Origin of the sequence: Halogeometricum rufum, assembly GCF_900112175.1 — an archaeon.
GTDB classification, from domain to species: domain Archaea; phylum Halobacteriota; class Halobacteria; order Halobacteriales; family Haloferacaceae; genus Halogeometricum; species Halogeometricum rufum.
The window spans coordinates 500,583-554,189 of sequence record NZ_FOYT01000001.1; the positions used below are offsets into that span (position 1 = coordinate 500,583).

63 protein-coding genes and 3 tRNA genes are annotated in these 53,607 nt (G+C 65.4%); 42 read left to right on the forward strand and 24 right to left on the reverse strand.

Translation table 11 applies throughout. The features are described 5' to 3' along the window. Positions 1 to 76 precede the first annotated feature (76 nt). Positions 77 to 1,468 carry an aryl-sulfate sulfotransferase gene (locus tag BM310_RS02570; protein WP_177232514.1) on the forward strand — a complete coding sequence of 464 codons (1,392 nt, stop codon included), beginning with the start codon at positions 77 to 79 and terminating at the stop codon, positions 1,466 to 1,468. Positions 1,469 to 1,559: 91 nt separating this feature from the next. Further along, complete coding sequence (locus BM310_RS02575; RefSeq protein WP_089804329.1) at positions 1,560 to 1,814, forward strand: glutaredoxin family protein; 255 nt, start codon at positions 1,560 to 1,562, stop codon at positions 1,812 to 1,814. A gap of 64 nt (positions 1,815 to 1,878) precedes the next feature. On the opposite strand, the gene BM310_RS02580 is transcribed toward BM310_RS02575, so the two are convergent. Next, the gene (locus tag BM310_RS02580; RefSeq protein ID WP_089804331.1) at positions 1,879 to 2,856 is read right to left on the reverse strand and encodes a transcriptional regulator; all 978 of its coding nucleotides are present in this window, start codon (positions 2,854 to 2,856) and stop codon (positions 1,879 to 1,881) included. Positions 2,857 to 3,015: 159 nt separating this feature from the next. Between BM310_RS02580 and BM310_RS02585 the strand changes: the two genes are divergently transcribed. After that, positions 3,016 to 4,326: a tRNA(Ile)(2)-agmatinylcytidine synthase gene (locus BM310_RS02585; RefSeq protein WP_089804334.1), complete on the forward strand. Its 1,311-nt coding sequence runs from the start codon at positions 3,016 to 3,018 to the stop codon at positions 4,324 to 4,326. 45 nt (positions 4,327 to 4,371) lie between these two features. Here BM310_RS02585 and BM310_RS02590 read toward each other — a convergent pair whose 3' ends face one another. Then, positions 4,372 to 4,842, reverse strand: coding sequence for a DUF7382 domain-containing protein (locus tag BM310_RS02590; protein ID WP_089804336.1), 471 nt, complete (start codon positions 4,840 to 4,842; stop codon positions 4,372 to 4,374). An 81-nt stretch (positions 4,843 to 4,923) separates the two neighbouring features. On the opposite strand from BM310_RS02590, the gene BM310_RS02595 reads away from it, so the two are divergent. From BM310_RS02595 to BM310_RS02605, 3 genes are read left to right on the forward strand one after another with little or no spacing between them, the layout of a single operon-like run. Beyond that, the gene (locus BM310_RS02595) at positions 4,924 to 6,039 is read left to right on the forward strand and encodes an ATP-binding protein (protein ID WP_177232578.1); all 1,116 of its coding nucleotides are present in this window, start codon (positions 4,924 to 4,926) and stop codon (positions 6,037 to 6,039) included. A gap of 22 nt (positions 6,040 to 6,061) precedes the next feature. After that, a complete protein-coding gene (locus tag BM310_RS02600) occupies positions 6,062 to 6,403 on the forward strand; it encodes a fluoride efflux transporter FluC (protein ID WP_089806969.1) in 342 nt (113 codons plus the stop codon). After that, positions 6,400 to 6,771 carry a fluoride efflux transporter FluC gene (locus BM310_RS02605; RefSeq protein ID WP_089804339.1) on the forward strand — a complete coding sequence of 124 codons (372 nt, stop codon included), beginning with the start codon at positions 6,400 to 6,402 and terminating at the stop codon, positions 6,769 to 6,771. Before BM310_RS02600 ends, BM310_RS02605 begins: the two co-directional genes overlap by 4 nt. Before the next feature lie 211 nt (positions 6,772 to 6,982). Here BM310_RS02605 and BM310_RS02615 read toward each other — a convergent pair. Together BM310_RS02615 and BM310_RS02620 are read right to left on the reverse strand one after the other, a co-directional pair. Next, positions 6,983 to 7,055: transfer RNA gene (locus BM310_RS02615), tRNA-Asp, on the reverse strand. Positions 7,056 to 7,069: 14 nt separating this feature from the next. Beyond that, positions 7,070 to 7,142, reverse strand: a tRNA-Asp gene (locus BM310_RS02620). A gap of 347 nt (positions 7,143 to 7,489) precedes the next feature. Here BM310_RS02620 and BM310_RS02625 point away from each other — a divergent pair. The 9 genes from BM310_RS02625 to BM310_RS02665 all read left to right on the forward strand — a co-directional run bounded on the left by BM310_RS02625 (position 7,490) and on the right by BM310_RS02665 (position 18,024). Beyond that, positions 7,490 to 7,717: a DNA-directed RNA polymerase subunit H gene (locus BM310_RS02625; RefSeq protein WP_089804341.1), complete on the forward strand. Its 228-nt coding sequence runs from the start codon at positions 7,490 to 7,492 to the stop codon at positions 7,715 to 7,717. Next, positions 7,714 to 9,285, forward strand: a complete 1,572-nt coding sequence (locus BM310_RS02630) for a DNA-directed RNA polymerase subunit B'' (RefSeq protein ID WP_089804342.1) — start codon at positions 7,714 to 7,716, stop codon at positions 9,283 to 9,285. Before BM310_RS02625 ends, BM310_RS02630 begins: the two co-directional genes overlap by 4 nt. A 3-nt stretch (positions 9,286 to 9,288) precedes the next feature. Next, positions 9,289 to 11,121 (forward strand): DNA-directed RNA polymerase subunit B, encoded by a 1,833-nt coding sequence (rpoB, locus tag BM310_RS02635; protein WP_089804345.1) that lies wholly within the window; start codon positions 9,289 to 9,291, stop codon positions 11,119 to 11,121. Positions 11,122 to 11,134: 13 nt separating this feature from the next. Further along, a complete protein-coding gene (locus tag BM310_RS02640; protein ID WP_089804348.1) occupies positions 11,135 to 14,065 on the forward strand; it encodes a DNA-directed RNA polymerase subunit A' in 2,931 nt (976 codons plus the stop codon). After that, a complete protein-coding gene (gene rpoA2 / locus BM310_RS02645; protein ID WP_089804350.1) occupies positions 14,058 to 15,317 on the forward strand; it encodes a DNA-directed RNA polymerase subunit A'' in 1,260 nt (419 codons plus the stop codon). Before BM310_RS02640 ends, rpoA2 begins: the two co-directional genes overlap by 8 nt. 3 nt (positions 15,318 to 15,320) lie before the next feature. Beyond that, positions 15,321 to 15,740, forward strand: a complete 420-nt coding sequence (locus BM310_RS02650) for a NusA-like transcription termination signal-binding factor (protein WP_089804352.1) — start codon at positions 15,321 to 15,323, stop codon at positions 15,738 to 15,740. 66 nt (positions 15,741 to 15,806) lie between these two features. Further along, positions 15,807 to 16,802, forward strand: a complete 996-nt coding sequence (locus BM310_RS02655; protein WP_089804354.1) for a mechanosensitive ion channel family protein — start codon at positions 15,807 to 15,809, stop codon at positions 16,800 to 16,802. A 179-nt stretch (positions 16,803 to 16,981) separates the two neighbouring features. Then, positions 16,982 to 17,410, forward strand: coding sequence for a 30S ribosomal protein S12 (locus tag BM310_RS02660; protein WP_008386999.1), 429 nt, complete (start codon positions 16,982 to 16,984; stop codon positions 17,408 to 17,410). After that, positions 17,410 to 18,024, forward strand: coding sequence for a 30S ribosomal protein S7 (locus BM310_RS02665; RefSeq protein ID WP_089804356.1), 615 nt, complete (start codon positions 17,410 to 17,412; stop codon positions 18,022 to 18,024). Before BM310_RS02660 ends, BM310_RS02665 begins: the two co-directional genes overlap by 1 nt. Before the next feature lie 128 nt (positions 18,025 to 18,152). Here the strand turns inward: BM310_RS02665 and BM310_RS02670 are convergent, their stop codons facing one another. Continuing rightward, positions 18,153 to 18,923 (reverse strand): DUF5781 family protein, encoded by a 771-nt coding sequence (locus BM310_RS02670; protein ID WP_089804358.1) that lies wholly within the window; start codon positions 18,921 to 18,923, stop codon positions 18,153 to 18,155. Between the two features lie 199 nt (positions 18,924 to 19,122). Here BM310_RS02670 and BM310_RS02675 point away from each other — a divergent pair, with 199 nt between their 5' ends. The 10 genes from BM310_RS02675 (at position 19,123) to BM310_RS20830 (ending at position 28,512) form a co-directional block, all read left to right on the forward strand. After that, positions 19,123 to 21,312 carry an elongation factor EF-2 gene (locus BM310_RS02675; protein ID WP_089804361.1) on the forward strand — a complete coding sequence of 730 codons (2,190 nt, stop codon included), beginning with the start codon at positions 19,123 to 19,125 and terminating at the stop codon, positions 21,310 to 21,312. 138 nt (positions 21,313 to 21,450) lie between these two features. Then, positions 21,451 to 22,626 (forward strand): sensor histidine kinase, encoded by a 1,176-nt coding sequence (locus tag BM310_RS02680; protein WP_089804363.1) that lies wholly within the window; start codon positions 21,451 to 21,453, stop codon positions 22,624 to 22,626. Positions 22,627 to 22,893: 267 nt separating this feature from the next. After that, positions 22,894 to 23,448 (forward strand): amino acid-binding protein, encoded by a 555-nt coding sequence (locus BM310_RS02685; RefSeq protein ID WP_089804365.1) that lies wholly within the window; start codon positions 22,894 to 22,896, stop codon positions 23,446 to 23,448. Continuing rightward, a complete protein-coding gene (locus BM310_RS02690; RefSeq protein WP_089804367.1) occupies positions 23,445 to 24,401 on the forward strand; it encodes a homoserine dehydrogenase in 957 nt (318 codons plus the stop codon). The genes BM310_RS02685 and BM310_RS02690 overlap by 4 nt, the downstream gene beginning before the upstream one ends. A 188-nt stretch (positions 24,402 to 24,589) precedes the next feature. Then, complete coding sequence (gene tuf, locus BM310_RS02695) at positions 24,590 to 25,855, forward strand: translation elongation factor EF-1 subunit alpha (RefSeq protein ID WP_089804370.1); 1,266 nt, start codon at positions 24,590 to 24,592, stop codon at positions 25,853 to 25,855. Further along, the gene (rpsJ, locus tag BM310_RS02700) at positions 25,856 to 26,164 is read left to right on the forward strand and encodes a 30S ribosomal protein S10 (protein ID WP_006053510.1); all 309 of its coding nucleotides are present in this window, start codon (positions 25,856 to 25,858) and stop codon (positions 26,162 to 26,164) included. Positions 26,165 to 26,417: 253 nt separating this feature from the next. Continuing rightward, positions 26,418 to 26,489, forward strand: a tRNA-Ala gene (locus tag BM310_RS02705). Between the two features lie 180 nt (positions 26,490 to 26,669). Further along, positions 26,670 to 26,822 (forward strand): hypothetical protein, encoded by a 153-nt coding sequence (locus BM310_RS21200; protein WP_177232515.1) that lies wholly within the window; start codon positions 26,670 to 26,672, stop codon positions 26,820 to 26,822. Next, entirely contained in the window at positions 26,819 to 27,391 is a 573-nt protein-coding gene (locus BM310_RS02710) for a hypothetical protein (protein WP_089804372.1), read from the forward strand. The genes BM310_RS21200 and BM310_RS02710 overlap by 4 nt, the downstream gene beginning before the upstream one ends. 440 nt (positions 27,392 to 27,831) lie before the next feature. Continuing rightward, entirely contained in the window at positions 27,832 to 28,512 is a 681-nt protein-coding gene (locus BM310_RS20830; RefSeq protein WP_143105095.1) for a hypothetical protein, read from the forward strand. On the opposite strand, the gene BM310_RS02715 is transcribed toward BM310_RS20830, so the two are convergent. From BM310_RS02715 to BM310_RS02755, 8 genes are all read right to left on the reverse strand, one after another. Then, the gene (locus BM310_RS02715) at positions 28,509 to 28,751 is read right to left on the reverse strand and encodes a hypothetical protein (protein ID WP_089804374.1); all 243 of its coding nucleotides are present in this window, start codon (positions 28,749 to 28,751) and stop codon (positions 28,509 to 28,511) included. The genes BM310_RS20830 and BM310_RS02715 overlap by 4 nt on opposite strands. Beyond that, positions 28,748 to 29,140: a hypothetical protein gene (locus tag BM310_RS02720; RefSeq protein ID WP_089804376.1), complete on the reverse strand. Its 393-nt coding sequence runs from the start codon at positions 29,138 to 29,140 to the stop codon at positions 28,748 to 28,750. Before BM310_RS02720 ends, BM310_RS02715 begins: the two co-directional genes overlap by 4 nt. Before the next feature lie 3 nt (positions 29,141 to 29,143). Continuing rightward, positions 29,144 to 29,833 (reverse strand): hypothetical protein, encoded by a 690-nt coding sequence (locus tag BM310_RS02725; protein WP_089804378.1) that lies wholly within the window; start codon positions 29,831 to 29,833, stop codon positions 29,144 to 29,146. Positions 29,834 to 30,148: 315 nt separating this feature from the next. Beyond that, entirely contained in the window at positions 30,149 to 30,649 is a 501-nt protein-coding gene (locus BM310_RS02735; protein WP_089804383.1) for a hypothetical protein, read from the reverse strand. After that, the gene (locus BM310_RS02740; RefSeq protein WP_089804385.1) at positions 30,642 to 30,986 is read right to left on the reverse strand and encodes a hypothetical protein; all 345 of its coding nucleotides are present in this window, start codon (positions 30,984 to 30,986) and stop codon (positions 30,642 to 30,644) included. The genes BM310_RS02735 and BM310_RS02740 overlap by 8 nt, the downstream gene beginning before the upstream one ends. Continuing rightward, positions 30,987 to 31,409 carry a hypothetical protein gene (locus tag BM310_RS02745; protein ID WP_089804387.1) on the reverse strand — a complete coding sequence of 141 codons (423 nt, stop codon included), beginning with the start codon at positions 31,407 to 31,409 and terminating at the stop codon, positions 30,987 to 30,989. It abuts the gene before it with no gap. Between the two features lie 24 nt (positions 31,410 to 31,433). Next, on the reverse strand, positions 31,434 to 31,937 hold the full coding sequence (locus BM310_RS02750) for a hypothetical protein (protein WP_089804389.1): 504 nt from the start codon (positions 31,935 to 31,937) through the stop codon (positions 31,434 to 31,436). A gap of 3 nt (positions 31,938 to 31,940) precedes the next feature. Continuing rightward, positions 31,941 to 32,138, reverse strand: coding sequence for a sugar kinase (locus tag BM310_RS02755; protein ID WP_089804391.1), 198 nt, complete (start codon positions 32,136 to 32,138; stop codon positions 31,941 to 31,943). A gap of 129 nt (positions 32,139 to 32,267) precedes the next feature. Between BM310_RS02755 and BM310_RS02760 the strand changes: the two genes are divergently transcribed. Genes BM310_RS02760 through BM310_RS02780 form a run of 5 tightly spaced genes read left to right on the forward strand, consistent with a single transcriptional unit; the run spans position 32,268 to position 34,458 of the window. Beyond that, a complete protein-coding gene (locus BM310_RS02760) occupies positions 32,268 to 32,471 on the forward strand; it encodes a hypothetical protein (protein WP_089804393.1) in 204 nt (67 codons plus the stop codon). After that, positions 32,468 to 32,923 (forward strand): hypothetical protein, encoded by a 456-nt coding sequence (locus BM310_RS02765; protein ID WP_089804395.1) that lies wholly within the window; start codon positions 32,468 to 32,470, stop codon positions 32,921 to 32,923. The genes BM310_RS02760 and BM310_RS02765 overlap by 4 nt, the downstream gene beginning before the upstream one ends. After that, positions 32,916 to 33,341, forward strand: coding sequence for a hypothetical protein (locus tag BM310_RS02770; protein WP_089804397.1), 426 nt, complete (start codon positions 32,916 to 32,918; stop codon positions 33,339 to 33,341). Before BM310_RS02765 ends, BM310_RS02770 begins: the two co-directional genes overlap by 8 nt. Continuing rightward, the gene (locus BM310_RS02775) at positions 33,341 to 33,979 is read left to right on the forward strand and encodes an ATP-binding protein (RefSeq protein WP_089804399.1); all 639 of its coding nucleotides are present in this window, start codon (positions 33,341 to 33,343) and stop codon (positions 33,977 to 33,979) included. The genes BM310_RS02770 and BM310_RS02775 overlap by 1 nt, the downstream gene beginning before the upstream one ends. Beyond that, positions 33,976 to 34,458 (forward strand): hypothetical protein, encoded by a 483-nt coding sequence (locus BM310_RS02780; protein WP_089804401.1) that lies wholly within the window; start codon positions 33,976 to 33,978, stop codon positions 34,456 to 34,458. Before BM310_RS02775 ends, BM310_RS02780 begins: the two co-directional genes overlap by 4 nt. A 102-nt stretch (positions 34,459 to 34,560) precedes the next feature. Here BM310_RS02780 and BM310_RS20835 read toward each other — a convergent pair whose 3' ends face one another. Next, complete coding sequence (locus BM310_RS20835) at positions 34,561 to 35,238, reverse strand: hypothetical protein (RefSeq protein WP_177232516.1); 678 nt, start codon at positions 35,236 to 35,238, stop codon at positions 34,561 to 34,563. A gap of 314 nt (positions 35,239 to 35,552) precedes the next feature. Here BM310_RS20835 and BM310_RS02785 point away from each other — a divergent pair, with 314 nt between their 5' ends. Beyond that, a complete protein-coding gene (locus BM310_RS02785; protein ID WP_089804403.1) occupies positions 35,553 to 36,227 on the forward strand; it encodes a rhomboid family intramembrane serine protease in 675 nt (224 codons plus the stop codon). A 52-nt stretch (positions 36,228 to 36,279) separates the two neighbouring features. Here BM310_RS02785 and BM310_RS20840 read toward each other — a convergent pair whose 3' ends face one another. Both BM310_RS20840 and BM310_RS02790 read right to left on the reverse strand, forming a co-directional pair. After that, on the reverse strand, positions 36,280 to 37,056 hold the full coding sequence (locus BM310_RS20840; protein WP_143105097.1) for a hypothetical protein: 777 nt from the start codon (positions 37,054 to 37,056) through the stop codon (positions 36,280 to 36,282). Positions 37,057 to 37,222: 166 nt separating this feature from the next. Beyond that, positions 37,223 to 37,438: a hypothetical protein gene (locus BM310_RS02790; RefSeq protein ID WP_089804405.1), complete on the reverse strand. Its 216-nt coding sequence runs from the start codon at positions 37,436 to 37,438 to the stop codon at positions 37,223 to 37,225. Positions 37,439 to 37,548: 110 nt separating this feature from the next. Between BM310_RS02790 and BM310_RS02795 the strand changes: the two genes are divergently transcribed. The 3 genes from BM310_RS02795 to BM310_RS02805 all read left to right on the forward strand — a co-directional run bounded on the left by BM310_RS02795 (position 37,549) and on the right by BM310_RS02805 (position 39,030). Continuing rightward, positions 37,549 to 37,728, forward strand: a complete 180-nt coding sequence (locus BM310_RS02795; protein WP_089804407.1) for a ribbon-helix-helix domain-containing protein — start codon at positions 37,549 to 37,551, stop codon at positions 37,726 to 37,728. Positions 37,729 to 37,837: 109 nt separating this feature from the next. Continuing rightward, complete coding sequence (locus tag BM310_RS02800; protein WP_089804409.1) at positions 37,838 to 38,023, forward strand: hypothetical protein; 186 nt, start codon at positions 37,838 to 37,840, stop codon at positions 38,021 to 38,023. Continuing rightward, positions 38,020 to 39,030, forward strand: a complete 1,011-nt coding sequence (locus BM310_RS02805; protein WP_089804411.1) for a tyrosine-type recombinase/integrase — start codon at positions 38,020 to 38,022, stop codon at positions 39,028 to 39,030. The genes BM310_RS02800 and BM310_RS02805 overlap by 4 nt, the downstream gene beginning before the upstream one ends. A gap of 155 nt (positions 39,031 to 39,185) precedes the next feature. On the opposite strand, the gene BM310_RS02810 is transcribed toward BM310_RS02805, so the two are convergent. Then, a complete protein-coding gene (locus BM310_RS02810) occupies positions 39,186 to 39,446 on the reverse strand; it encodes a hypothetical protein (protein ID WP_143105098.1) in 261 nt (86 codons plus the stop codon). A 10-nt stretch (positions 39,447 to 39,456) separates the two neighbouring features. After that, on the reverse strand, positions 39,457 to 40,053 hold the full coding sequence (locus tag BM310_RS02815; protein ID WP_089804416.1) for an HNH endonuclease: 597 nt from the start codon (positions 40,051 to 40,053) through the stop codon (positions 39,457 to 39,459). 364 nt (positions 40,054 to 40,417) lie between these two features. Here BM310_RS02815 and BM310_RS02820 point away from each other — a divergent pair, with 364 nt between their 5' ends. Both BM310_RS02820 and BM310_RS02825 read left to right on the forward strand, forming a co-directional pair. Beyond that, a complete protein-coding gene (locus BM310_RS02820; RefSeq protein ID WP_089804419.1) occupies positions 40,418 to 40,822 on the forward strand; it encodes a CBS domain-containing protein in 405 nt (134 codons plus the stop codon). 97 nt (positions 40,823 to 40,919) lie between these two features. After that, positions 40,920 to 41,153 (forward strand): DUF7385 family protein, encoded by a 234-nt coding sequence (locus tag BM310_RS02825; RefSeq protein ID WP_089804421.1) that lies wholly within the window; start codon positions 40,920 to 40,922, stop codon positions 41,151 to 41,153. A 35-nt stretch (positions 41,154 to 41,188) separates the two neighbouring features. Here BM310_RS02825 and BM310_RS02830 read toward each other — a convergent pair whose 3' ends face one another. Beyond that, a complete protein-coding gene (locus BM310_RS02830) occupies positions 41,189 to 42,517 on the reverse strand; it encodes a ribonuclease catalytic domain-containing protein (protein ID WP_089804423.1) in 1,329 nt (442 codons plus the stop codon). A 145-nt stretch (positions 42,518 to 42,662) separates the two neighbouring features. Next, positions 42,663 to 42,971 (reverse strand): DUF7562 family protein, encoded by a 309-nt coding sequence (locus BM310_RS02835; RefSeq protein ID WP_089804424.1) that lies wholly within the window; start codon positions 42,969 to 42,971, stop codon positions 42,663 to 42,665. Between the two features lie 139 nt (positions 42,972 to 43,110). Here BM310_RS02835 and BM310_RS02840 point away from each other — a divergent pair, with 139 nt between their 5' ends. After that, positions 43,111 to 43,593: an RNA-binding protein gene (locus BM310_RS02840; protein ID WP_089804426.1), complete on the forward strand. Its 483-nt coding sequence runs from the start codon at positions 43,111 to 43,113 to the stop codon at positions 43,591 to 43,593. Between the two features lie 67 nt (positions 43,594 to 43,660). On the opposite strand, the gene BM310_RS02845 is transcribed toward BM310_RS02840, so the two are convergent. Then, positions 43,661 to 44,437 (reverse strand): DUF1028 domain-containing protein, encoded by a 777-nt coding sequence (locus BM310_RS02845; RefSeq protein WP_089806971.1) that lies wholly within the window; start codon positions 44,435 to 44,437, stop codon positions 43,661 to 43,663. 121 nt (positions 44,438 to 44,558) lie between these two features. Between BM310_RS02845 and BM310_RS02850 the strand changes: the two genes are divergently transcribed. The 3 genes from BM310_RS02850 to uvrA all read left to right on the forward strand — a co-directional run bounded on the left by BM310_RS02850 (position 44,559) and on the right by uvrA (position 49,004). Continuing rightward, the gene (locus BM310_RS02850; RefSeq protein ID WP_089804428.1) at positions 44,559 to 44,912 is read left to right on the forward strand and encodes a cell division protein SepF; all 354 of its coding nucleotides are present in this window, start codon (positions 44,559 to 44,561) and stop codon (positions 44,910 to 44,912) included. 208 nt (positions 44,913 to 45,120) lie between these two features. Beyond that, positions 45,121 to 45,999: a DNA-methyltransferase gene (locus tag BM310_RS02855; protein WP_089804430.1), complete on the forward strand. Its 879-nt coding sequence runs from the start codon at positions 45,121 to 45,123 to the stop codon at positions 45,997 to 45,999. A gap of 56 nt (positions 46,000 to 46,055) precedes the next feature. Further along, the gene (uvrA, locus tag BM310_RS02860; protein WP_089804432.1) at positions 46,056 to 49,004 is read left to right on the forward strand and encodes an excinuclease ABC subunit UvrA; all 2,949 of its coding nucleotides are present in this window, start codon (positions 46,056 to 46,058) and stop codon (positions 49,002 to 49,004) included. A gap of 114 nt (positions 49,005 to 49,118) precedes the next feature. Here the strand turns inward: uvrA and BM310_RS02865 are convergent, their stop codons facing one another. After that, entirely contained in the window at positions 49,119 to 49,322 is a 204-nt protein-coding gene (locus tag BM310_RS02865; protein ID WP_089804434.1) for a hypothetical protein, read from the reverse strand. A gap of 153 nt (positions 49,323 to 49,475) precedes the next feature. Between BM310_RS02865 and BM310_RS02870 the strand changes: the two genes are divergently transcribed. Continuing rightward, complete coding sequence (locus tag BM310_RS02870; protein WP_089804436.1) at positions 49,476 to 50,486, forward strand: WD40/YVTN/BNR-like repeat-containing protein; 1,011 nt, start codon at positions 49,476 to 49,478, stop codon at positions 50,484 to 50,486. Here the strand turns inward: BM310_RS02870 and BM310_RS02875 are convergent. Continuing rightward, the gene (locus tag BM310_RS02875; RefSeq protein WP_089804437.1) at positions 50,476 to 51,246 is read right to left on the reverse strand and encodes a hypothetical protein; all 771 of its coding nucleotides are present in this window, start codon (positions 51,244 to 51,246) and stop codon (positions 50,476 to 50,478) included. The two genes, BM310_RS02870 and BM310_RS02875, sit on opposite strands and share 11 nt — an antisense overlap. A 118-nt stretch (positions 51,247 to 51,364) precedes the next feature. Here BM310_RS02875 and BM310_RS02880 point away from each other — a divergent pair, with 118 nt between their 5' ends. Then, positions 51,365 to 52,447 (forward strand): geranylgeranyl reductase family protein, encoded by a 1,083-nt coding sequence (locus BM310_RS02880; RefSeq protein ID WP_089804440.1) that lies wholly within the window; start codon positions 51,365 to 51,367, stop codon positions 52,445 to 52,447. Positions 52,448 to 52,471: 24 nt separating this feature from the next. Here BM310_RS02880 and ygfZ read toward each other — a convergent pair whose 3' ends face one another. Further along, positions 52,472 to 53,566: a CAF17-like 4Fe-4S cluster assembly/insertion protein YgfZ gene (ygfZ, locus tag BM310_RS02885; protein WP_089804442.1), complete on the reverse strand. Its 1,095-nt coding sequence runs from the start codon at positions 53,564 to 53,566 to the stop codon at positions 52,472 to 52,474. Positions 53,567 to 53,607 lie beyond the last annotated feature (41 nt).

Genomic DNA, 53,607 nt, shown 5'->3' on the forward strand with positions numbered 1-53,607 from the left:
CGGTTGACGCCGAGTCACAGCGCCCGTCGGAGACCGCAAGAGATTCACCTCTCAGACGGGTGACCTCAGAGTAGTGATGGATACGCCCTCCCGAAAGACGGCGTTGCGGGTGGTCGCACTCGTCCTCGTCGTCGCGCTCGTGACGCCGGCGGCGGTGTCGGCGGTCACGTACGACTCGAACGACGAAACGACGCTCACCCGCGGGACGGTGACGAGTCCGGCGAACGGGTCCACCATCGTCAGCGTGCAGGGGTACACCTTCCAAGGTAACACGAACCGGAAGAAGCCGGCGCGCCTCATCTCCGTCGGCGAACGCGGGCAGACGCAGTGGGTCCACAACGACTCCGTCGACAAGGGCGCGTGGTTCTTCGACGTGGACCCGATGCCGAACGGCAACCTCCTCGTCTCCTCGCCGCGCGCCGGACAGACCGTCGTCTACGAGTTGAACCCCGAGACGCAGGAACGCGTCTGGCAGAAGCGGTTCAACATCACGGACACGCACGACGTGGACGTGTTGAGCGAGGACGAAATCGTCGTCGCCAACATGCGCGAGTGGAACAGTTCGTCGAAAACAAGCAACGACCGCATCTTCGTCTACAACCGCACCACCGAGGAGGTGACGTGGGAGTGGTACTTCAAGAACCACTACCCGGAGAACACCGACGGCGGGCACAACGCCGACTGGTCGCACGTCAACGACGTCGACCCCATCGGCGACGGGAAACTGATGCTCTCGCCGCGGAACTTCGACCAGGTGGTCGTCGTGGACATGGAGACGAAGAACATCACCTACCGCCTCGGGGAGGACGACGACTACTCGGTGATGAACGAACAGCACAACCCCGACTGGATGCTGAGCGACAACGGGACGCCGACGATAATCGTCGCCGACAGCGGGAACAACCGCATCGTCGAGTACGCCCGCGAGAACGGCGAGTGGGTCCGCACGTGGACGGTCGGCCAGAACACGCTCAACTGGCCGCGCGACGCCGACCGCCTGCCGAACGGCAACACGCTGGTCGTGGACACGCTGAACCACCGCGTCGTCGAAATCACGCCGACCGGCGAAGTCGTCTGGGAGTACTACGCCACCTGGGGTCCCTACGACGCCGAACGCGTCGCCCACGGCGACGAGTCCTCGAACGGACCCACCATCCGCGACATGAACGCCAGCGGGAAGTACGCCATCACCGGGAGCGCGAACCTCACCGCCGGGTCCGGCGAGGGCGTCGGCTTCGCCGGGCGGATGCGCGCGACGTTCTCGGGGACGGTCCTCGAAGAACCGATGAACGAGTTCGCGACGCGGTGGTCGCACGTCACCCCGTGGCTCCGCCCCGTGTGGATGTCCGGGTGGGACTTCGTCTGGGCCATCACCGCCCTCCTGGTCGGACTCGTCTGGGGCGGAACGGAACTCGTCGCCGGGCGACGGCGCATCGTCACGGCGGTGCAGAGTTACCGGCGCGACTGACCCGCACTCGCCGCCGCCGTCGACCCGCGCTGTGCATCTCCGGCGCACGCGACCACCGGACTCTTTATCGGCCGACTCGTAGTCGCCGCCGATGGCGAATCTCACTCTGTACGAAGTGGACGGCTGTCCCTACTGCGCGAAAGTGAAGAACACGCTCTCGGACCTCGGACTGGAGTACGACTCCGTCACGGTCCCGCGGTCGCACGGCGAGCGGACGGAAGTGAAAGAGATCAGCGGACAGACGGGCGTCCCCGTCCTCGTGGACGAAGCACACGACGTCGAGGGGATGCCCGAGAGCGACGACATCGTGGCGTACCTGGAAGAGACGTACGGGAACGCGAGCTAACGTTTTTGGTCCAGCTTTTGGAGCGAGGGCGTCGCCCGAGCGCTCGCGCTCCCCGACGCGCCGGTCAGGCTTCGCCCGGTTCGCCGGCGCGTTCGCGGATGAGGTCCCGAATCACGTCGGGGTCGTCGATGGCGGCGAGTTCGTCACAGCTGACGAGCGCCGTCCCCTCCACGGAGTCGCGCTTCGACTGCTCCTCGGTGAAGTAGACCGACCGCGTGCGCGTCACCTCGCCGAGCGAGGACATGATGCGGGCGCGCTTCTTCGCGCTCCGGGTGAGCGCGGAGTGGCCCGTGAGCATCGGTATCTGGTCCGAGCGTCTGTCGTCGTCCTCGCTGACGGCCTTGAACGGCGCTCGGGCGGTCGGGTGGACGGTGAACCCCGCCCGCGTGAGGATGTGGACGACGTGTTCGTCGTCCGGGTCCGCGTCGGGGTCGTCGGGCGTCGGTTCGGCGTCGCGGACCTCTTCGGCGCCGTCGAGGACGGACACCGGACTGGAGAACGGCTGGTCGAACAGCTCTTCGAGGTGAATCGCGACTTCGATGCTGGCGTTCATGCCGTCCTCGTACTTCGAGACGGTCCGGCGCGAGACGCCGAGTTCGGTCGCCAGTCGGCCGAGACTCCATCCCCGCTCCTGCCGTTCGTCGGCGAGCAAGTCGCCGTCGATGTTGACGTACAGGCCGCCGGGCGCGGCGTAGATGAGCGGCGGTACGTCCTCGATGAACAGGTCCATCGCGGTGTCCGGGTTCATCACCGGGACGCCGTGTCGGAAGTACACCACGCCCGGCTTCAGGTCCTCGTCGCGAGTGCGCAGTCCGACCACGAGCGGCGTCGCCGAGAGGTAGTCGCCGAGACGCCGCATCTCCGCGCCCGTCGCCGCGTCGAACGCGTCGATGTTGCCGAGAACCTTCAGGAGGGTCAGGTCCTCGCCGCGACGGGCGGCGAGGTCGAAGCTCTTGGGCCGGATGGCACAGCGGTCGCTGACGACGAACCCGGCGTCTTCCAGCATCGCTGTGATGTTTCCAACCAGAGCTGACCGAGACATACCGGTAGATAAGCGATTTGGGACATATAGCTGTTTTGGGGCTCTCTCACTCCCCCGTCTCCCGATTAGACTCCGTAGCCACCGACATCGTTATATAGCGCTTGCGCGTCGCGGTAACGACTCGAAAGGGGTTACTCCGCGGGGACGGTACGGGTGGACATGACCGTCGTTGGGCTGGACGACACCGATTCGCGCGAGCGCGGGATGTGCACCACGTACCTCGCGACGCTGGTCGCGGACGCCATCGAGGCGGCCGGCGGCCGCGTCGACCGTCGCCTCCTCGTCCGCCTCAACCCCGCCGTCGAGTACAAGACGCGCGGCAACGCCGCCCTCGCCCTCCACACCGACCTCGACCCCGAAGACGCCCTCGCCCTCGCCGTCGACGAACTCGAACCGTTGGCGGAGACGGACGACCCGCGGACGAGTCCCGGCGTCGTCGTCGCCCCCGGCGACCCCGCGGCGGTGCCGGCCGACGTGTCGTCGTTCACCACCCGCGCGATTCGTTCGCTCGTCGCCACCGACGACGCCGTCGAACTCGCCGAGGCGGCGGGGTACGCCCACCGCGGGTGGGACGGCGGCCGCGGCCGAATCGGGGCGCTCGCGGCCGTCGGCGCGTGGGCCGCCCTCGACGAGTGGACGTACGAGCACATCGCCTACCGCGAGTTCGACCGGTGCGGCACGCCCCGCGACGTGGACCGCGACTCGGTGTTCGACGCGGCGGCCGACCACTACCCGGCGGCGTGGGACACCGTCGACACCGTCGAGGGACAGGCCGTCTGCGTGCCGAACGCGCCCGGTCCGATCCTGCACGGCATCCGCGGCGACGACGCCGACGCGGTGGCGTCGCTGTCGGCCGCCATCGAGTCCGAACCCGTCGAACGGCGCGCGACGTTCCTCACGAACCAGGGGACGGACGTCCACCTCCGCGAGGGGTCGCTGGACGAACTCGAAGCCGACGGCGCGTACCGCGTGGACGGCGTCGTGGCCTCGGACCCGGAGACGAGACGCGGCGGCCACGTCTTCTTCGAACTCGCCCCGCCGGAGGCGAGTGCGGGCGACGGCGATGACACCGCGAGCGACGGTGCCGACGCCGTCACCTGCGCCGCCTTCGAACCGACGAAGCGCTTCCGCGACCGAGTGCGGGCGCTCCGACCGGGCGACGAACTGACCGTCTGCGGCGAGTTCACCGACGGGACGCTGAAACTGGAGAAGTTCGCCGTTCGCTCGCTGAACCGCACCGAACTGGTGACGCCCACCTGCCTCGACTGCGACCGGACGATGGAGAGTGCGGGACGGAATCAGGGCTATCGGTGCCGCGACTGCGGGACGACGGCCCCCGGTAGAGTCGAAGCCGAGGTGGACCGCGACGTCGAACGCGGGTGGTACGAGGTCCCGCCCTGCGCCCGGCGTCACGTGGCCAAACCGCTGATTCGCGGCGGATTCGACGCGACGGTCCACCCCGAGCGGTGACGCCTTCGAGTCGCCGTGGAGCGGTCGGCGGCCGGGACGCCGCGACTATCGGGACGCCACGACCAGTATCTCGGTGTTCGCGCGGCGGTCCACGAACTGGCTCCCGGCGGGCGGTTTCACGTCGACGACGAGCGTTCCGTCCTCCTGATTCGAGCGCAGGTCGGGCGCGAGCGTGACCGTCGCAGTCCCGTCTGGCCCCGTCTCGTTCGTCGCCACGCCGTCGATGTCCGCGGTGCCGTCCTTCACGACGACCGTCGCCCCCTCCACCGGGTCGCCGTCGGGGTCGACGACGAGGAGCGAGACGTCCCGTTCGCCGGCCGTCTCGCCGTCGAGCGTCATCACGTCGGGCGTCGGCTTCACGTCGAGTTCGGTGACGGCGAGTCCCTGCACGCCCGAGAGCATGTTCAGCATCACGCTCATCGTCGCCACGCCCACCACGAGGGCGACGACGAGGCGAATCGGGAGTCCCTCTATCGCGCGGTCGTCTGCGGCGAACCGTCGGAGTTCGTCGAGCATGGCGTGGCTGGTCCCGTCTCGGTATATAAACCTCCGGCCGACGGTTCAAGTCCGAAGGCGCGACCAGACCGCGGCATGGAGATGGACGTTCTCGGCCGACGGACCGACGGCGACGAGTCGACGGACGCGGCGACGCTCTCGAATCGCTCCCGTCCGGTCGCCCGCTTCGGGCACCACCGCGCCCGCGACGGCAGCGACGGCGCACCGGTCGGAATCGACGTCGACGGTCCGCACGCCGCCCTCGTCGTCGGCAAGCGCGGCTACGGGAAGTCCCACACGCTCGGCGTCCTCGCCGAGGGAGTGGGCCGCGCGTCGGGCGTCGCGCCCGTCGTCCTCGACCCCGTGGGCGTCTTCGACGGCCTCGTCGAGTCGGCGGACTTCGACGCCCGCGTCGTCCGCACGCCGACCGTCCGGGCCGACGCGATTCCGCCGTCGGCGTGGCCCGAACTCGTCGGCTGCGACCCGGACTCGCCGGTCGGGTCGATGGTGTGGCGGGCCGCGAGCGAGACGGCGACGCTCGCGGCGATGCGCGCGTTCGCCGAAGTCCCCGCCGAATCCGCGAACGTCGCGCCCGAGACGGTGCGTGCGGTGCAGAACCGCCTCCGCCGGGCGGCGTCGTGGGGCGTCTTCGACCCCGACGGACTGACCGCGACGACGCTGTGCGGTCCGGACGTCACCGTCCTCCACTGCGCCGGACTCGACCCCGCGCCGGCGAACGCCGTCGCCTACGCCGTCGCGCGGACGCTGTACGACGCCCGCGTCCGCGACGCCGTCGCTCGCCTGCCGTGGTTGCTGCTCGACGAGGCGCACGTCTTCTTCGACGGCCTCGCCGCGCCCGCACTCCGGACGATTCTCACGCGGGGGCGCGCGCCGGGCGTGTCGCTCGTCGCGGCGACGCAGCGACCCAGCGCGCTCCCCGACGTGGCCCTCTCGCAGGCCGACCTCCGAGTCGTCCACCGACTCACCGCCGGGCCCGACGTGCGGGCGCTGACCGCCGCCGACCCGACGTACCTCTCGACGGGCGTCGGCGACCGACTCCCCTCCCGACCGGGCGACGCGCTCGTCGTGGACGACACGGCCGAAGCCGCGTACGACGTTCGCGTTCGCGGCCGGGACACGCCGCACGGCGGCGACAGCCCCCGAGCGAGCGACGTCGAGACGGTGGCCGATTCGGCCGGAACCGAAACGGCCGAGTGACCGCGTGAGCGAGGGGGCAGCGATGGAACACAGGTTCGACCCGCTCCTCGTCGCGGCGGGCGGCTTCGTCGGCGCGGTGCTCAGGTACGGCGTCGACGTCGCGGTGCCGGGCGTCGGCGGCACCCTCGCGGTGAACGTCCTCGGCAGTTTCGCGCTCGGTGCGCTTCTCGTCGTCGTCCGACGACACCACGTCCGCCTCCTCCTCGGCACGGGCCTGCTCTCCTCCTTTACGACCTACAGCACGTTCGCCGTCCAGACGGCGGCGCTCGGGCCGCGGTGGGGACTGGTGAACGTCGGCGCGAACTACGCGCTCGGCTTCGCCGCCGCGGTCCTCGGCCTCTCCGTCGGGGGACGGCTCAGATGACCGCTCTCGAACCCTTCGCGGCCCTTCCCGTGCCGGTGCTCGTCGGCCTCGGCGGGACGCTCGGTGCACTCGCCAGGTACGGCGTCGACCGCGCGCTCTCGGGCGGGCGCCGGAGCACCGTCGCGGTGAACGTCCTCGGCAGCGTCGCGCTCGGCGCTCTCGTCGCCTCGCCGACCTCCGCGGCGGCGGTGGCGGTGTTCGGCACGGGGTTTTGCGGCGCGTTCACCACCTTCTCCTCGTTCGCCGTGAGCGTCGCCGAGGACGCGACAGACGGGGAACGAGGGCGGGCGGTACGGTACGCGCTCGGGACGCTCCTCGCCGCGCTTCTCGGCGTCGCCGTCGGCGGCGGACTGGTCGAACTGGTGTGACCGCTCCGGGAACGACGCCTCGCCGAAGGAAGTAGAGTCACAGGACGCCCGGAGCGGGATTTGAACCCGGCACAGACGTTCCGGGGTGCTCGCTTCGCTGCGCTCCCGGGCGTGCGACTGCTGGTGTTCAAATCCCTTCGTAGTACATTTCGACGCTCACGGATACCGATCACACGCTACGCGGTGCTCGGAGAGTAGTTCGCGTCAGAAACGCCCGGAGCGGGATTTGAACCCGCGTCACGACCGTGACAGGGTCGTATGATGGGCCACTACACCATCCGGGCACGCAGAGAGCTAGCGCCCGGAGCGGGATTTGAACCCGCGTCACGACCGTGACAGGGTCGTATGATGGGCCACTACACCATCCGGGCTTGCTCTACTCCTCCGTAACGCGGTTCACTAATTAAGACTTATCATCTGGAACCCGCGTGGTAGCGACTCCCGCGTCACTCGCCCCCGCCGGCTGACCGGATGGGAACCTCGTCTCTCGGCGACACGTGCCGACGTACGAGGCGTCTCCCGATGCTGCGCGAGCGAGTTCACGACCTGCAGTCGCCGGAAGGCATTTATCCGATTCTTGCGTTGTTCACGGCAACGCGAGTGCTGGGGGTACTCGTGACGAAGAGCGGCGCTTCTCGAACCCAGTTGGCAAGCGTTAAATGGGTCGCTTCCGAATTAGCCTGTAGTATCTCGTGAGAACTTCTTCCCCCACCCATACATGGTAGACGTAAGCCAACACAAGCTCGTTCCAGAGCACATCCTCCTCGAGGAAGAGGAGGTACAGGAGATGCTGGACGAGTACGACGTCAAGCGCACGAACCTTCCGAAGATCAAGCGAACCGACCCGGCGGCGCCCGACGACGCGGAACTGGGCGACGTCGTCAAAATCGTCCGTGACTCCCGGACCACGGACACAGCGGTCACATACCGACTGGTGATCGAATGAACCGACAGGACCGACGCGCGGTATCACGACAGTACTTCTCACAGGAACGGCTCGCAGAACACCACTTCCGTTCGTTCAACAACTTCCTCGAACGGGGCATGCAGGAGGTCGTCAGCGAGAAGGCGACCATCGACACGGACATCGGCGACAAGGAGGGCGAGGAACCCGTCTTCGTCGAACTCGGTGACATCCGCGTCGAGACCCCCCGCGTCCGCGAGGCTGACGGCTCCGAGGAACTCCTGTTCCCGCAGGAGGCCCGCCTGCGCAACATCACCTACGCCGCCCCCGTGTTCATGGAGATGTCCATCGTCCGCGGCGGCGAGGAGGAGGAAGAGGTCGTCGTCGACACGACCGAGACCAAGGTGGGTCGGATGCCCATCATGGTCGGCTCCACGAAGTGCAACATCGCGGGGCTCACCGACGAGGAACTCGTCGAAATCGGCGAGGACCCCGTCGACCCCGGCGGCTACTTCATCGTCAACGGCTCCGAGCGGGTGCTGATGACCTCCGAGGACCTGGCGCCGAACAAGATTCTCGCCGAGTACGACACGAAGTACGGCGACGAGATTCAGGTGGCGAAGACGTTCTCTCAGCGCCGCGGCTACCGAGCGCTCGTCCTCTGTGAACGGAACCGCGAGGGCATCCTCGAGGTGTCGTTCCCCTCGGTCTCCGGCAGCGTCGAGTTCGTCACGCTCGTGCGCGCACTCGGGTTGGAGTCCGACGAGGAGATCGTCCACCGCGTCTCCGACGACCCCGAAATCGTCAAGTACATGCTGGAGAACCTCGAGGAAGCCGAGGTTCAGACCGAAGCCGAGGCCATCGAGAGCCTCGGCAAGCGCGTCGCCAGCGGGCAGGGCAAGAACTACCAGCTGAAACGCGCGAACTACGTCATCGACCGCTACCTCCTCCCGCACCTCCACGAGGACGGCGTCGAGGAGGAGGACGTCCGCATCAACAAGGCGTTCTACCTCTGCCGGATGGCCGAGGCGTGTTTCGAACTCGCGCTGGAACGCCGCGACTCCGACGACAAGGACCACTACGCCAACAAGCGCCTGAAGGTGTCCGGCGACCTGATGAAGGACCTGTTCCGGACGGCGCTGAACAAGCTGGCCCGCGACGTGAAGTACCAGCTCGAACGCGCGAACATGCGTAACCGGCAACTGACGGTCAACACCGTCGTCCGTTCGGACGTGCTGACCGAACGGCTCGAACACCCCATCGCCACCGGGAACTGGGTCGGCGGACGCTCGGGCGTCTCCCAACTCGTCGACCGGACCGACTACATGGGCGTGCTGTCCCACCTGCGCCGTCTCCGCAGTCCGCTCTCGCGGAGTCAGCCGCACTTCGAGGCCCGCGACCTGCACGCGACCCAGTGGGGTCGCATCTGCCCCTCCGAGACGCCGGAGGGACCGAACTGCGGGCTCGTGAAGAACTTCGCGCAGGCGATGGAGCTGTCGCAGAACATCGAGGACGAACAGGGACTCAAACGAGAACTGGCGTCGATGGGCGTCGAAGGCATCCCCGGCATCGAGGGCCCCGACCCCACGAACACGCCCGCGGACGACTAAACAATGGCTCAGACTCAGCAACGCGAAGCGAAGGTGTACGTCAACGGAAGTCTGGTCGGGACGCACCCTGACCCCGAACAGCTCGCCGAACAGATCCGGGAGGCGCGTCGCCGCGGCGACGTGAGCGCGATGGTGAACGTCTCCGTCAAGGAGCGCACCCGCGAGGTCATCATCAACGCCGACGCGGGCCGCGCCCGCCGCCCCCTCATCGTCGTCGAGGACGGCGAACCGCTCCTCTCCGACGAGGAGATTTCGGCCGTCAAGAACGACGAACTCGACTTCGAGGACCTCATCGACCGCGGGTACATCGAGTTCATCGACGCCGAGGAGGAGGAGGACATCTACGTCGCCGTCGACGAGGACGACCTGAACGAGGACCACACGCACCTCGAAATCGACCCGCAACTCATCTTCGGCATCGGCGCCGGGATGATTCCGTACCCCGAGCACAACGCGTCGCCGCGCATCACCATGGGCGCGGGGATGATGAAGCAGTCGCTCGGCCTGCCGTCGGCGAACTACCGCATCCGCCCCGACACGCGTCAGCACCTCCTGCACTACCCGCAGTTGTCGATGGTGAAGACGCAGACGACCGAACAGATCGGCTTCGACGAGCGCCCGGCGGCGCAGAACTTCACCGTCGCCGTGATGTCCTACGAGGGGTTCAACATCGAGGACGCACTCGTCATGAACAAGGGGTCCGTGGACCGCGCGATGGCGCGGTCGCACTTCTTCCGCACCTACGAGGGTGAGGAACGCCGCTACCCCGGCGGACAGGAGGACCGCTTCGAGGTCCCGAGTCAGGACGTGCGCGGTGCGCGCGGGGAAGACGCGTACACCCACCTCGACGAGGACGGCCTGGTCAACCCCGAGACGGTTGTCGACGAGAACTCCGTCCTCCTCGGCAAGACGTCGCCGCCCCGGTTCCTCGAAGAGCCCGACGACATGGGCGGGCTCTCGCCGCAGAAGCGCCGCGAGACGTCCGTCACGATGCGCTCGGGCGAGAACGGCGTCGTGGACACGGTGACGCTGATGGAGGGCGAAGACGGCTCAAAACTGGCGAAGGTGTCCGTCCGCGACCAGCGCATCCCCGAACTCGGGGACAAGTTCGCGTCCCGACACGGCCAGAAGGGCGTCGTCGGCCACCTGGCGCCGCAGGAGGACATGCCGTTCACCTCGGACGGCGTGGTGCCGGACCTCGTCCTCAACCCGCACGCCCTGCCGTCGCGCATGACGGTCGGCCACGTGCTGGAGATGCTCGGCGGGAAGGTCGGTGCGCTCGAAGGCCGCCGCGTGGACGGCACCGCCTTCCAGGGCGAAGACGAGGAGGAACTCCGGAGCGCGCTGGAGGAGCACGGCTTCAAGTCCTCCGGGAAGGAGGTCATGTACTCCGGCGTCACCGGCGAGAAGATCGAGGCCGAGATATTCGTCGGCATCATCTTCTACCACAAGCTGTACCACATGGTGAGCAACAAGCTGCACGCCCGTTCGCGCGGGCCGGTGCAGGTGCTCACCCGCCAACCGACCGAGGGTCGCGCCCGCGAGGGTGGGCTCCGCCTCGGGGAGATGGAGCGCGACACCGTCATCGGGCACGGCGCCGCGATGGTCCTGCAGGAACGCCTGCTCGACTCCTCCGACAAGGAGGAGGTGTACGTCTCCGCGGACACCGGGATGGTCGCCGTCGAGGACCGCGACCAGCGCCGCATCTACGACCCGGTCACCGGCGACGAGGACAACATCCACGAGATTGAGATCAGCTACGCGTTCAAACTGCTGTTGGACGAGATGATCGCACTCGGCATCCGACCGCGCCTGAACCTCGACGACGCAGTCTAACACAACAATGTCAATGCAGACACCCAAAGAGATCGGGGCCATCCAGTTCGGGCTGATGGACCCGGAGACGTACCGTGACATGTCCGCCACGAAGGTCATCACCGCGGACACCTACGACGACGACGGCTACCCCATCGACATGGGGCTGATGGACCCCCGTCTCGGCGTCATCGACCCCGGGCTGGAGTGTCGGACCTGCGGGTCTCACTCCGGGTCGTGTAACGGCCACTTCGGCCACATCGAACTGGCCGCGCCCGTCATCCACGTCGGCTTCACGAAGCTCATCCGCCGACTCCTCCGCTCGACGTGCCGCGACTGCGGCCGTCTCTCCCTCACGGACGAGGAGGCCGAGGAGTTCCGCGACAGCCTCCAGCGAACCGAGGAACTCGGCGAGGACTGGACGGACGTGCTGAAGTCCGCCGTCCGGCAGGCCCGGAAGGCCAAGCGCTGCCCGCACTGCGGCGCGCCCCAGCACGACATCAAACACGAGAAGCCGACCACGTACTACGAGGTGCAGGACGTGCTCGCGGGCGACTTCTCCGAGCGCATCGCCTCGGCGATGCAGCCCGACGAGGACGACGAGGACGACACGGGGATGGCCCCCTCGCAACTCGCCGACGAGACGGGCATCGCCCTCCAGCGCGTCAACGAGATTCTCTCCGGCGAGTTCCGACCGGTCGGCGACGACCGGAAGAAGCTGGAGAAGGCGCTGGACGTGGACCTCACGGAGGAGGACATGAACAAGCTGATGCCCTCGGACATCCGCGACTGGTTCGAGGACATCCCGGACGACGACATCGTCACGCTCGGCATCGACCCCTCGCGGGCGCGCCCCGAGTGGATGATTCTGACCGTCCTCCCCGTCCCGCCGGTGACCGCTCGGCCGTCCATCACGCTGGACAACGGCCAGCGTTCCGAGGACGACCTGACGCACAAACTCGTCGACATCATCCGAATCAACCAGCGGTTCATGGAGAACCGCGAGGCGGGCGCTCCGCAACTCATCATCGAGGACCTGTGGGAACTGCTGCAGTACCACGTGACGACGTTCATCGACAACGAGATTTCGGGCACGCCGCCCGCACGCCACCGATCCGGGCGTCCGCTGAAGACGCTCAGCCAGCGCCTGAAGGGCAAGGAGGGTCGCTTCCGCGGGTCGCTGTCCGGGAAGCGCGTGAACTTCTCCGCGCGGACCGTCATCTCGCCGGACCCGACGCTCTCGCTGAACGAAGTCGGCGTCCCCGAACGCGTCGCCCGCGAGATGACGCAGACGATGAACGTGACCGAACGGAACCTCGAACAGGCCCAGCAGTACGTCCGCAACGGGCCCGAGGGCCACCCCGGCGCGAACTACGTCAAGCGACCCGACGGCCGCCGACTGAAGGTGACCGAGAAGAACTGCGAGGAACTCGCGGAGAAGGTGCAGGCCGGCTGGGAGGTCAACCGACACCTCATCGACGGCGACATCGTCATCTTCAACCGCCAGCCGTCGCTGCACCGGATGTCCATCATGGCCCACGAGGTGGTCGTGATGCCGTACAAGACGTTCCGACTGAACACCGTCGTCTGTCCCCCGTACAACGCCGACTTCGACGGGGACGAGATGAACATGCACGCCCTCCAGACGGAGGAGGCTCGCGCCGAGGCGCGCGTCCTCATGCGCGTCCAGGAGCAGATTCTCAGCCCGCGCTTCGGAGAGAACATCATCGGCGCGATTCAGGACCACATCTCCGGGACGTACCTGCTGACGAACGGCAACCCCCACTTCACGGAGACGCAGGCGCTGGACCTGCTCCGCGCGACGAGCATCGACACGCTCCCCGAACCCGCGGGCGAACGCGAGGACGGCCGGCCGTACTGGACGGGGCAGCAACTGTTCAGCGAACTGCTGCCGGACGACCTGAACCTCGAGTTCACCTCCTCGACGGGCGACGCCGTCGTCATCGAGGACGGTCAGCTGATCGAGGGGACCATCGACGAGGACGCCGTCGGCGCGTTCGGCGGCGAAGTCGTGGACACGCTGGCGAAGATGTACTCGAAGACCCGCGCCCGCGTGTTCATCAACGAAGTCGCCTCGCTGGCGATGCGCGCCATCATGCACTTCGGGTTCTCCATCGGTATCGACGACGAGTCGATTCCGGCGGAGGCCGGCGAGCAGGTGGACGAGGCCATCGGAAGCGCCTACGAACGCGTCGAGGAACTCATCGACATCTACGAGGCGGGCGAACTGGAGTCGCTGCCGGGCCGCACCGTCGACGAGACGCTGGAGATGAAGATCATGCAGCAACTCGGCAAGGCGCGTGACTCCGCCGGCGAAATCGCCGACGACCACTTCACCGACGACAACCCGGCCGTCGTCATGGCCCGCTCCGGTGCGCGTGGGTCGATGCTGAACCTCACGCAGATGGCCGGCTGCGTCGGCCAGCAGGCAGTTCGCGGCGAGCGAATCAACCGCGGGTACGAGGGGCGCACGCTCAGCCACTACCAGAAGGGTGACCTCTCGGCCGACGCGCACGGCTTCGTGGAGAACAGTTACCGCGGCGGCCTGACGCCGCGGGAGTTCTTCTTCCACGCGATGGGTGGCCGCGAGGGCCTCGTGGACACGGCAGTCCGGACGTCGAAGTCCGGCTACCTGCAGCGTCGTCTCATCAACGCGCTCTCCGAACTGGAGGCGCAGTACGACGGCACCGTCCGCGACACCTCGGGCACCATCGTCCAGTTCGAGTTCGGCGAGGACGGCACCTCGCCCGTGAAAGTCTCCTCCAGCGACACGGACGGCATCGACGTGGAGAACATCGCCGACCGCGTCGTGGACGCCGAGTTCAACTCCGCCGAGGAGAAAGAGCGCTTCCTCGGACGCCGCGAACCGCCGACGAACCTCTCCGAGTACGCCGGCCCCGGCCTCGACAAGGCGCAGGGCACGGAGGTCCAATCAGATGACTGAGTACGAACACGTGACGGACGACATCGAAGCGCTCGTCGAGGACCGCGACATCCCTCGACGACTGAAGATAGAGATCTACGAGACCATCGAGGCGCGTGAGGGCGTCCCGGCCGCACAGGCCGACGAGATAGCGCAGGCCGTCGAGGCGCGCTACCTCGACACCCGCGTGGACCCGCTGGACCCCGTCGGCACCGTCTCCGCGCAGTCCATCGGGGAGCCGGGGACGCAGATGACGATGAACACGTTCCACTACGCGGGCGTCGCCGAGATCGACGTGACGCAGGGGCTCCCCCGCCTCATCGAACTGGTGGACGCGCGGAAGACGCCGGACACGCCGATGATGACGGTGTTCCTCGAGGGCGAGTACGCCACCGAACGCGAACGCGCCCACGAGGTCGTCTGGTCGATGGAGGCGACGAAGATTCTCGCACTCGGCGACGTATCGACGAACGTCGCCGACATGGTCGTCCGCATCGACCTGAACGAGGACACCCTGATGGAGCGGTGGCCCACGGTGAACGACGTGGACACCGTCGCACAGGAGATCGCAGAGACCATCGAGGACGCTCTCGGCGTGACGACGCAGCGCTCGGGCACCGTCGTCGAGTTCGGTCCCGAGTCGCCGAGTTACCGGCGTCTCCTCCAGTTGGTCGAGGAACTCCGCGACATCGTCTTCAAGGGCATCGAGGACATCACGCGCGTCGTCATCCGGAAGGAGGAGAACGAGGACACCGACGAGGAGGAATTCGTCCTCTACACCGAGGGGTCGGCGTTCGGCGACGTGCTCTCCATCGAGGGCGTGGACGCCTCGCGCACGACGAGTAACAACATCCACGAGATTCACCGCAACCTCGGCATCGAGGCGGCGCGGGAGGCCATCATCGACGAGACGATGAACACGCTCCGCGAACAGGGTCTCGACGACGTGAACGTCCGGCACCTGATGCTCGTCGCCGACATCATGACGAACCGCGGCGAGATAGAGTCCATCGGCCGCCACGGCATCTCGGGGTCGAAGGACTCCGTCCTCGCCCGTGCGGCGTTCGAGGTGACGGTCAACCACCTGCTCGACGCCGCCATCCACGGCGAGGAGGACGACCTGGACGGCGTCATCGAGAACGTCATCGTCGGCAAGCCCATCTCCATCGGGACCGGCGACGTGGACCTCCGGATGGGGTCCATCGAGGCGTCGAGCGACGCCGACGTCGACGTCGAGACGGACGCGGCCGCACCCGAACCCTCCGACGACTGACGCATGACTGTCACGCTGTCGGACACGGCACGGCGCTACATCGCCCTCTTCGAGGACGAGACCGAGGCGGTCGCTCGCGACTGCCTCGTGTTCGACGACCGCGTGGTCATCCTCGTCGCCGCCGGGCAGATGGGACAGGCCATCGGTCCGCGCGGACAGCACGTCCACGCCGTCGAGGAGAAACTCGGTCGGTCGGTCGAACTCGTCGAGAACGCCGACACCGCGGAGGCGTTCGTCGAGAGCATGCTCGCACCCGCCGCCGTCCGCCACGTGACCATCTCCGAACAGGACGACCGCGTGGCCTACGTCGAAGTCGCGAGCGAAGACCGCGGCGTGGCCATCGGCAAGGAGGGCCGGAACATCGAGACGGCCCGGACGCTCGCCGAACGACACTACGGCGTGGACGACATCCAGTTGACGTAGCCGTCGCCGCCGGCGACGCCGTCGCCGGGCACACGCTTTTGTGGTCCGCCGTCTCCCTTCTGAGACATGTCGCAGTCGGTCGCGTTCGTGCGCCTCGCGGGCCGGTTCCAACAGACGACGCCGTCGGCCCCCGAGGAGATAGTCGATACCTACGAGCAACTCGCCGGCACCGCCGTCGGGTTCGTCCTCGGCGCGGCGGTGGTGTACACGGTCGGCCGCCTGTTGATAGTTCCCGGCGTGGTCCGCGTCGTCGGGTCGCGGAACCGCAACAACCCCACGGTCGTCTCGGCGGTGGAGACGTACGCGCACCTCTCGGTGGTCTTGCTCGCGGCGGTCGTGGGCGTCATCAGCGCGGGATACGGCAGCGTCTTTACGAATACCGCACTCGTCATCGCCGCGCTGACGGTGGTGTTCGGCGTCGCCGGGCAGGAGGTCATCGGCTCTCTGATAAGCGGGATGTTCCTCGTCTCCGACCCCGACTTCAACGTCGGCGACTGGATATCGTGGCCCGGCGGCGAGGGCGTCGTCGAGGCGGTGGACTTCCGCGTCACCCGCGTCCGGACGCTCAACAACGAGACCATCACCGTCCCGAACACGGAACTGACGACGAACACGCTGAACCGGCCGTACGGGCGCGACCAGTACCGCAACGTCGAACGACTGTTCGTCGCCTACGACGACGACGTCGAACTGGCTCTGAAGGAACTCGTCGACGTCGCCCGGACCGACGACCGAATCCTGGCGGACCCCCCGCCGAACTCCCGCATCGTGGAACTCGGCGGGACGGCCATCACCCTCCGGGCGGAGTTCTGGGTCGCGGACCCGATGGACCTCGACCTGGTGGACATCCGCTCGTCGTTCAGGCGGCGGGTGAAAGCCCGGTTCGACGAGGTGGGACTGACGCTCGGACCGCCCTCGACGCACGAGATGAGCGGTGAACTCGACGTCGGCCTGCCGGACGGCCGGCGGGTCGAACGCCGGCCCGACGGGGCGGGGACGGACGCCGACGCGCCTGCGGGCGGTCCGTTCGTCCCCGACGCGACGGACGAGGACGGCCGCTGACTCCCCGGAGCGACCGATTCTCTGCGGCGTTCAGTCGCTCTTCGTCTCGGAGCGGCCGTAACTCCAGCACCGAAACCGCCTCAGAACCGTCCTTAGGGGGTGCTAATCGAACCTGCGGCCGTCTCGCCGAGATTCGAAAAGGGAGGCTTAAGTAGCTCCGTCGGGAAGTCCGTGTTACTATGGCGAACGGCAAATACGCCGCGCGCAAACTCAAACAGGACCGGCAGAAGCGACGCTGGTCCGACTCCGAGTACGCGCGCCGCGAACGCGGTCTTCGCAAGAAGTCCGACCCGCTCGAAGGCGCACCGCAGGCACGCGGTATCGTCCTCGAGAAGGTCGGTATCGAGGCAAAGCAGCCGAACTCGGCCATCCGAAAGTGCGTCCGTGTTCAGCTCATCAAGAACGGGAAGCAGGTCACTGCGTTCTGTCCCGGCGACGGCGCCATCTCGTTCATCGACGAACACGACGAAGTCACCATCGCCGGCATCGGCGGGGCGAAGGGTCGTGCGATGGGCGACCTCTCGGGTGTCAACTACAAGGTCGAGAAGGTCAACGGCGTGTCGATGATCGAACTGGTCCGCGGAAACGCTGAGAAGCCGGTGCGATAATGTCGGAGAGCGACCAACCCGAGCCGGAGTCGCCGGCCGACTCCGAGGAGGCCTCGGCGAACGCACAGCTGTTCGGCGTCTGGGAAATCGTCGAGATAGAGTACGCAGACCCCTCGACGCAGCGGTACATCAACGTGACGCCCATCGCGCACACGATGGGCCGCCACGCGTCGAAGCAGTTCAAGAAGTCCGAGATCAGCATCGTCGAGCGACTCGTCAACCGCCTCATGCAGTCCGAGGACAACACGGGTCACAAGCAGAAGACGATGAAGATCGTGAAGGAGGCGTTCGAACTCGTCCACGAGCGGACGGACGAGAACCCGATTCAGGTGCTCGTCACCGCCGTCGAGAACGCCGCGCCCCGCGAGGAGACCGTCCGCCTCAAGTACGGGGGCATCTCCGTCCCGCAGGCCGTCGACGTCGCGCCTCAGCGTCGCGTCGACCAGGCGCTGAAGTTCATCGCCGACGGCACCGCGAGCGGTTCCTACAAGTCGACGACGAGCGCCGCCGAGTCGCTCGCCCAGCAACTCGTCGGCGCGTCGAACTACGACGTACAGACGTACGCGATCAGCCAGAAAGAAGAGCGCGAACGCGTCGCGGAAGCGGCCCGGTAGTCGCGCAGTCTCTCTCCCTCTCTCCGTTCTCGACCGCGTAGCGGTGCCGCCGTTCGTCCGCGGCGAGCGTTCGTTTCGGCGAGCCGTTCGGTCCCCTCTCCACCGGTCGGTTTCCTCCCCTCGTTCGTTCAGTCGGCCGCCGCCGGCCCGCCGCGTTCGGTCGTCTCGACGGCGTACGCCCGGGTCACGTCGACGAGCGCCTTCCGGTAGTCGCTCTCGGTGGGGTCCGCCGCCAGCGACCGGAAGCGCTCTTTGAACGCGGGGAGTTCGACGCTCGGCGCGTCGTCGGCGGCGGCGTGGGCCAGGTCGTAGATGCGGTGGTCCGGGTCGACCAGGTCGTGCCGTTCGACGAGTGCGAGGGCGAACGCGGCGTTCACGGCGGTTATCTCCGGGTCGGCGTTCGCGGTGACGAGGCGGGAGTCCGGCCACGGCGAGGGCCCCGGGTTGGCGGCGACGGCCCGCGCCAACTCCGATTCGAGGAAGTGGACGAGTTTCTCCGTCGGCCCCAGCGAGAGGGTGATGTCGTCGGCGTAGATGTCCTTCATGTGGTTCGCTATCTGGTAGCAGTGCGCCAGCTTCCGCCGTTCGACCGACCGCCCCGAGAGCGCGAGGTAGAGCGCTTCCTCCGTCGACTGCACGTGCGAGGCGTGGCGCTCCTCGTTGCGGACCATGTGCGAGAGTTCGTGCAGGACGAGTTCGCGACCCATCGCGCTCGTGGCGGCCTGTCGGGAGATGTTCAGTTCGTGTCTGTCGTCGTAGTGTGCGGCCCAGGTCCGTTCGTCGGGGTCGTCGCGCACGCTGACGTGGACGGGTCGGTCGAGGTCGTACTCCGTCTCGAACAGGTCGGCGGCGCTGAGAAACGGGTCCGTCGGCGCGGACCCGAGCACTCGGAGATCCATGCGTACCGTTACCATAGTCCGCGCAACAAAGACTCTTGTGCCGAGTGACGGGTCTGCCGGCTTCGCCAGCCGTGCGGTCCCGTCCGAGCGCGATTGTGTCAAAAAGGGACATACCACGCCGAGAACGGCGCGTACGCGGCCGTTTCGCCACCGGCAAAACACTACCCTTTTGACCCTCCTGCCGGTACGGGTCTGTATAATGGGCCGACGCAAGAAAATCGTCCAGGAATGTGAGAAGTTGATGGACAAGCCGGAGCAGATCCGGAACATCGCCATCGCTGCTCACGTCGATCACGGAAAGACGACACTCACCGACAACCTCCTCGCCGGTGCGGGGATGATCGCCGACGAGGGTGAGGCGACGCGCCTCATGATGGACACCGAGGAAGACGAGCAGGAACGCGGTATCACCATCGACGCGGCGAACGTCTCGATGACGCACGAGTACAACGACCGGAATCACCTCATCAACCTCATCGACACGCCGGGCCACGTCGACTTCGGTGGCGACGTGACGCGTGCGATGCGCGCCGTCGACGGTGCACTCGTCGTCGTCGACGCCGTCGAGGGCGCGATGCCGCAGACCGAGACGGTCGTCCGGCAGGCGCTCCGCGAGGGCGTCAAGCCCGCGCTGTTCATCAACAAGGTCGACCGCCTCATCTCGGAACTGCAGGAGGGTCCCGAGGAGATGCAGCAGCGCCTCACCGACGTCATCGGCGACGTCAACGAACTCATCCGCGGGATGACGCAGGACATGGACGACGTGGACGACTGGACCGTCTCCGTCGAGGACGGCACCGTCGCCTTCGGGTCCGCCCTCTACAAGTGGGGCGTCTCGCTCCCGTCGATGCAGGAGACGGGCATGTCGTTCGGCGACATCATCGAACTCGAACAGGACGGCAAGCGGCAGGAACTCCACGAGCGGACGCCCCTGTCGGACGTCGTCCTCGACATGGTCGCCGAGCACTTCCCCGACCCGCTCGATGCGCAGCCCCGTCGTATCCCCCGCGTCTGGCGCGGTGACGACCAGACCGAACTCGCAAAGCAGATGCGCGAAGTGGACGACGACGGCGAAGTCGTCTTCATGGCGACCGACATCGGGATGGACCCGCACGCGGGCGAAATCGCGACCGGTCGCGTCTTCTCGGGCACCATCAAGAAGGGACAGGAGCTGTACGTCTCCGGGACCGCGGGCAAGAACCGCGTCCAGTCCGTCGGTATCTTCATGGGCGGCGAACGCGAGGAACTCGACCGCGGCGTCCCCGCGGGGAACATCGCGGCCGTCACGGGCCTCCGCGACGCCATCGCCGGTTCCACCGTCTCCTCCGTCGAGATGACGCCGTTCGAGTCCATCGAGCACATCTCCGAGCCCGTCATCACGAAGTCCGTCGAGGCGAAGAACATGGACGACCTGCCGAAGCTCATCCAGACGCTCCAGCAGGTCGCCAAGGAGGACCCCACCATCCGCGTCGAGATTAACGAGGACACGGGCGAGCACCTCATCAGCGGGCAGGGCGAACTCCACCTCGAGGTCATCACCCAGCGCATCCAGAAGAACCAGGGCATCCCGGTCGTGACGGGCGAACCCATCGTCGTCTACCGCGAGGCGGCGCAGAACGCCTCCCGCGAGGTCGAGGGCGTCTCGCCGAACCGCCACAACAAGTTCTACATCACGGTCGAACCCCTCTCGCAGGACATCGTCGACCAGATCAAGCTCGGCGAAGTCTCGATGGACATGCCCGAACTGGAGCGCCGCGAGGCGCTGCAGGAGGCCGGCATGGACAAGGACACCTCCCAGAACGTCGAGCACATCCACGGGACGAACATCCTCATCGACGACACGAAGGGTATCCAGCACCTGAACGAGACGATGGAACTCGTCATCGAGGGTCTCGAAGAGGCGCTCGACGACGGTCCGCTGGCCGCCGAACCCGTGCAGGGGTCGCTGCTCCGCCTGCACGACGCGAAACTCCACGAGGACACCATCCACCGCGGTCCCGCACAGGTCATCCCCGCGGTCCGCGAAGCCGTCCACCGCGCGCTCATCGACGCCGACATCAAGATGCTCGAACCCATCCAGAACGTCCGCATCGACGTTCCGTCCGAGCACATGGGCTCTGCGTCCGGCGAGATTCAGGGTCGCCGCGGCCGCGTGGACGACATGTACCAGGAGGGTGACCTCATGGTCATCGAGGGCATCGCGCCCGTCGAAGAGATGATCGGCTTCTCCTCGGACATCCGCTCTGCGACCGAGGGTCGCGCGTCGTGGAACACCGAGAACGCCGGCTTCCGCGTCCTCGCGGACAACCTCCAGCGCGAGATCATCATGGACATCCGCGAGCGGAAGGGCATGAAGCTCGAACTGCCGCAGTCCATCGACCAGTTCTGAGACCGCCCGGTGCCGGCGCTCCGGCACCGATTCGCCGCCGCACGACGTGCGGCGACCGTCGGCCCAGCGCCGTTCAGTTATTCGATTCGATAATTCACCCGAAGGATACATTCTCTCTCACCCGCTCTGTTCGGCCGTATGCTCACGAGGGTTCTCACACTCGCCGAACGGGTCGGATTCGGCTCGCCGCCCGAGGCCGTCGCGCCGCAGTCCGCCTCGACCGTTCGGGTCGCCGCCAGCGGCGTCGTCACGCTGACCGGACTCGTCCTGTTGATTCCGAACTTCACGCCCCTGTTGGGCGGCCCCGGGGACGCGCTCGTCGCGGTGCTGGCGCTCGTGGGGTCGGTCGTCTCCGTCGGACTCGTCGCCGCCGGCGGGCTCCTCTACTGGAGTCGCTTCGGCGACCGCAACGCGGTCAGAATCGCGGTCTGGAACCTGTTGGGCGTCGTCGTCCTCGGAAGCGTGATGGTGGCTCACGCCGCCACGCAGGGGGCGTTCGCGGACGGCGTCGCCGCGTCGACGTTCACCGTCGGGAACCTGCTGGCCATCGGCGCGGCGGCGCACGTCGTCATCGGCGTCTACGACGCCCGCCGAGTCCGCGCCGAGCAACTCGCCCGCCAGCGCCGGCAGACGGCCGTCCTGAACCGCGTCCTCCGGCACAACCTCCGCAACGAGGCGCAGGTGCTCACCGGCCACGCCGACATCGTCGCCGGTGCCGCCGAGGACGACGACGGACTCGCCGCCTCCGCGGCGGCGCTCCAGCGCAGTTCCGAGAAGGTGAGCAACCTCGCCGACGGCGCGAAGGCCATCGTCAGGGCGCAGGAACGCGACGCCGACGACTACGTCCCGACGGACCTCACCGACGTGGTCAGGGCCGCGGCGGCCGACGCGCGGGAGCGACACCCCGAGGCGACGGTCAACGTCAACGTCGCGGAGGAGGCGGCACCGGTCCGCGCCAGCGACGGCCTCCGGACGGCGCTCGACGAACTGGTGGACAACGCCGTCGAGCACGGTTCGGCGGGTAGTCGGACGGGGTCTCGTGACACCGCGGACCACGGCGGCCCGTCGGTCGAACTCGGCGTCTTCGCGACGAGTGACCGCGTCGAACTCCGCGTCGCCGACGACGGTCCGGGCATCCCGGAACACGAACGCGACGTCGTCACCGGCGACGCCGAGATAACGCAGCTCACCCACGGTAGCGGACTCGGTCTCTGGGTGGTCGAGGCCGTCGCCTCGGCGCACGGCGCGGGGCTCTCCTTCGCGGACCGCGAGGGGGGCGGCGCGGTCGTCTCGCTCGACTTCCCGCGAGCGTAGCCGCGCGTCGGAACGCTCGGTCCCGGCTCGGACCCGCGGCGACGGTTGCCGGCGTTTCTCTCTTTCTTTCTTCGACGCGCGCCACCTCGTCGTCACGTGACACCAAACGCCGGACAGATTTGCAACCGACGAAGGCTTATAACGCGCGCACCGAGTGGTCGATAGTATGCTGACGGGGTCACACCGCCCGGCACGCATCGGTACGGAGCCACAGCGCAGTCTCTCCTTGCCGACAACACCGACAGGGCGTGTCGCGGAGGTGCGGCGATGACCGACGCGGAGTCCGTCCCGGAGACGGACGGCGGCGAACAGCCGAAGCCGCACACGGTCCGTCTGGAACTGGCCGACGAACCGGGCCAGCTCCTCGCCGCGCTGCGCCCCATCGCGGAGAACGGCGGCAACCTCCTCTCGATATTCCACGAGCGGGGGAACCTGACGCCGCGCGGCCGCATCCCCGTCGAGGTGGACTTAGAGTGCCCGCCGGACCGCTTCGACACCATCGTCGACGCGCTCCGCTCGGAGGGGGTGAACGTCATCCAGGCCGGCGCGGAACACTACGGCGAGACGCTCACCGTCGTGCTGGTGGGCCACCTCGTCGACACCGACCTCTCGGACACGCTCCGGCGCATCGAGCAGTGCTCGTCGGCGTCGCTCTCGGACGTCTCGCTGAACGCGCCCGAGGGCCGCGACGACGTGTCGAGCGCGAGCCTGCGGCTCGCCACCCACACGGGCCGCACCGAAGCCGCCCTCGACGTGATTCGCGAGGTGGCGGCCGAGAAAGACCTGCACGTCGTCGAACCCCTCACGGAGGCGAGCCTATGAGCGGCAAGCGCCTCGCCGTCCTCGGCGCCGGCGCCGTCGGCGGGTCGGTCGTCGAACTCGCCGCGTCGTACGGCCACACCGTGACCGCGTTCGCCGACTCGTCCTCGGCCGCCGTCGCCGCCGACGGCGTGGACGCGGCGTCCGCGCTCGCGCGGAAGAACGACGAGGGCGTCGTCGGCGGCGCGGACCCCGAGGACGCGCTCTCGGCCGACTACGACGTGCTGGTGGAGGCGACGCCGACGACGCTCGGCGACGCCGAACCCGGCTTCTCGCACGTACGCCACGCGCTCGAACGCGACGCCGACGTGGTGCTGGCGAACAAGGGACCGGTCGCAGAGCGCTACGCGGACGTGATGGCGCTCGAACGCGAGAGCGAGGGCGCGGTGCGCTTCGAGGCCACCGTCGGCGGCGCCATCCCCGTCCTCTCGACCATCGAGGACCTCTCGCCGTCGCACGTCTCCGCCGCGCGCGGCGTCCTCAACGGGACGGCCAACTTCGTCCTCTCGCGGATGGCCACCGAGGGGCTGGACTACGAACACGTCCTCGCGGAGGCGCAGGACCTCGGCGTCGCCGAGGCCGACCCCTCCTTCGACGTGGAAGGGACCGACGCGGCGCTGAAGTGCGTCATCCTCTCGAACGTCCTCGCCGAGGGCGAACGGGAGTACACGCTGGCAGACGCCGACGTGGAGGGCATCACGAACGTGCCCGGCAGCGCGCTGGAACTCGCGGCCGACGAGGGACAGACGATTCGACTCATCGGCGAGGCCACGCCCGACAGCGTGCGCGTCAGCCCGCGACTCGTGCCGCAGAACGCCGCGCTCGCCGTCTCGGGGACGCGCAACATCGTCCAGTTGGAGACCGAACACGCGGGCCAGTTGAACATCAGCGGTCGCGGCGCGGGCGGTCCGGAGACGGCGTCGGCGGTGCTGTCGGACGTCGGCCGGCTCGACTGACCGGCAGACCGCCGGCTCGGACGCCCTATCGAGCGAACTGCACGGGTCGTGGCACGCGTTCGCATTCGTGCGATACGCTCCCAAGAAACGCGATACGCGGCCGTCTCGGCGCGTGTACGTATCGAAATGGTTTTAGTGCATTCAGGCCAAAGCAGGCACCACAGAGCGCCTTAGCGCGTGACCTATCCATGAGTGACAAACCGCACCAGAACTTGGCCATCATCGGCCACGTTGACCACGGTAAGAGTACGCTGGTCGGACGACTCCTGTTCGAGACAGGGTCGGTTCCGGAACACGTAATCGAGCAGCACCGAGAAGAAGCAGAAGAGAAGGGCAAGGGCGGCTTCGAGTTCGCCTACGTGATGGACAACCTCGCCGAAGAGCGCGAGCGTGGTGTCACCATCGACATCGCCCACCAAGAGTTCGACACGGACGAGTACTACTTCACCATCGTCGACTGTCCGGGCCACCGTGACTTCGTGAAGAACATGATCACGGGCGCCTCGCAGGCCGACAACGCCGTCCTCGTCGTCGCCGCCGACGACGGTGTCGCGCCGCAGACCCGAGAGCACGTCTTCCTCGCCCGCACGCTGGGGATCAACGAGCTCATCATCGCGGTCAACAAGATGGACGTCGTCGACTACGCCGAGGACACCTACAAGGAAGTCAAAGAGGAGGTCCAGCAGCTCCTCAAGCAGGTTCGCTTCCGCTCGGACGACGCGACCTACATCCCGATCTCCGCCTTCGAGGGCGACAACATCGCGGACCGCTCGGACAACACGTCGTGGTACGACGGTCCGACCCTCCTCGAAGCGCTCAACGACCTGCCGGAGGCCGAGCCGCCGACGGACGCGCCGCTCCGCCTCCCCATCCAGGACGTCTACACCATCTCGGGCATCGGTACCGTCCCCGTCGGACGTATCGAGACGGGTACGCTCAACCCCGGTGACAACGTCTCCTTCCAGCCGTCGGACGTCGGCGGCGAAGTGAAGACGGTCGAGATGCACCACGAGGAAGTCGACCGCGCCGGTCCCGGTGACAACGTCGGGTTCAACGTCCGCGGCGTCGGCAAGGACGACATCCGTCGCGGTGACGTCTGTGGTCCCGCCGACGACCCGCCGACGGTCGCCGAGACGTTCAAGGCGCAGGTCGTCGTCATGCAGCACCCGTCGGTCATCACCGCCGGGTACACGCCGGTCTTCCACGCGCACACCGCGCAGGTCGCGTGTACCATCGAGGAGATCAACCAGAAGCTCGACCCCTCCTCGGGTGAGGTCGCAGAAGAGAACCCGGACTTCATCAAGTCCGGCGACGCGGCAGTCGTCACCGTGCGACCGCAGAAGCCGCTCAGCATCGAACCGTCCGGCGAGATTCCGGAACTCGGTTCCTTCGCGGTCCGCGACATGGGTCAGACCATCGCGGCCGGGAAGGTCCTCGAGGTCAACGAGCGATAGATGCAGCAGGCACGCGTTCGTCTCGCCGGGACCAGCCCGGACGACCTCGACGACATCTGCGACGACGTCCGCGAAATCGCGAACAAGACGGGCGTCAACCTCAGCGGACCGATTCCGCTGCCGACGAAGACCCTCGAAGTTCCCGCCCGCAAGTCCCCCGACGGTGAGGGGACGGCGACGTGGGAGCACTGGGAGATGCGCGTCCACAAGCGTCTCATCGACATCGACGCTGACGAACGCGCCCTGCGCCAGCTGATGCGGATTCAGGTTCCCAGCGACGTCAGCATCGAGATCGTCCTCGAAGACTGACGACGCTCCTCCCGCATCGCCCGCACGTCGAGTCGACGCTCGACGACGAACAGGCGCACGTCTGACCGCTTCGCGCGGTCCACGACGCTAAGGCGCACGCGCCGTTCTTCTCCGCGTCTCAGTCCGTGAGCGTCGCCGCTCGACACGCTCTGTCTCCGTCCCGGCGAGTGACGACGCCGCCACCGTGCGACGCCGTGTCGATCCGGACGCGAAACAGAAGGTACAAATGACCGCACGCCTTCGAAGCGAATGCGGGCTCGTAGATCAGTGGCAGATCGCTTCCTTCGCAAGGAAGAGGCCCGGGGTTCAAATCCCCGCGAGTCCACTCGAATTTTAAACAGTCACGAACTGCGACAGTAGAGACGCCGTTCTCCGCGAAGTCGGTAGACTGCACCCGATTCTCTACTGGAAATAGAGGGGTTCAAAATCGATGGAATCTCTTAACAGCGTCGCCGTCCCCGCCGTCCCGCGGTCTGCGGAGTGAAACCGGGGGCGAGTCGGCGTGATGCACCACGTCGAGTGCAAGCAGTGCGACTTCGAACGCGACGCGCACGACTGGCTCGCCGCGGAGATCGTCGCGGAGGACCACCGCGACCGAGAGGGCCACGTCGTCACCGCGAGTCAGCCGGACGGTTCGCTCCTCGGGAGGTACGCATGAGCGTCGAGACGAACGTCCCGGTCGAGGAGATGGAGCGAGACGAACTCGAAGCCAGGGTTCGGACGCTCGAAACCCGGTTGCAGGACCTCGAAGAACGGGTAGAACGGAACAGCGAGGGCACCGTCTCGAAGACCGCACTGAACCACCTCCTCGACGCGCTGACGAACGCCGAGATAGACGACTACCGAGACGACCCGATGCGTCTCCGCGAGGAAGTCGCCGAAGTCGGGTCGATGGTCTACCGGCACGAGTCCATCGTCGAGGAACAGCAGTCCGCGGTGGACGACCCGATGGGCGAGAACTGGTCGAAGATCGTCGAGGCGGCGAACAACCTCGCTGGGACGGCCGGTCACACGCGCCCGGACAACCACGTCGCCCTGTACGGGTCGGACATCGTACAGGCGACGGGTCACACGGAACGCTACGCGCTGAACCTCATCGAGAAGTTCGGACAGGACGACTCGAAGAAGGGCGTGACGTGGCAGCCGCACGAACCGGCACAGCCGTCGAACAACCACAGTGCGAAGCGGAAGGCTCTGCTCGTCGATCTCGACGTGTGGGGCAACTGAGCGTCCTCGACGCTCGCCCGTCCCGGTGGACACGCGGGTTCGACTCCCGCGACGGGCATGGGGTGAACTCGGAGTTCACCCCGTCCGGCCCGGATAGCCCGGCCGGTTGCGGGGGGTGAACTCGTTCATCACCTCGTTCGGGTGAACGTCGCCCTCGACGGAGGCAAGCAAACGACGCCGCCGTCCCGCGATTCCGTGCTTGCACTCGCTGCACGCACGCAAGCAACTCTCCGCTACTGTGGGGTGCGTCTTTTCGTGCGGTTTTCGTGCGGTAGAGTGGTTGTTTCGGCCGGTTTCGGGAGGTGTGGGTTTTGCTGAATTGGGGTGATGAAGTTGTTCACCAGTCTCGTCATTTCACATATATTGAGAGTGTCTATTAGTGGTGATTTGGGTGTGTCTGATAAGCGATATCATATTGTGTGTGACATAGTACCAATAGCATGGTGTCAGAGTATCTCTTGGGGGTCATAATTGGTGGTGGAATTGGGTTGCTGAGTTCTCTGTTCGTGAGTCACGTGCAGAGAAAAACTATCGAGCTTCAAATTAAAGAAGAAACCAAACGGCTCCATAGTGAATATTTTCTGAGTGCAAAAGTGGATGCTTTAGTCAAACTCACTAAAGAGATAGATTCTATCTATAACTTCTATAACATTCATATCAAATGGGCATTAGAAGGAGAATTAGCTAGTGACGAATACTACTCAGAAGTAATCGGGGCGGGTCTATCGTTCCCAAGTACTATTGAGGAAACACGGTTGTTTCTTGATTCTTCTCTTGAAGAAGCAGTAGATAATTTCGCACAACAAGTAATATTAGCCGATCTATTGCTTCGAGACCTATCGAAACTAGATCTTGATCAGGGCCAGAATAGCAGCAATCGACTAGAGAAATCGCTTCGAGAGTTGCTAGATCTCGATATTCCTCCAGACGCACGAGATATTCTGGATAGGGAGCTCGCCAAAAGAGACCCTGAAGATCCAAAAATGCCCTCTCTGGATGTGCTCGTGGCCGTATCAAATGCTGAATTCCGGATTGCTGAGTTCAATGAGGCATACGATCAGTGTAGAACACTATTGAAACAGGAGGTACAAGGTCCACTAGAAATATTCGACGAAAATTAATTCTCAGACAGCTTCTCTGTTTGATCTACCTCTGCAGGTGTAACTACTGATTCCAATCTCTCAACAGATCCAATTAAACCATCATCCGTCTCGACTCGGTCGTCCCCAAACAGCACCCGGTCGTGATCCTCGACGAGTTCCGTCCGCTTGTCGATCCGACGGACGAGCCAGCCGATCCAGCCGAGGACGACCGGCACGGCGGCGATGAAGACGTTCATCACGACGTCGAGGAGCGTCATGCGCCACCTCCGGCGAGTAGTTCGAGCAACGGACGGAGTAGCCACAGGACGAGCAGCAAGACGACGCCGACCAGGAAGAGCGTCGTTCCCATCTCGCCCTGGTGCGACTCGCCCTCCTCGTCGACGGCGACATCCGCTACCGAACCCTCGGTTCCCCACGCGGTCGGACCGAACACGTCGATGGTGTCCCCGTCGTGACCCGACCAGGCTACGTCTATCACCGTATCGACCGGCCCGCGAGACGCCGCTTCGTCCACGTCGCCCGCGAGATGGTCGCCCACGCCCGCCCAGTCGCCTTCGCCGGCCGCCTCGGTCGCACGCCCGACCGCTTCGTCCGTCGAGCCTGCGAGGTGGTCAGCGACGCCTGCGACGGTCTGATACAGTCCCATCGGTCACGCCTCCGTGGAGAGGACGCCGAGCAGCACGACGACTAGGCCGACGGCCGCCGCGACCACGCCGGCGGAGTAGCCGCCGACCGACAGAGAGTCGGCGTCGAGGCCGTCGAGACGAGCGTTCATCGCCTGCGCGAACGCCTGCATCTGTGCTTGCATCTGCGCCCGGTAGTCGTCGAGGGCGTCGGTCGGGATACTCGGCATCTCCGGCATCGTCGGCGTCTGTTCGTTCGAGGACGACCCGCCGGACGTGGTGGTCGAGCCGTCGCCGTCGGCGTCGATTCCGTCGTCCGTGACGAACCCGTCGCCGTCGGACGCCGAAATGGTGCCGTCGTCGCCTATCTCGACGTTCACGGCGTCGCCGCCGCCCGAGAACGTCCCGTCCGACCCGCCGTCGTCGCCGGTGGTCGGATCGTAGGTGACGGTCGTGTTCTCGTCGTCGTCGTTCCGATCGCTGATGATGACCCCGCCGCCGCCGGTGTTCCCGCCGGTCGAGATACCGCCGGAGTCGCTGTCGTCGTCGTAGTCGAGGCCGTCGTCTCGCTCGCGCGTGACCGAGCCGTAGCCCAGGTCCACGCCCACGTCGTCGTCGTTCGACGAGGACGAGCCGTCGCCTCCGCTGCTGCTACCGCCGGACGAGTAGTCGCCGCCGGTGAGCCGATTCATGTACTCTGAGTAGGATTCTCCCATTCTATCACTCTCCTATCGTCTCGCCAGTCAGAATCCGATACAACACGTCTATCTGCGCCTGCGTATCGCCTGCGCTCCGCGCGTCAGCGAACGCTCGCTTCGTCGTCGAGCCGACGCGGTCCCGTCGGACAGGCTCTTTCGAGAGGGTAGACGAACGGAACTGACGGACCGTCTCGTCTGCCTCCCCGTAGTCTCGACTCCCGAGGACCGACCGGATGTCGGATACGCGGGGTGCGTCACCCGACGGTGACGCGCCTTCCTCGGCGAACAGTTCTAACAGCGCGTTCAGCCGTTCCTGTGTCTCTTGAGTGCGTCTCATAGTGTGTGCGTGTGCTGCGGTAGTCCGACGATGTGGAGGGCACCGTTGTTCACGCTCGCGTCCTGCGAGCTACCGTTCTGGTTGTCGATGGTGAACCGAATCCGCGTGACCGCCCGCCCGGAGAAGTTCACCACCTTCCCGTTCCCCTTCGACATGGAACCGGACCACACCGTGCTGAAACCGCTCCCGTCGTCAACCTCGACGCGGGAGAGGTAGGTGTCGTTCCAGCTTGTCGAGTAGTCGAAGCGGATTCCGTCGGCGAAACCCCCTGCTTCGACGGTGAACGACCCGGTTCCTCCGCCGCCGGACACGTTCGAGACGCTTCCGCTCCAGGTCGATTGCTCCTGGTAGCCGCCACCGCGCGAGGACGAGTTCGTCTCGCTCGGTGCGTCGAACGCCGACGGCGGTTGGCCGCCGAGGGTCGCGGCGTCGATCTGTCCGTCCGCCGCGGCGCGGGCGTCCGCGTCGGTGTACGGCGGACCGGCGAAGTCACTCACCGGCCCACCCCCCGCCGAGTCGGGCCTGCGTGCCCTTCGGGTCACTGAAGACCACCTTGTCGATCTCCCACTTGTCGAACGACCCGGTCCCTCCGGCGAGCGGGACGGTGAACACGTCTCCGCCGGAAGTGTGGACTTCCATCATCACGTCGCCCGCGGCGGTGATGATGAGTTCCTGAATCGTCTCCGCGGGGTTCAGCGAAACGGGATAGGTCGTTCCGTCCTCGTCGAACGCACCGCCGTTGGGGTAGTTGTCCGTCTCCATCGTCCCCGTCGCGTTCGTCGCGAGCGTTCCGCCGGAGCCGCGGACGGTCTGACTGAACTGCTCGACGCCCATTCAGAACCACCCCGCGACTCGCTCGACGATTCCGACGGCGGCGCGTTCGGTGCCACCGGCGTAGTCGAGGGTCATGTCCACCGCGTAGTCGTAGCCGTTCGACCCGTCGGTGTTCTCCACCTCGACGCCGACGACTTCGCCGTCCTCGACGCCTTCGCTCGCGTCGAACACCCACAGGTCGTTGTCGCCGTCCACGTACTCCTTCCCGCGGAAGTTGACGAGTTCGACCCGTCGCCCGCGGTCGGTGCCGTCCTCGACGAACGGAACGACGTGCAGCGAGAGGCGCGGCCCCTGGTAGAACCGGACCTTCACCTCTTCGACGGTGCAGTCCTCGGAGACTTCGAACGTCTCCGTCTCGGTGTCGCCGGGGTTCACGTTGCCCGCGAAGCGGACGCTCTCCCGGCGTTCGTGTGTCTCAGACATGAAAAATCACCTCCGTAGGAGGGGTTAGTTCGAGACCTCCGAGTAGTAGAGCCGAGCCTCGGAGTTCGCCGGGTCGACCTCGACGCCGTCCGAACCGGCGTCGGGGAAGACGCGGAACTCCAGGTGCCGACCGGGCTTCGCGAACGGCGCGATGGCCGCCATGATCGGCCGGTCGGTTCGGTCGCTGTTGAGGGCGTCCGCCAGGTCACCGAGGTTGCCGACGACGAACGACGCGAGAACGCGGCGCTGGTCGGAGTCGGTGATGGCGACGATGAGGTCACCGTCGATGATGTCGCCGGAGGTGCCCGACCCGTTGCCGGAGGCGACGAGCTTCGCGTGGATGAACGCCTTCGCGTAGTCGCGGACCTGCGGCCCGTGACCGGGGAAGAGCTTCTTGTCCTGTGCGACCTGCTTCGCCCAGATCGTGTTCTCCTGTCCGGCCTTCAGCGTCACCTGGTCGAGCTGCGACGCGACGACAGAACGCTTCTGTCCTTCAGCGAACAGCGGGGGGTACTGCTTCATCTCCATGATTCAGACCCCCGGAACCGACACTTCGTCTTCGTCCACGCCGGCCGCGTTCCGGGCCTTGTTGTAGACGTACATCCCGGCACCGACGACGCCCGCGGTGAGCGCGACGCCGACGGTAGCGGCTCCGAGGTTGCTTGCCGATTCTGCTGGATCGTCCGTATCGACCTCCGTACCGAGGAGTTCGAGCGGTATCTTCGCCATTGCACTCGGTCGGTGGTCGGATATGGAAAAAGCAGGAAGTGTAGTGGACTACGCTTGGTGATTGAACTATTGAGAGTCCGATACTGGTCGAATCTTTACATTCTCGGCTCTGTGAATGTAGGACACTCCATGATTGGGTATCCGACACTCGTTCTCGGCACCGTCGCCGCCTATCTCCGCGGCTCGGAGGAGACGCGCCCGTTCGTCCGCGGCGCGTTCGGCATCGGCGTCTTGGGCGAGTGTGGCGCACTGACCGGTATCGTACAGTTCACTCAGACGACGGGGGCGACAGTCGCCTCGACGCTCTCTCACCTCGCGGGGATGGTCGCGTGAGCGGCACGTACGAACCCGAGAGTCCGACGGACCAGCAGTGTCGGCACTGCGGACTCTACTTCCGCGCACAGGGGATTCACAACCACGAGTCCTCGTGCTACCTCGACGGCCACGACGCGATGATTCAGCCCGTGGACGAGAGTCGAGGCGAAGTCGAAGACCCGGAGCGAGTGGGGCGCACTGAGTCACCGACACTCGACGAACCGGACGAGACGCCCACGCCGGACCCCGAGCAGGCGGTAACCGACGGCGGAAACCCCGCCCTCGACGCGCCGGAACCGGTCGCCACCGACGGCGGACAGGACGAATCGGCATGCCCGGACTGCGGGTCGAGGGACTACTTCGATGCTGACGACGTGCGACGGGCGCGTGACTGCGGTGGCTCCGCCGCGGAACTCCTCGACGAACACGACCGAGTGTGCGCGGACTGCGGCGAGGTGTACGATGCCTGAGGACGGCGAGGCTCCGCCGTCGCTCTCCGACGGCTTCCCGATGGACCGTGACCCGTCGGCGGCAGTCGCGCCCGACCACGCGGCCGCAGAGGGCGCTCCCGAGGAAACCACGGTCGGTTCGTCCAACGTGCGGGAGATGCTGTTCTCGACGGAGCCTGAACGCTCCCTCGACGCCATCGAATCGCCGTGGGACCCCGACCGCGGCGGACCGACGCGCGTCTACCGCGGGTTGCAGAAGATGGCCGAGGTAGAGGGGATGCCCGCTATCTTCGACGTGGGCGTGGGAATCGCGGAGACGGTCGTCTGGATCCAACGCGAACGGGAGGAAGCCGCGTCGGACCAGGAGGACGACGCCGACCAGGAGGGCGAGCAGTTCGACGAGGATCTGGGCGCACTCGCCGGCGCGGGAGGCGTGTGATGGACAGGTATCACTGCACGGTCGTCGGCGACTCCGGGTCGGGGAAGACGACGTTCCTCCGCGAGATGCACGACACGTTCCCCGGCCTGTCCATCTGGATCGACGACACGGACGCGGGCGGTATCTCCGGCCGCGACCTCGAGGACGCCACGACCGTTCGCTCGGCGTCGGAGGCGAGAGCAGCGACCGCTTCCCGTATCCGGTGGGTGTGCGACTCGGCGATGGAAGTCATCGACGCGGTGCGCGAGATAGCGCACACGTACCACGAGACGACGGGCTACCCCGTCCAGGTCGTCGTCGACGAGGCGCACCGGCACCTGCCCGACTCTGAGTCGAAGTCGTCGGCGTCGGAGAACACGCTGGCCGCGATGCTGCACGAGGACCGAGACAAGGGCGTGAAGGTGGTGATAGCGTCGCAGGACCCGCAGGACTTCTACTACCCGCCGGTCAAGCAGTGCAAGTATCTCGTGTGGGTCGGCCCGCCCTCGACGTTCCACCGGGGGTTCATCCGCTACTACAACCTGAAGGACCTCGACGGCGGCGGGTTGCCGTCGGACCGCTTCGAGTACGCGGTGATCCGTCCGACGGAGCCACCGCACGCGGTGTACCGCGGTGAGACGCGGGAGGTGTACGGATGAGCTTCGACGTGACCCGCTCCGACATGCGCCGCATCGACAAACACGCGCAGGGAGACAACGGCGAGTACGCCGAGCGACTGGTGGCCGCGCACTACGGCGTCGAACACGCGCCCGACGAAGCGTCGTGGTACGACTGCGTGAACCGCGACACGGGTACGAAGTTCGAGGTGAAGGCCGCGCAGACGATCATTGACGGTCGCGACGAGAGTTCGTTCGTGCCCGTCGAGGGGCGGTTCAGACTGTGGAAGAGTCAAACTCGGTCGCTGGTCAACTCGGATGCGCAGAACACGGCGTGGTTCGTGTTCGTACTGCTGGACCGCGACGGGAGTCCGTTGGAGATGCGTCGGATGCGTCCCTCGACGGTGTGGTCACTTGTGCAGGAGGAAGGTGGATGGTACGATTCGGGTCACGAGAAAGGAGAACAGAAGAAAATGTCTTTCTTCTACATATTCGGATCTGTTGAAAACGCCGACTACTGATCGTTCATTGATTCTGTACGCAATACTCAGCGTATATTTTGCACCGCCGTTCTTTAAAATTTCACAGGAATACTTTCCTTGGGTTCAGCAAACATGGCGAGTTTACAGCTTCCGTCGGTAGGCCGAAACAGGATCGTATTCCGTGAAATGCTTTCCAACACCATAGTAATCGCCCTTAATACTGGAGCGATCCTCCATCGGACCTTCTAACCCAGTAGGTCTATTTGCCCTCGGCAATTCACCTGTTGAAATCGAATCAATGACGGCATCGGAGATACGTAGCGCCGTGACAGCACTTTCCAAGATGGCTTCATACTCGCCATCATCAACGATTTGATTCGGTGGTAACTGGAAGTCCGGGTCGTCTATACCATAATACGCGAGTGTGTACATATTACCATACATCTCACACAAAAACATCAGCCTCGCCACCGCGCGGACATGTATTCGCTCAACGTCGCGTTCGGTAAAGGGACCCCGAACCATTTGAGGAAAGTCGAGATCAGTGACTTCGTCTGCAACAGCATTTAACAAATTTTTACCTGCATTAGACCCGGGACTGATGCTATGGTCAGTTGGGTGATTTACTTCCATTAGCTTGAAGATTGACTTCGTGCTTTTCTCTATCGACCGTTGAGCATCGACAAAGCAATCAGCGTGGTTTATTTCCTCCCCTTCTCTGGTATACCGCATGACTGAATCTAGCTTGGATTCAGCCATCTCAAACTCTCCATGGGCTCTCTTGACCCGATTTCGATCGATATCTGCCCTTATCTCCATGTTTCTTAGTTATCTGAACAGTATCTATAACCCATTGTTTGTTCTTTGACTTACAGAAGTTAGGAGATTCAGTCACAGGAAAGACGCTGGAATCGATGGCCCACAAGCGCGTGATATTCTGATGAAAGCCCCAATCAATAGAGGTCTCAGCCTCCTGCTGCATACGTCCTCTGTATTCAGCACACAATTTACATAAGGTAATCAGAGTGCTTTAACAGAGCCATTTCTCCAATCTAGCACGCTCAGAATCTAGCCCCGGTATTCAATTTTTGGGACCCTCAAGATTATTAGAAAGTAACTTTTACTTGTTCGAAATGAAGCAACTCAGCCGATTCCCTGAACCATTTTCTATTGATACTCTTGCCTCCGAACTTAGAGAGTATGAATCTCCCATTACTCTCTATCTGAGTACGGCGATCGCCACGATATTTACTGTACAGCTTATCCTCACTATTCAGTGGGGGTCACCATCTATCTACGCGACCACCGGCTTTCTATTTCTGAATGGGCCAGAGATTGCATGGATTTTGTCGCCACTCCTTCATCGAGGACCGTTTCATTTCCTCGCGAATATACTCTTGCTGCTCCTCATAGGGCGAGTTACCGAATCTCACCTGTCTAGAACGCGGTTCCTAGCACTGGCTGTTCTCTCTTCAATTATCTCAATAGCTGCGTTGGCGGCTTTTGCACTAGAATTTGGTTCCAAAGAATATGTTGCAGCGTACGGGATTAGTGGACTAGTTTTTGCTCTTCTTGGATTCAGCCTCGTTCATCTTCAAATCCACGAGGAATGGAATGAACCGGATGCCTTAGTATATCTACTCGCAATATGTGCTGTTCTGCTAATCGTGTTTGAGGTGGGGAAGGTAATCATACTCCAAGATCCGCTTCAAGTCAACGCTGGTCATGTCTCTGGTTGGATCCTGGGTATCGTCTTCGCTTACGCTCAATCACAAGAACACTGTTCGGTTCTCAATAGAGCCTTCTGAATTCACTGTCGGGTGGGGGCTGGTTAACTAATTATTACTGTAGAGGGACTATTCAGTTATCCTCGTCGTTTCCTGACAACCTAGCAATATTCAAAACCAGAACTGCTATGAACACTACTCCAAATATAATATCCAAAATTTCTAGAGATGATGCCGCAAATGCCGGAAGAATTGCCAATGGTTTGTTTAGTGGTTCGTATGTTTGTGCAGGGATGACTACATAGCTTTCTTCCACTACTATACGGAATTCAGTAATGAACCACTGTATTATACCTAGTCCTGTGATTTCAGCTAATCTGTACCAAGAATTTGGCTTGATTGGCCTGTATTCTCCGTATTGTCCCACTAGCCAGATGAAGAACCAAAGCGAAGCGAGTACTGTTCCTCCTGTAATTATGAAAGAATAAACAATCTCGTTTCTCTGTAGTATCGTCCAAACAAACGTTGATGCGACAAGCAGTAGTGATACACAAAGAATGACGAGGTCAGCATTCTTCCAAGATTGAATTGAGGTCGCAAAGGAAGGCAACCCACCGAGATCTCGAAGTAGAACTCTGATTATCTCCACGGATAGGACTACTACGCCCAACAGTGCCCCAACAAACCCGTACTTGATAGCCCATATCGACTCAGCGATGGGTACTCGAGAGATATTTGTGATATAGATTGCAGTGGCCGCGAAAACACCAAGCACCACAAAGAGAGACGAAGTTGAATCGATGAACTCTGCGAGGGAGAAATATTCTATCTCCTCCTCTTGTTGTTCTGCATCTCTTGATGACCTATAACGCGTTGAGGGCTTCCCTTTCTCCGAATTCCTATTTCTCATTCTCAGCCCTCACCTATGCAGTATTCTGTTGGGTAGCAACCGAACAAGGATTAAGAGCGTTTGGATTTCACTTTCACTTTCACTCCGCATCCATGGCTCGCATTGAAGTCCAAACAGACATTCAGTAATTCGTGCTGGTGTCGAGACCCGCAGGTGGCACTCCGGGCTAGTCGTCTTCCTCGACGCCAGTCAGAATCGAAGGATCGTCGATGGCGAGGCGCATGAGACGCCGCAGGGCTTCAGCACGCGACATGTCGAGCGGAACGACGCCGTCGAGCTGAGCCTGCTTGAGGGCGCGGTCGAAGTCGTCCAGCAACTCTCTATCGACCCGGGCAGAGATGTTGACCGCGTCACCGTCGTCATCGTCGTAGGTGGCACTCATACGCCGTTGTAGTCTCTGACTCAATGAATAACCCTGTGCAGTCACTTAATCAATTATTGAGTGATATGCTCAGAAAGCTATAAGTGATTAAGTGAATAAGCGGAGGACGAATGGCTCTATCAGTAAACGTGACTATCTCGATGCCGCCGGAGATGGTCGAGAAGATAGACGAACAGGCGAAGAATCACGGGATGAGTCGCGCCGAGTACGTGCGACATCTCGCACGCGAGGCTCCGTCGTCGCCGTTCGACGCGCCCGCTCAAGAACTCACCACGAACGCAGAGGTATGAATGGGGACCCACGAATGAAGCCTACAAGCAACCCCGAGGGTCCCGTTCTGAACTCGCGCACCCGCGCACGTAAGCGTACTGACTACGCTGGAGGGACGCGCCCGTGACGATGGTCTGTGGCGAACCCATCACCGTCGTCACGAACGGCGTCGCGTGGTACACCGACGCGGGAAGCGACGCGACGGTCCGGCACGAGGGTCGGATCGAACTCTACGACGCGTACGTGCGTCTGTGTGACCCGGTCGGCGCGTCGTGGGTCCCGCGCGAGAACGTCGAGATGGTGAGCGAGGTATGAGGGACCGCGAACTCGAACCGCTCGACCCCGAGGTGGCGGTGGAACAGTACCTCGACTCCCGCCGACCGAGCGTCACGGACTCGACGTACCGGAACTCGAAGAACCGTCTCGGTCACTTCCTCGACTTCCTCGAAGAGGAAGAGATCGACGACATGAACGACCTCACCGGGCGGACGCTCTACAACTTCGTGGCGTGGCGCCGCGGTGACATCGCGCCCATCACGCTCCAGAAGCAACTCTCGTCGCTCCGCGTGTTCCTGCGGTGGGCCGCGGACGTGGAGGCCGTGCCGGAGGGACTGGCCGAGAAAGTCCACTCGCCGGAACTCCCCGACGGCGCGGAAGCGCGGACCGTCGTTCTCGAAGAGGAGCGAGCGGAAGCCATCCTCGAACACCTGAACCGCTACGAGTACGCGAGCAGGCGGCACGTCTGTTTCTCGCTCCTGTGGCGGACGGGGATGCGTATCTCGTCGCTGCACGCCCTCGACCTCCAAGACCTGCGGCCCGACGACTGCGCCGTGGACCTCGTGAACCGGCCGGAGACCGACACCCGGCTGAAGAACGGGAACAGCGGCGAGCGCTGGGTGTACCTCGGTCCGCGGTGGTACCAGGTCGTCGAGGACTACGTGGACGCGAACCGCTACGACGTGACCGACGACCACGGCCGCGAACCGCTCGTGACGACGAAGCAGGGGCGGGCGCACAAGCTCACCGTCCAGAAGTGGATCTACTCGACGACGCGGCCGTGCATGATGCACGACTGTCCGCACGACGAGGACCCGCAGACGTGCGAGGCGATGGAGGGCTACCAGCAGGCGAGCAAGTGCCCGTCGTCTCGGTCGCCGCACACGCTCCGCCGCGGAGCCATCACGTCGCACCTCCTCGACGGCGTCCCGCCGGAGGTTGCCTCCGAACGGATGGACGTCTCACTCGAAGTGCTGTACCGCCACTACGACGCTCGGTCGCCGGGCGAGAAAATGAACCAGCGGAAGAAGTTCCTACGTCAATGACCCGAAATTCGCCACCCCCGCGAGTCCATCTCCTTCCGTCGCTACGCTCCGTCAGTCGACGGACTCGCTCGCCCCCGTTCGCGTCGCTCACGGGGACCCCGCGAGTCCACTCGCACTCCCTCGGCGTCGCTATCCCGTGCAGTCGTCCCGACCGACTACCGACGCTCGTCGGTCGGCTTCTCGAAGACGCGCCGGAGTTCGCCCGTCACGCCCTCCTGCCACTTCCGGCCGCAGTCGTCGCAGACGTAGTCGGCGCCGTCCGCGCCGTGGTCGTCGGCGTCGTCCATCGCCGCGCCGCAGTTGGGGCAGTCGGTCACGTGCAGAGCGAGAGCGCTCACGGGCATCAGTCTGGTGGGGGTCGGTTCGTCGTCGGTCCGCGACCGAGTGCGGTCGCTATCGGCGACTGGGGAACTCACGTCGGTGGAATCATCCGTCCACGAGGTCCCAAAATTCGTCGACCGACTGGTAGGGGAGCACGCCGTGCCACGACCCGCCGTGTACGTCTTTGTGACAATCCCGACAGAGTGTTGCGAGGTTCGACGGCGTCGACTCGCCGCGCCGGATGTGATGGACCTGTAGATTCGTCTCGGCACCGCAGGCGACGCACTCGCGGCCGTCCCGGTCGAGAACGTCGTTCCGGACTGTCTCGGAAACCTCCTCGGAGGGGCGCTCCCACCTCGTCTCGCCCTCTCCCGGTGACCACCCGACCTTGCTCACGTAGCTTCCCGCACAGTCGACGGCTTCCGCGACCGTCTTCCGCGTTATCTTCCCGTAGAACCGCTTCTTGAGGGCGACGATCTGATCTTTCTTGCTCGCGGCGTCGAGGTCATCGAAGCGCGTTCCCAAGTACGACTCCGCGTCCGCGACGGAGGCGAATCCCAACTCGGACTTCGGGGACGTCGTGTCCGGCTCCGCTTCGGGTTCGTCGACCATCTCTACTCCCCGTTCGCTCGGAACAGTTGAAATTCTTGGGTGTGGATAGGTAGCGGTGGGTTTCGTGCGACCGGAGGCGGTGATAGTCATTGGGAGGGCCCGGAGAACGACCGGCCGCACTCCTGACACCCATAGACCCCCATGTCCTGCTCGTTCTCTCGAAACGCGGTTTCACGTGAACCGCAGTACGGACAAATGGGGTCTTCACCCTGATATGGCACGGTAAGAGTCACGGAATCCGACCCGAATAGAAGTACCGTTAGCGTCTCCCGCCTACTACTGCGGTCCGATGTGGCGGTGGGAGCTACACTTTGTTCGTCTCGACTTGGTCGTCGTATCTTCGAGACGTCGCTCCGCCCACGCTGTCTCGGTGAACGGGGACGAAGAGAAGACGCGCACCGCCGAAACCGCGCTCCGGCGCTACGTTTATCAGCCGAGACTGTCACGTACGTGCATGGACGATATTTTCGTCGCGCGCCTGATGTCGACGTCGCTCCACACCGTCTCGGCCGACACGCTGGTCGAGGACGCCGCGAAACTGATGATGGAGGAGGGAATCGGCTCCGTCGTCGTGGTGGACGACGACAACCAGTTGAGCGGCATCCTGACGACGACGGACTTCGTGCGCATCGTCGCCGAACGCAAGCCGAAGGACCGGACGCCCGTCTCGGAGTACATGACGGCGGACGTGGTGACGACGACGGCGCAGGTGCCCATCCGCGAGGTGGCGGACACGATGATGAACCACGGGTTCCACCACGTCCCCGTCGTCGACGAGGACGAGGGCGTCATCGGCATGATAACCACGACGGACCTCGCCGCCTACCTCTCGACGGCCGAAGCGCCCAGTCCGTCGTAGCGCAGTCGTTCGCCGGCCCTCTAACTCCCGTCCGGATTCGGTGTCCCCCGTCGTGGCCATCGGTACCACTAAGCGTTCGGTCCACGCACGGGTGTGTATGGACGACGCGGAGTACGACGAACTCACCACCTCGTTGACGCCGAACGAGTCCGTCGACGGGGTGACGACGTACCGAAACACCGTGAGCATCGCCTGTCCGGCCTGCGAGGAACCGTTCGACGACCTGGTGGTCTGCGAGGAGGAGTACAGCAGCCTCGAGTTGAGCCGGTTGCTCGACCTGTGCGTGACGACGCACGACGACGAAGTCGTGCTGTTCACGCACAAGAAGTAGACGAGGCGTCGCTTAGAAGTAGACGAGAAGTAGCCTTACGCCGCTTCTTCTTCGGGCGGAAGACCGTTCTCGTCGAGGACGTCCCCGTCCTCGTCCACGGTGACGATACCGCGGTTGTTCACCGCGTAGGGGTCCAGCCCCACCTCTTCGAGGAACTGCTTGTACAGTCGCTCGGCGGTCTCGGCGTCCTTCTGCCGGTCCGAGGCGCGGTCGCAGAGTTCGACGAGGTCCTCGGGGACGTCGTTCTCGTGGACGATCCAGTGGTTGATGAGGTCCGACAGCCGACGGATGGGCGAGGTGAAGTGCCCGTAGATGTCGAAGTTCAGGGCGTGGTGCCCGCCGAACGGGTCGTTCATGTACTTCGCGCGGGGCATCACCTTCAGCACGGCGCGCTGAATCTTGTTGAGAGAGCGTCCCGGCGAGTCCTCCAACGCCGCGTTGACGGCCTTCCGCGGGTCGTCGAACTTCGCGCTCGGAATCTTCACCCCGTCGAGTTCCATGATCTCTCGCAGCGCCTTGTCCCACTGGTCGGGCGTCGGTTGCGGGTGGACGCGGTACATCGCCTCGACGCCGCGACCCCACATGAGTTCGTGCGTGACGGCCTTGTTCGCCTTCAGCATGCACTCCTCGATGATGGTGTGCGCGCGGTCACGCCGCGGGTTGAGGACGAGCGACCCGTCCTCCTTTCGCTGTTCGTGCATCTGGTCGGCGAGTTCGAAGACGAGCGTACACTCGTCGTGGAGGGGGAGACTCTCGTCGTCGAGTCGTTTCTCGGCCTGCGAGTAAGTGAGGCGTTCGTCGGACTCGATGACGGACTTGTAGATGTCTATCTCCTCGAACGAGAGCGTCTCCTTGTCTATCTCCATCTCCACCGTGTGGGCGAGACGGTCCTCGTTGGGGACGAGCGAACACACCGTCTCCGCCAGCATCGGCGGGAGCATGTGGATGGTGTAGGCGGGGAGGTAGACGGTGTTCCCGCGCTTGACGGCCTCGGCCCACATCTCCGACCCCGGGTGGACGTAGTGGGTCACGTCGGCGATGTGGACCCACAGCGTGTACGTCTCCTCGTTCTCGGCGATGGAGATGGCGTCGTCGAAGTCCTGAGCGTCGATGGGGTCCGTGGTCCACGTCGTCAGGTCCCGGAGGTCCTGCCGTACGTCCACTTCCTCCTGAATCTCCGCCTGAACGTCTTTCGTTCGTTCGCGCGCCTCGGAGAGCACCGGGCCGGGGAACGCGTCGCGAATCTCGAACTCCTCGAAGAGTTCCTCGCGTTTGTCCTGCAGTTGCCGGGCGACGTCGGGACTGATTTCGACGGGGCCTTGCCCCTCGGCCGTCCCGGCCTGCGCCTGCGCGTCGTTCGACATGACCTGCACTTAACGCGAGAGATAGTTAGTCGTGTCGCACGGCGTCGCGTGCGTCGCGCGGCGCCGAGCGTCCGCGTCGTCGTCGCGTCTTCCCACCGATGCCCGACGACGAAACTCCGGTACGTCGCCGTCCCCCGAGCGACGGTCAGCGTTCGCGTTCGGTCTCCTCGGTCGGGCCGTACCGCTCTTCGACCGCGTCGCGATACCGGTGCAGGAACTCCGTCTGGTCCAACCCGTCCTCCTCGATGTCGAGGATGAGCGACTCCAGTTCCGCCCGGGGCTGGTGACACAGCTCTCGGTAACACTCCTTACAGAGGTGTTCGAACTCCTTGCCCTGTCGGTTCCACCGGTCGCCCTCCTTGTCGTACTCGCGGGCTTCCCCGCGGAGGACGGACGTGCCGCAGGCGATGCAGACGACCGTTTTCCGGTCCCGGTTGGTCCGGGAACGCCACATAAGAACCAGCAGGAACCCCCGTTACTTAGCGTTTGTTCCCCGTCAGACACGTGATAGATAGGATGTATGTCACGGACGACTTCGAAAACTCGGTTCGAATAACGGTCGATTTATTCACCACGATACCGTCTGCGGTGATATGAACGTCAAGTCCCGTCACCACCTTCGCTCCGACGAGATTTCGGAGTTGGAGGCGGCGATTGCCGAACAGACCGGCGTGGAGTTGGACGGCGACGCGTACGAGATGGTCGAACTCGCGGACGCCGACTTCGACGTCGTCCTCGTGGACGGCGACCCGGTGGTCGTCTACATGGACGACGAACGCCCCTTCCTCACCGTCGCGGGCGCGAACGCGTACGAACCGACGACGCACGTCGTCACCGTCGACGCCGGCGCCGTCTCGTTCGTCAGCGACGGCGCGGACGTGATGCGCCCCGGCATCGTGGACGCCGACGAGGACATCGAACCCGGTGACCTCGTCCTCGTCGCCGAGGAGACGCACGGGAAGGTGCTCGCCATCGGCCGCGCTCTCGAACCCGGCGCGGAGATGGCCGGCGACTCGGGCAAGGTCGTCGAGTCGCTGCACCACGTCGGCGACGACCTGTTCGAATTCTCGGTCTGAGGCGCACTCGGTCCCGCTTCGTTCCGGTTCGACCCTCGCTCGGGCCCGCCCCGCGTCGGTCCGAGCCTCACTCCCCGTCCTGATACTTCGCCACCGCCGTCTCGTAGCCCTCCTTGGCCAGTTCGTACGTCTCGCGGAGGTCCGCTATCGGCGTCCGCGTCGCGTCCACGCGCAGGTCGTCGTAGTACGGTCGCGGCGCCTCCTCGGCCGTCGTCGTCACGAGGAGCGCCGCACTCTGTACCTCCAACTCCTCCCGCTTGTCACCCCCCGCCTCGTGGCCCGCTTCGAGTGCGTCTATCAACCGTTTGGCGAGGGTATCCTCGCCGCCGTCGCCACCGTCACCGTTCTCTCCGTCGGCGCGGTCATCGTTCCCGCCGCCGTCGTTCTCGTCGCGGTCACCGCTCCCGCCGTCGCCGCCAGCGAGGCCGGACTCGTACGCCGCCGCGGTGGCGTCCAGCACGGACTCGCCCGTGAGGAGGTTGCCGGCGACGGTGTAGTTCTCGCCGACGCGGTGGCCGAACCAGCCCTGACACTCCGCGCCGGAGAACGCGAACGTCCCCTCGGCGTCCACGCCGTGCAGTTGGCGCTGCTCGCGTCCCTCGTCGGCGTTCAGGAGGGCCTGCAGGGCGTCCTCGACGGCGAGTCCGTCGTCGAGGTACTCGACGCCCCGTCGCCCCAACTCGACGTTCACGAGGCTCTGTGTCGCCACCGCGCCGTTCTCGGAGGCGAACGGGCAGAGCGTGCCGACGGCCGGGAGGCGCGTCGTCACCGCGACGCCGAACCGCGTCTGTTCCTCGCCCGTCTCGTCGGTGTCCGTCTCGCGGACGCAGATGCTGAAGGTCACGTCGGAGGCGACGGTGCCGCGTCGCAAAAATCCCGCTCTGTCGACACACAGCAGTCGTATCGACCGCGTCTGACGGCCGTCTGACGTAAGAACTAACCCCGCCGTAGCGATTGTAGCGTGTATGGGTATCATGAGCAAAATCCTCAGTGGCGGAGAGAACCACTCGACTGAGGACTACGTCGAACTCGACCTCGACGACTTCGACACCGCGCGCGGCGAGGCGGGGATGAGCGTTCGCATCGCCACCATCAACGACAAACAGGACGTCATCGGCATCAAGGACGCCGTCTACGACGGCGACCTGGTCATCGCGGACATCACGCGCCACACCACCTCCGACAGCACGATGGAGCACATCATCGACGACCTGCGACAGGTCGCCGACGAGGTGGACGGCGACATCGTCCAGAAGGGCGACGACCAACTCATCATCACGCCCACGGGCGTCACCGTCGGCCGCGAAAAGCTCTCGTAAGCCGCTCTCGCCCCGCCGACACGGACCGCGCCACGACCGCGCCACCTCCGCGTCGACACTCTCTCTCCTCCCCGCGGCCAGCCACGCCTCTCTGTATCCCGTCCAGTCGGGCGTCGCTCTTCCCCACGTCCAGCCACGCGTCTCTCCGTCGCCGTGCGCCCCGGATAGCAAGGAGTATTCGGTGGGGCCGGCAACAGGGAGGTGACAGATGGAGACCCTCACAGTCGAGGACCAGACCGTCTACTTCAAGAGTTCCGAGGAGATGGACGAGGTGGACGACGCCGACCTCGTGGTCACGAGCCCCCCCTACTGGAACCTGAAGGACTACGGCCACGAGAACCAGATCGGACACGCCGAGACCTACGAGGACTACCTCGACAGGCTCCAGACGGTGTGGGACGCCTGTTACGAGGCCACCGCCGAGGACGCCATCATGGTCGTCAACGTCGGCGACCGACGGCACGAGAAGCGCTTCTACCCCATCGCGATGGACATCTACAACCGGATGGAGCGGTGGAACCTCCTCGACAACCTCGTCTGGTACATCCCCAACTCGCTCCCCCAACCCGCCTACTACCTCGACAAACTGTTCGACGACAAGTACGAGAACCTGCTCGTCTTCGCGAAGAACCACGACTACGAGTACACGTTCAACAAGATTCGGGTCGAACAGAAGTACAAGGGCGTCGACCCGCGCGAGGAGAAGATGAACGACGCGGGCCGCAGCGTCGGTAACGTGTTGAAGATGCGGGCGTACCGACCGCCGACCATCAAGCAGGGCAACTACCACGCCGCCGCCTACCCCGAGGAACTCGTCTACGCGCTGCTGTACACCTTCTCGAACCCGGGCGACACGGTGCTTGACCCGTTCCTCGGCTCCGGGACGACCCTGAAAGTCGCCCGGAAGATGGACCGCGTCGGCGTCGGCTACGAGATAGACGCGGACTACCGGGACCTCATCGCCGAACGCGTCCGCGAGGACATGGACGTGCCCGCGTGGGAGCAGTTCGACGTCCTCTCGGACGCGAGTCCGACGAACGAGAGGAAGGGGACCACTGAGTCGTCGCTCTCGGACTTCTCGGAGTAGGCTCGAATCGGTGCAACCGACAGGTACACGTCCATCAGTTCCCTAGCCGAGCGTAGATGAGCAAGGACTTCATCGAGGTTCGAGGTGCGGAAGAACACAACCTCAAAGACCTCGACGTCCAGATTCCTCGCGAAGCGTTCACCGTCGTCACCGGGCTCTCGGGGTCGGGTAAGTCGTCGCTCGCGTTCGAGACGATTTACGCCGAGGGGCAACGGCGGTACATCGAGTCGCTGTCGGCGTACGCCCGCAACTTCCTCGGGCAGATGGACAAGCCGCAGGTGGAGGCCGTCGAGGGTCTCTCGCCCGCCATCTCCATCGACCAGAAGAACGCGGCGAACAACCCGCGTTCGACCGTCGGCACCGTCACCGAACTGCACGACTACCTCCGCCTCCTGTACGCCCGCGTCGGGACGCAGTACGACCCCATCACGGGCGAAGAGGTCGGCGAGCAGTCCGCACAGGACATGGTCACGCAGATTCTCTCGCTCCCGGCGGGCACCCGCGCGAAGATCGTCGCGCCGGTCGTCCGCGACCAGAAGGGGGCGTTCGAGGACCTGTTCGACGAACTCGTCGCCGACGGTTACGCCCGCGTCGAGGTGGACGGCGAGGAGTTCGACCTGACGGTCGAGCGTCCGGACCTCGACAAGAACTACGACCACACCGTCGACGTGGTAGTCGACCGGGTGAAGATTCGCCCCGAGGACCGCTCCAGAATCGCCGACAGCGTCGAGACGGCGCTGGAGGAGGCCGACGGCGTGCTGCAACTCGTCGTGCCCGACCCACCCGAGGACGTGCCGTTCGCGTCGAACACGCGGTCGACGGGTGACCTCGCGGGCGAGGGCGACGACCGACTCGTCGTGCAGTTCTCCGAGGAACTCGGCAACCCGAACTCCGAGTTCCAGTTCTCCGAGATAGAGACGCGGTCGTTCTCGTTCAACAGCCCGCACGGCGCGTGTCCGTCGTGTGAGGGCCTCGGCCAGACGAAGGAGATAGACGAGGTCCTCGTCGTCGTCGACCCCTCGAAGCCCCTCAAGCACGTCTTCGAACCGTGGTCGTACAACCGGTCGTACTACCGCACGCGGCTGGACTCGGTGGCCGAGCACTTCGGCGTCTCGCTGGACACGCCGTTCGAGGAGGTGGACGACGACGTGCAGCGACAGTTCCTCTACGGCACCGACCGAGAGGTCGTCTTCGAGCGACAGACGCGCAACGGGACCCGCCGGAAACAGAAGCGCTTCGAGGGCGTCATCCCGAACCTCGAACGACGGCACGTCGAGACGGATTCGGAGTCGACGCGCGACCACATCGAGAAGTACATGGCGACCACCACCTGCCCCGACTGCGACGGCACGCGCCTGAAAGAGCAGTCGCGGCACGTCCTCGTCGCCGGCACCGCCATCACCGAGGTGAACCGGATGAGCATCGGCGACGCCCTCGAACACTTCGAGGGACTCGAAGCCGAACTCGGCGACCGGGAACGGACCATCGCCGAGGAGATTCTCAAGGAGATTCGCGCCCGTCTCGGCTTCATGGAGGAGGTGGGGCTGGAGTACCTGACGCTCGACCGCGAGGCGTCGACGCTGTCGGGCGGCGAGAGCCAGCGCATCCGCCTCGCGACGCAGGTGGGGTCGGGCCTCGTCGGCGTCCTCTACGTCCTCGACGAACCCTCCATCGGCCTGCACCAACGCGACAACGACCGCCTCCTGAACACTCTCGAAGGCCTGCGGGACCTCGGCAACACGCTCATCGTCGTCGAACACGACGAGGAGACGATGCGGCGCGCGGACAACGTCGTGGACATGGGTCCCGGCCCGGGCAAGCGCGGCGGCGAAATCGTCGTGCAGGGCGACTTCGACGACATCTGCGCGGCCGACGACTCCGTCACGGGCGAGTACCTCTCCGGCCGTCGGGAGATACCCGTCCCCGACGAACGCCGCACGTCCGAGGAGTTCCTCACCGTCCGCGGGGCGCGACAGCACAACCTGAAGAACCTCGACGTGGACCTGCCCATCGGGCAGTTCACCGCCATCACCGGCGTCTCCGGGTCGGGCAAGTCCACGCTGATGCACGAGATTCTCTACAAGGGGCTGGCGCGGACGATGAACGACAACACGTCGGTCCACCCCGGCGACCACGACGCCATCGAGGGCGTCGACAACATCGAGACGGTGCGCCTCATCGACCAGTCGCCCATCGGTCGGACGCCGCGGTCGAACCCCGCGACGTACACCGGCGTTTTCGACTACATCCGCGAACTGTTCGCCGAGACGAAACTGTCGAAACAGCGCGGCTACGAGAAGGGCCGCTTCTCGTTCAACGTGAAGGGCGGGCGCTGTGAGGCCTGCGGCGGGCAGGGGACGGTGAAGATAGAGATGAACTTCCTCTCGGACGTGTACGTCCCCTGCGAGGAGTGCGGCGGCGCGCGGTACAACGACGCCACCCTCGACGTGACGTACAAGGGCAAGACCATCTCCGACGTGCTGGACATGGAAGTCTCGGAGGCGCTGACGTTCTTCGAGGCGAACTCGCAGATTCGCCGCCGCCTGCAACTCCTGCAGGACGTCGGCCTCGGCTACATGACGCTCGGACAGCCCTCGACGACGCTGTCGGGCGGGGAGGCCCAGCGCATCAAACTCGCCGAGGAGTTGGGCAAGAAACAGACCGGCGACACGCTGTACCTCCTCGACGAACCGACGACGGGCCTCCACAAGGAGGACGAACGGAAACTCATCGAGGTGCTGCAACGCCTCACCGACAACGGCAACACCGTGGTCGTCGTCGAACACGAACTCGACCTGGTGAAGAACGCCGACAACGTCCTCGACCTCGGTCCCGAGGGCGGCGAACACGGCGGCGAAATCGTCGCCACCGGCACGCCCGAGGCGGTGGCGCGCGTCGAGGAGTCGCACACGGGCCGCTACCTCCGTGACCTCCTGCCCGACGTGGACATGGAGGGCCCGCGCTCGGACCGGCGCAAGCCCGCGAAGGCACCGAGCGACGACTGACCGGTCGTCGCTCCCGCCGCACCGAGGCGGTCCGACACGGCCGTGGTACGGGCCGCCGATTCTCACGTTCGAGAGTCGGCGCCGCTCCAGCCGCCAGTCGCTCTCGCGACGGACTCACTCGACGACGGCGAGCAGCATCACCGCCGCGACGAGCGAGACGGCCAGCGCGAAGATGCCGACGCTCTTGGTCGCCGTGGCGGCGTTCGGCCCGGCCGCGACGCTCACCTCGGTGGAGAGCAGGAACCCGGCGAGCCAGAAGCCGCCGACGGCGACGCCACTCATCCCGAGCGCGTACTTCGCCGTCACGTTCGCGGACATACACTGCACGTCAGTTCGAAACACAATGAATCTGTGCTACCGGTTTTCGAAACTGATACTCACGTTCCGCCGCAGCTCCGACGGAAGTCACCCCGCACAACCGTCAAGTCTCCGGGTACGCTACGGTGTGACGTGACAACCTGCTACGTCGGGATGCGCGGCGGCGTCCTCGTCGTCGACGACCCGAACGGCGAGTCGCCGGCCGCACGCAGAGCGTTCGGCGGGCACGACGTGGAGTGTCTCGCGGCCGACGACGCCGCCCCCGCCCGGGCGTTCTGCGGGACGTTCGACGCCGGACTGCACCGCACCGACGACGGCGGCGAGACGTGGCACCGCGTCGGCGGCGACGCCCTCCCCGAGTCGGTGACCAGCGTCGCCGTCTCGCTGCACGACGCCGCGACGGTGTACGCGGGGACGGAACCGAGCGCGGTGTTCCGCTCTCGGGACGCGGGAGAGACCTGGACGGAACTCGACGGCCTCACCGACCTCCCCTCCGCGTCGGGGTGGGCGTTCCCGCCGCGGCCGCACACCCACCACGTGCGCTGGGTCGAACCCGACCCGCACGACCCGGACCACCTGTACGTGAGCATCGAGGCGGGCGCGGTGGTTCAGACGCGCGACGGCGGCGAGACGTGGTCGGACCGGGTCCCGTCGGCCCGCCGCGACACGCACTCGATGGCGACGCACCCGGACGCGCCCGGACGGGCGTGGGCCGCCGCGGGCGACGGTTACGCAGAGACGCGCGACGGCGGCGAGACGTGGACGCACCCGCAGTCGGGACTCGACCACCGCTACTGCTGGAGCGTCGCCGTGGACGCCGCGGACCCCGCGCGCGTCCTCCTCTCGGCGGCGCGGGGGCCGGGCGTCGCGCACACCGCCGACCGGGCGGAGTCGTATCTCTACCGGCGCGAGGGCGACGCGCCGTGGGAGCGACTCGGCGACGGCGCGTCGGCCGGCGGCGGCATCCCGACCGGCGACGGCGTCGTCCGCGCCGTCCTCGCCCGCGGACGCGCGGGCGGCGAGTTCTACGCGGTCACCAACCGCGGCCTGTACCGGACGGTCGACGGCGGCGACTCGTTCGCTCGCGTCGCCGTCGACTGGCCCGAGGCTTTCGAACGACAGACGCCGCGGGGTCTCACCGTCGTCCCGTCGGTCACGGCTTGAGCAGAGTCTTCACGCTCGACTCGCTGGTGTGTCGGCGTCGCACCCGGTGTTCCGCCTCCGCGGCGAGCAACGAGACGACGAACGGGAGGAGCCAGAAGACGGCGTACAGCGTCCCGAACGACGTGGCTCCGGTGCCGGGGACGACGAGGACGAGACCGAACCCGGTCCCCACCACGGCGGCGGGCGAGAGCCGACTCGTCTTGAGTGCGACGTAGATGGGGACGGCGCCGAGGAACACCAGTCCGGTCGTGACCCAGATTGCGAGTCCGACCGTCGCGGGGTCGAGCGTGGTGAACTGGAGGCCGGAGAAGCCGACGACGACGGCGGCGTGGAGGACGCCGACGGTGAGAGAGCCGACGCCCGTCTCGCCGTCGAGAGCGTCGTGCACGCGGGGGTCTCTGACGGCCAGATACTCGACGGCGGCGAGGGCGAGGACGACGGTGCCGGCGATGACGACGCCGACGAGGAAGTCCACGACGACGAGCGACTCGGGCGGCGTCGCTCGCGCGCCCGTCCCGACGCGCGGGCCGAACCCGATCCACGGCACGAGCAGCAACAGCACCGTCGTGACCGGCAGGGGGGTGAGGAGGCCGCGTCGGTGCCCCTCGACCACCAGCAAGCCCACGGCCGAGAGGAGCGCGACGTACAACAGCCCTGTGCGTGGGTCGCCCATCGAACCTGCGCGGACACCGAGACTCAGGAGGTAGCTCGTGAACGCGACGGGGGCGAGGGCGGCGGCGAGGAGAGCGTCCCGGCGCATACGTCTGTATTCTCTATCTGTTGACTTATCGCTTCGGCCCGGTGTCAACTGCTGCGCTCGCTCCGAGTCGGTGCAGGACGACGAACGTATTTGTCCGCGCCCGAAAGAGTCCACAGCAATGTACGACTTCGCCGTCGTCGGCGTCGGTCCCGCGGGTGCCCGCTTCGCCCGCCGGGCCGCCGAGGCAGGATACGACGTCGTCGCCTTCGAGAAGGGCGAGGTCGGAACACCGCTCGCCTGTTCCGGCCACGTCAGCACCGACATCTGGGCGTACGTCCCCGACGAAGCCAAGTCGCGACTCCTCCAGAACCGCGTCTACGGCGCGAACTTCCACGTCGGCGGCGCGAGCAGTCGCGCCTACCCGTTCTACAAGACCGAGCAGGTGTCGAACGTCATCGACAGAGTGGAACTCGACCGGACGCTGGCCGACTGCGCGCGCGACGCCGGCGCCGACGTGCGCGAACGCCACACCGTCACGAGCGTGGACGAACGCCACGACGGCGTCGAACTCACCGTCTCCGCCGACGGCGACGAACGCACCGTCGAGGCGAAGATGGTCGCCGGGTGCGACGGCCCCGTCTCGCGCGTCCGCCGGCAGGCGGGCATCGACGAACCCGCGGAGATTCTCCACGGCGTCCTCGCGTTCGACGAGACGCCCGACGACGGCGACTACGTCGACGTCCACCTCACCGTCCCGCGCTTCTTCGCGTGGCGCATCCCGCGGGGCGACGCGGGCGTCGAGTACGGACTGGCCGCCCCGCCGGGCGCGGAGGTCAACGAGATGTTCGACGTACTCACCGACCAGTACGACGTGGAGACGACGCACTTCTGCTCCGGGGGCATCCCCATCGACCCGCCCGAACGCGTCACCACGCGCCGCGTCTTCCTCCTCGGCGACGCCGCCGCGCAGACGAAGCCGTTCACCGGCGGGGGAATTTTGTACGGCATGACCGCGGCCGACTGCGCCGTCGACGCCATCGACCCGGACGACCCGGCGACGCTCCGCGACTACGAGTCGGCGTGGCGCGACGCGCTCTCGACGGAGATTTCGATGGGCCACTGGCTCCGCCGGGCGTACTCGCTGCCCGAACCCGTCCAGCACCTCGGCCTCCGGTCGCTGTCGGGCGAAATCGGCGTCCACATGGACAAGCCCACCTCGTTCTTCTCGCGGGAACACCTCGGGAAACTACTCGGGCGGTGACTCGGGGCGACGCGCCCGCGACGCTCACTCCCGGCCGACGTACGTCGGCAGACGCCGCGAGGCGTCGCTGCCCTCCACGAACGGGAGCGACGCCACCTCGGCGGCCACCTCACGTTCGTTCACCCTGACCTGCACCGCGTCCGCGTCGAGTTCGAAGTCCACGAGGGCGAGGGCGACGGGCGCCTCCAGCGTCGGACTCTCGACGGCGCGGGTCACCTCGCCCACCGACGCGTCGCCGTCGAAGACGGCCGCGCCCGCCGCCGGCAGTTCCTCGGGTCGGAGGCCGACGAGGCGCTTACTCGGTTGTCCCCGGTTCTCCACCTTCGAGACGACTTCCTGCCCGACGTAACAGCCCTTCTCGAAGTCCAGCGCGTTCCGCAGGCCGAGGACGTTCGGCACCCGTCCCTGCAGTTCGGTGTCGAACAGGGGCGTCCCCGCCTCCGCGGTGAGCGTGTCCCACGTCGCGTAGCCGAACGGGACGGCGTTCATCCCGTTGGTGAGCAGGGTGTCGAACACGTCCGCGGCGGCGTCGGCGGCGCAGACGACTTCGTAGCCCTCTTCGCCCGCCAGCCCGTCGCCCGCGATGACCGTCACGCCGGCGTCGCCCATCGACCCGCGGACGAACGACAGCGCCGGTTCCGGCGCGCCCGCGCCGTTGAGGACGCTCGCCACTTTCTCGGTGGACTTCGGGCCGTGGACGCCGAACACGCCGAACTCCGTGGAGGCGTCGCGTACCGCCACGTCCTGGATGAACACCTTCTCCGACCAGTCTTCGACCAGCGGTTCGGCGCGTTCGGGCGGCGTGAAGCAGAGCAGTCGCTCGCCCGCGTTGTAGACGTACATGTCCGTCTCGATGCGGCCCTGCGGGTCCAACAGGAGGGCGTAGACGCCCTCGCCGTCCGCGTCGGGGACGCGGTTCGACACCGCGTTGTCCACGAACGCCACCCGGTCGTCGCCCTCGACGGCGACGACGCCGTAGCCCATCTCGATGACGGCCGCGCCCTTGCGGACGGCGCCGTGGGTCCGCGCCGGTCGGCCGTAGTCGCGGACCACGTCTCGGCCCGCGCGCGTCTCGAACGTCGCACCGTACCGCTCGTGCATCTCCTCGACGACAGTCATTACCTACGTCTGCGCACTCTGGGGTGAAAACGTCCGCGTCA

Bases quoted from the DNA above. Each gene is read 5' to 3' on its own strand.
- BM310_RS02570 (WP_177232514.1), top strand. From the start codon at position 77: ATGGATACGCCCTCCCGAAAGACGGCGTTGCGGGTGGTCGCACTCGTC.
- BM310_RS02575 (WP_089804329.1), top strand. From the start codon at position 1,560: ATGGCGAATCTCACTCTGTACGAAGTGGACGGCTGTCCCTACTGCGCG.
- BM310_RS02580 (WP_089804331.1), bottom strand. From the start codon at position 2,856: ATGTCTCGGTCAGCTCTGGTTGGAAACATCACAGCGATGCTGGAAGAC.
- BM310_RS02585 (WP_089804334.1), top strand. From the start codon at position 3,016: ATGACCGTCGTTGGGCTGGACGACACCGATTCGCGCGAGCGCGGGATG.
- BM310_RS02590 (WP_089804336.1), bottom strand. From the start codon at position 4,842: ATGCTCGACGAACTCCGACGGTTCGCCGCAGACGACCGCGCGATAGAG.
- BM310_RS02595 (WP_177232578.1), top strand. From the start codon at position 4,924: ATGGACGTTCTCGGCCGACGGACCGACGGCGACGAGTCGACGGACGCG.
- BM310_RS02600 (WP_089806969.1), top strand. From the start codon at position 6,062: ATGGAACACAGGTTCGACCCGCTCCTCGTCGCGGCGGGCGGCTTCGTC.
- BM310_RS02605 (WP_089804339.1), top strand. From the start codon at position 6,400: ATGACCGCTCTCGAACCCTTCGCGGCCCTTCCCGTGCCGGTGCTCGTC.
- BM310_RS02625 (WP_089804341.1), top strand. From the start codon at position 7,490: ATGGTAGACGTAAGCCAACACAAGCTCGTTCCAGAGCACATCCTCCTC.
- BM310_RS02630 (WP_089804342.1), top strand. From the start codon at position 7,714: ATGAACCGACAGGACCGACGCGCGGTATCACGACAGTACTTCTCACAG.
- rpoB (WP_089804345.1), top strand. From the start codon at position 9,289: ATGGCTCAGACTCAGCAACGCGAAGCGAAGGTGTACGTCAACGGAAGT.
- BM310_RS02640 (WP_089804348.1), top strand. From the start codon at position 11,135: ATGCAGACACCCAAAGAGATCGGGGCCATCCAGTTCGGGCTGATGGAC.
- rpoA2 (WP_089804350.1), top strand. From the start codon at position 14,058: ATGACTGAGTACGAACACGTGACGGACGACATCGAAGCGCTCGTCGAG.
- BM310_RS02650 (WP_089804352.1), top strand. From the start codon at position 15,321: ATGACTGTCACGCTGTCGGACACGGCACGGCGCTACATCGCCCTCTTC.
- BM310_RS02655 (WP_089804354.1), top strand. From the start codon at position 15,807: ATGTCGCAGTCGGTCGCGTTCGTGCGCCTCGCGGGCCGGTTCCAACAG.
- BM310_RS02660 (WP_008386999.1), top strand. From the start codon at position 16,982: ATGGCGAACGGCAAATACGCCGCGCGCAAACTCAAACAGGACCGGCAG.
- BM310_RS02665 (WP_089804356.1), top strand. From the start codon at position 17,410: ATGTCGGAGAGCGACCAACCCGAGCCGGAGTCGCCGGCCGACTCCGAG.
- BM310_RS02670 (WP_089804358.1), bottom strand. From the start codon at position 18,923: ATGGATCTCCGAGTGCTCGGGTCCGCGCCGACGGACCCGTTTCTCAGC.
- BM310_RS02675 (WP_089804361.1), top strand. From the start codon at position 19,123: ATGGGCCGACGCAAGAAAATCGTCCAGGAATGTGAGAAGTTGATGGAC.
- BM310_RS02680 (WP_089804363.1), top strand. From the start codon at position 21,451: ATGCTCACGAGGGTTCTCACACTCGCCGAACGGGTCGGATTCGGCTCG.
- BM310_RS02685 (WP_089804365.1), top strand. From the start codon at position 22,894: ATGACCGACGCGGAGTCCGTCCCGGAGACGGACGGCGGCGAACAGCCG.
- BM310_RS02690 (WP_089804367.1), top strand. From the start codon at position 23,445: ATGAGCGGCAAGCGCCTCGCCGTCCTCGGCGCCGGCGCCGTCGGCGGG.
- tuf (WP_089804370.1), top strand. From the start codon at position 24,590: ATGAGTGACAAACCGCACCAGAACTTGGCCATCATCGGCCACGTTGAC.
- rpsJ (WP_006053510.1), top strand. From the start codon at position 25,856: ATGCAGCAGGCACGCGTTCGTCTCGCCGGGACCAGCCCGGACGACCTC.
- BM310_RS21200 (WP_177232515.1), top strand. From the start codon at position 26,670: ATGCACCACGTCGAGTGCAAGCAGTGCGACTTCGAACGCGACGCGCAC.
- BM310_RS02710 (WP_089804372.1), top strand. From the start codon at position 26,819: ATGAGCGTCGAGACGAACGTCCCGGTCGAGGAGATGGAGCGAGACGAA.
- BM310_RS20830 (WP_143105095.1), top strand. From the start codon at position 27,832: ATGGTGTCAGAGTATCTCTTGGGGGTCATAATTGGTGGTGGAATTGGG.
- BM310_RS02715 (WP_089804374.1), bottom strand. From the start codon at position 28,751: ATGACGCTCCTCGACGTCGTGATGAACGTCTTCATCGCCGCCGTGCCG.
- BM310_RS02720 (WP_089804376.1), bottom strand. From the start codon at position 29,140: ATGGGACTGTATCAGACCGTCGCAGGCGTCGCTGACCACCTCGCAGGC.
- BM310_RS02725 (WP_089804378.1), bottom strand. From the start codon at position 29,833: ATGGGAGAATCCTACTCAGAGTACATGAATCGGCTCACCGGCGGCGAC.
- BM310_RS02740 (WP_089804385.1), bottom strand. From the start codon at position 30,986: ATGGGCGTCGAGCAGTTCAGTCAGACCGTCCGCGGCTCCGGCGGAACG.
- BM310_RS02745 (WP_089804387.1), bottom strand. From the start codon at position 31,409: ATGTCTGAGACACACGAACGCCGGGAGAGCGTCCGCTTCGCGGGCAAC.
- BM310_RS02750 (WP_089804389.1), bottom strand. From the start codon at position 31,937: ATGGAGATGAAGCAGTACCCCCCGCTGTTCGCTGAAGGACAGAAGCGT.
- BM310_RS02755 (WP_089804391.1), bottom strand. From the start codon at position 32,138: ATGGCGAAGATACCGCTCGAACTCCTCGGTACGGAGGTCGATACGGAC.
- BM310_RS02760 (WP_089804393.1), top strand. From the start codon at position 32,268: ATGATTGGGTATCCGACACTCGTTCTCGGCACCGTCGCCGCCTATCTC.
- BM310_RS02770 (WP_089804397.1), top strand. From the start codon at position 32,916: ATGCCTGAGGACGGCGAGGCTCCGCCGTCGCTCTCCGACGGCTTCCCG.
- BM310_RS02775 (WP_089804399.1), top strand. From the start codon at position 33,341: ATGGACAGGTATCACTGCACGGTCGTCGGCGACTCCGGGTCGGGGAAG.
- BM310_RS02780 (WP_089804401.1), top strand. From the start codon at position 33,976: ATGAGCTTCGACGTGACCCGCTCCGACATGCGCCGCATCGACAAACAC.
- BM310_RS20835 (WP_177232516.1), bottom strand. From the start codon at position 35,238: ATGGAGATAAGGGCAGATATCGATCGAAATCGGGTCAAGAGAGCCCAT.
- BM310_RS02785 (WP_089804403.1), top strand. From the start codon at position 35,553: ATGAAGCAACTCAGCCGATTCCCTGAACCATTTTCTATTGATACTCTT.
- BM310_RS20840 (WP_143105097.1), bottom strand. From the start codon at position 37,056: ATGAGAAATAGGAATTCGGAGAAAGGGAAGCCCTCAACGCGTTATAGG.
- BM310_RS02790 (WP_089804405.1), bottom strand. From the start codon at position 37,438: ATGAGTGCCACCTACGACGATGACGACGGTGACGCGGTCAACATCTCT.
- BM310_RS02795 (WP_089804407.1), top strand. From the start codon at position 37,549: ATGGCTCTATCAGTAAACGTGACTATCTCGATGCCGCCGGAGATGGTC.
- BM310_RS02800 (WP_089804409.1), top strand. From the start codon at position 37,838: ATGGTCTGTGGCGAACCCATCACCGTCGTCACGAACGGCGTCGCGTGG.
- BM310_RS02805 (WP_089804411.1), top strand. From the start codon at position 38,020: ATGAGGGACCGCGAACTCGAACCGCTCGACCCCGAGGTGGCGGTGGAA.
- BM310_RS02815 (WP_089804416.1), bottom strand. From the start codon at position 40,053: ATGACTATCACCGCCTCCGGTCGCACGAAACCCACCGCTACCTATCCA.
- BM310_RS02820 (WP_089804419.1), top strand. From the start codon at position 40,418: ATGGACGATATTTTCGTCGCGCGCCTGATGTCGACGTCGCTCCACACC.
- BM310_RS02825 (WP_089804421.1), top strand. From the start codon at position 40,920: ATGGACGACGCGGAGTACGACGAACTCACCACCTCGTTGACGCCGAAC.
- BM310_RS02830 (WP_089804423.1), bottom strand. From the start codon at position 42,517: ATGTCGAACGACGCGCAGGCGCAGGCCGGGACGGCCGAGGGGCAAGGC.
- BM310_RS02835 (WP_089804424.1), bottom strand. From the start codon at position 42,971: ATGTGGCGTTCCCGGACCAACCGGGACCGGAAAACGGTCGTCTGCATC.
- BM310_RS02840 (WP_089804426.1), top strand. From the start codon at position 43,111: ATGAACGTCAAGTCCCGTCACCACCTTCGCTCCGACGAGATTTCGGAG.
- BM310_RS02850 (WP_089804428.1), top strand. From the start codon at position 44,559: ATGGGTATCATGAGCAAAATCCTCAGTGGCGGAGAGAACCACTCGACT.
- BM310_RS02855 (WP_089804430.1), top strand. From the start codon at position 45,121: ATGGAGACCCTCACAGTCGAGGACCAGACCGTCTACTTCAAGAGTTCC.
- uvrA (WP_089804432.1), top strand. From the start codon at position 46,056: ATGAGCAAGGACTTCATCGAGGTTCGAGGTGCGGAAGAACACAACCTC.
- BM310_RS02865 (WP_089804434.1), bottom strand. From the start codon at position 49,322: ATGTCCGCGAACGTGACGGCGAAGTACGCGCTCGGGATGAGTGGCGTC.
- BM310_RS02870 (WP_089804436.1), top strand. From the start codon at position 49,476: ATGCGCGGCGGCGTCCTCGTCGTCGACGACCCGAACGGCGAGTCGCCG.
- BM310_RS02875 (WP_089804437.1), bottom strand. From the start codon at position 51,246: ATGCGCCGGGACGCTCTCCTCGCCGCCGCCCTCGCCCCCGTCGCGTTC.
- BM310_RS02880 (WP_089804440.1), top strand. From the start codon at position 51,365: ATGTACGACTTCGCCGTCGTCGGCGTCGGTCCCGCGGGTGCCCGCTTC.
- ygfZ (WP_089804442.1), bottom strand. From the start codon at position 53,566: ATGACTGTCGTCGAGGAGATGCACGAGCGGTACGGTGCGACGTTCGAG.